Source organism: Pseudomonas sp. MF6767, from assembly GCF_016405475.1.
GTDB classification, from domain to species: domain Bacteria; phylum Pseudomonadota; class Gammaproteobacteria; order Pseudomonadales; family Pseudomonadaceae; genus Aquipseudomonas; species Aquipseudomonas paracarnis.
Genome location: NZ_JAEKCY010000002.1, coordinates 57,672 through 115,033, shown reverse-complemented (window position 1 = coordinate 115,033; position 57,362 = coordinate 57,672). Strand labels below are relative to the sequence as shown.

The following is a 57,362-nucleotide window of genomic DNA, read 5'->3' as shown; positions in this document are numbered from 1 at the left end:
TGATCCTGGCGGCGGTGGTCACCATGTACATCGTGCTCGGTGTGCTCTATGAGAGCTACATCCACCCGATCACTATCCTATCGACCTTGCCGTCGGCGGCGGTGGGGGCCTTGCTGGCGTTGCTGCTCAGTGGCAATGACCTGGGCATGATCGCGATCATCGGCATCATCCTGCTGATCGGTATCGTGAAAAAGAACGCGATCATGATGATCGACTTCGCCCTCGACGCCGAACGCAACCAGGGCCTGGACCCGCAGACCGCGATCTACCAGGCCGCGCTGTTGCGCTTCCGGCCCATCCTGATGACCACCCTGGCTGCCTTGTTCGGCGCGGTGCCTTTGATGCTAGCGAGCGGCTCCGGCGCCGAACTGCGCCAGCCCCTGGGCCTGGTGATGGTCGGCGGGTTGCTGGTGAGCCAGGTGTTGACGCTGTTCACCACGCCGGTGATCTACCTGTACTTCGATCGTCTTGGCCGGCGCTGGCGCAAAGAGCCACAACGCCTGGAGCCGGTTGAGCCATGAACCTGTCCGGACCTTTCATCCGCCGGCCGGTCGCGACCATGCTGCTGAGCCTGGCGATCATGTTGCTCGGTGGCGTCAGCTTCAATTTGTTGCCGGTGTCGCCATTGCCGCAGATCGACTTTCCGGTGATCGTGGTGTCGGCCAGCTTGCCCGGCGCCAGCCCCGAGGTGATGGCGTCTACGGTGGCCACGCCGCTGGAGCGCTCATTCGGCGCGATTGCCGGTATCACCACCATGAGCAGCTCGTCGAGCCAGGGCTCTACCCGGGTGATTCTGGCGTTCGATTCCGACCGCGACATCAACGGGGCGGCGCGGGAAGTGCAGGCGGCCATCAACGCGTCGCGCAACCTGCTGCCCAGTGGCATGCGCAGCATGCCCACCTACAAGAAGATCAACCCGTCCCAGGCGCCGATCATGGTGCTGTCGCTGACCTCCGACGTGTTGCAGAAAGGCCAGTTGTACGACCTGGCCTCGACCATTCTGTCCCAGAGCCTGTCCCAGGTGCCGGGTGTGGGCGAAGTGCAGATCGGCGGCAGTTCGCTGCCGGCGGTGCGCATCGAACTGGAACCCAAGGCCCTCGATCAGTACGGCGTCGCCCTGGACGATGTGCGCAACACCATCGCCAATGCCAACCAGCGCCGGCCCAAAGGCTCGCTGGAAGACAGCGAGCGCAACTGGCAGATCCAGGCCAACGACCAGTTGGAGAAAGCCAAGGACTATGAGCCCCTGCTGATTCGCTATCAGGATGGCGCAGCCCTGCGTCTCAAGGACGTGGCGAAGATCACCGATGGGGTGGAAGACCGCTACAACAGCGGTTTCTTCAACAATGATTCGGCGGTGTTGCTGGTGATCAACCGCCAGTCCGGCGCCAACATCATCGAAACCGTGCGGCAGATCAAGGCGCAGTTGCCGGCGTTGCAGGCGGTGTTGCCGTCCAGCGTCAAGCTCAGCCTGGCCATGGACCGCTCGCCAGTGATCACTGCCACCCTGCATGAGGCGGAAATGACCCTGCTGATTGCCGTGGGGCTGGTGATCCTGGTGGTGTACCTGTTCTTGGGTAACTTCCGTGCTTCGCTGATCCCGACCCTGGCGGTGCCGGTGTCGCTGGTGGGCACCTTTGCGGTGATGTACCTGTATGGCTTTTCGCTGAATAACTTTTCGCTGATGGCGCTGATCCTCGCCACCGGTTTGGTCGTGGACGATGCCATCGTGGTGCTGGAGAACATTTCCCGGCACATCGACGAGGGCGTGCCACCGATGAAAGCCGCCTACCTGGGCGCCCAGGAAGTGGGCTTTACCTTGCTGTCGATGAACGTGTCGCTGGTGGCGGTGTTCCTGTCGATCCTGTTCATGGGCGGCATTGTTACCAACCTGTTCCGCGAGTTTTCCATCACCTTGTCGGCGGCGATCATCGTCTCGCTGATTGTCTCGCTGACCTTGACACCCATGCTGTGTGCTCGCTGGTTGAAGCCGCATGTGAAGGACCGGCAGACCGGTTTGCAGCGCTGGAGCCAGAAGATCAACGAGCGCATGGTCGCCGGCTACGCCACCAGCCTGGATTGGGTGCTGCGCCATCGGCGCCTGACCTTGCTCAGCCTGTTCGTCACCGTGGGCGTGAATATCGCGCTGTACGTGGTGGTGCCCAAAACCTTCATGCCCCAGCAGGACACCGGCCAGTTGATCGGCTTTGTGCGCGGTGACGATGGCCTGTCGTTCAGCGTCATGCAGCCGAAGATGGAGATCTTTCGCCAGGCGGTGCTCAAGGACCCGGCGGTGCTCAGTGTGGCCGGCTTTATCGGTGGCAACCAAGGCACTAACAACGCAGTGATGCTGGTGCGCCTCAAGCCGCTTGGCGAACGCAAGATCTCCGCCCAGGCGGTGATCGAGCGCCTGCGCAAGGAGGTGCCGCTGGTGCCGGGCGGGCGCTTGTTCCTCATGGCCGACCAGGACCTGCAGTTCGGGGGCGGCCGCGACCAGACCAGCGCGCAATATTCCTACATCCTGCAAAGCGGCGACCTGGCCGCGTTGCGCCTGTGGTACCCGAAAGTGGTGGCGGCGATGCGTGAGTTGCCGGAGCTGACCGCCATCGACGCCCGCGAAGGCCGCGGTGCGGCCCAAGTGACGTTGATTGTCGACCGCGACCAGGCCAAGCGCCTGGGCATCGACATGGACATGGTCACGGCGGTGCTCAACAACGCCTACAGCCAACGGCAGATTTCCACCATTTACGACAGCCTCAACCAGTACCAGGTGGTGATGGAGGTCAACCCAAAATACGCCCAAGACCCGATCACCCTCAACCAGGTGCAGGTGATCACGGCCGACGGCGCACGGGTGCCGTTGTCGACCATTGCCCACTATGAGAACAGCCTGGCCGACGACCGCGTCAGCCATGAAGGCCAGTTCGCTTCGGAGAATATCGCCTTCGACATGGCGCCCGGGGTCACGGTGGAGCAGGGCACGGCGGCTATCGAGCGTGCGATTGCCAAAGTCGGGTTGCCCGAGGATGTGATCGCCAAGATGGCCGGCACTGCCGATGCGTTCGCCGCGACCCAGAAAGGCCAGCCGTTCATGATTCTCGGCGCGCTGGTGGCGGTGTACCTGGTGCTGGGTATCTTGTATGAAAGCTACATCCACCCGCTGACCATCCTGTCTACGCTGCCGTCGGCCGGTGTCGGTGCGTTGTTGGCGATCTACCTGCTCGGGGGCGAGTTCAGCCTGATCTCGCTGCTGGGTTTGTTCCTGTTGATCGGCGTGGTGAAGAAGAACGCGATCCTGATGATCGACCTGGCGCTGCAATTGGAGCGCAACGATGGCATGAGCCCGCTGGAGTCGATCCGCAGCGCCTGTCTGTTGCGCCTGCGGCCGATCCTGATGACCACCCTGGCCGCGATCCTCGGTGCCTTGCCGTTGCTGCTCGGCAGTGGTGATGGTGCGGAGATGCGCCACCCGTTGGGCCTGACCATTATTGGCGGCCTGGTGTTCAGCCAGGTTCTGACCCTTTACACCACCCCGGTGGTTTACCTTTACCTGGACCGCGCGCGCCATCGCTTCAACGCCTGGCGCGGCGTGCGTACCGATGCTGCCCTGGACACTGCGCTATGACCGACTCAACCCAATCCCTCGTAGCTGCGGGCCTGCTGTGGCGAGGGAGCTTGCTCCCGCTGGGCTGCGAAGCGGCCCCCAAAAAGCCTGGGAGTGCTTCGCCCTCCAGCGGGAGCAAGCTCCCTCGCCACAATAAAGCTGTCGGCAATGGCATGAAGTTATTGGCCGTGATGATATGTGGTGTGTTGCTCAGCGCCTGTGCCATCGGCCCTGACTACAAACGCCCGGACGTCATCGAGCCGGTGCAGTTCAAGGAGGCCCAGGGCTGGCGCCAGGCTAACCCGAGCGACTCCCTAGCGCGTGGCGCCTGGTGGGAGCTGTACGGTGACCGACAACTCAATGACCTGGTGGTGCGCCTTAACACGTCCAACCAGACCGTCGCCCAGGCCGAGGCGCGTTTTCGCCAGGCACAGGCGCTGGTACGCAGCTCACGGGGGGCCTTTTACCCCAGCGTTGACCTGAGCGTCGGCAAGACCCGCGCCAGCCAGGGCACCGGCAGCAGCAGCGCCAGCCTCAGCAGTTCCAGCAGCGGTATCCGAGACACCCTCAACGCCCAGTTGGGCGTGAGTTGGGAAGCCGATATCTGGGGCAAGTTGCGCCGAGGCCTGGAGGCCAACGAAGCCAGCGCCGAGGCGAGCTCGGCCGACCTGGCCGCGATGCGCCTGAGCCAACAGTCCGAACTGGTGCAAAGCTACCTGCAACTGCGGGTCATGGACGAGCAGACGCGTTTGCTGCAAGCCACGCTGGACACCTACCAGCGCTCATTGAAAATGACCGAAAACCAATACCGTGCCGGTGTGGCTGGCAAGGATGCCATCGCCCAGGCGCAAACCCAGCTCAAGACCACTCAGGCCAGCCTGATCGATCTGATCTGGCAGCGTGCCCAATTGGAAAACGCCATCGCCGTACTGATCGGTGAGGCGCCAGCCAACTTCAACTTGGCGGTGAGTAAAGACATCCCGGCCCTGCCGCAGATACCGGTGAGCCTGCCGTCCCAGTTGCTGGAGCGTCGCCCCGATATCGCCTCGGCCGAGCGCTCGGTCATCGCCGCCAACGCCAATATTGGCGTGGCCAAGGCTGCCTATTACCCCGACCTGACCTTGAGCTTGGCGGGGGGCTACTCCAGCAGCACCTATGAAGATTGGATCAGCCTGCCAAACCGCTTCTGGTCGGTAGGGCCGAAACTGGCGATGACCCTGTTCGATGGCGGCCAGCGCTCGGCGGAAGTCGACCGCACCGTGGCCAGCTATGACGAGACCGTGGCCAAATACCGCCAGACCGTACTGGACGGTTTCCGTGAGGTGGAAAACTACATGGTCCAGCTCAAGGTGCTCGCCGATGAGGCGGTGGTTAGCAATGAAGCACTGGAAGCCGCGCGTGAATCCTTGCGCTTGACCGAAAACCAGTACAAGGCCGGGTTGATTGCCTATCTGGATGTGGTCACGGTGCAGGCGACGGCATTGAGCAACGAGCGCACGGTATTGACCTTGCTGCAGTCGCGGCTGGTGGCCAGTGTGCAGTTGATCGCAGCATTGGGCGGAGGCTGGGATGGCCAGACCTCCCTGGCCGAAAAGGAGTAACCGGATACGCCGCGCATCCTGTGGGTGCAAGATCAAATGTGTGGGCTTGCCCCAATGCCAGTCAGTCAAGCACAGCACCCTGGGGGGAGCTGGCTTGCCTGCGAAAGCGTTAGTGCAGTAGCAGATGCGGTGACTGACACACCGCCTTCGCGGGCAAGCCCGCTCCCACAGGAAATCTGCGCAAGCCCCGCACATTTTGATGTCCATGATGTGGTTGAAAACAGCCAGATAAAGCCAGCCGATTGACGCCAGAAATTGCGTGATGGCCAATGGATTAATTAATCACCTGTCCTGTATTCATACTCGCTACAATCGCCCGATTTGCCACCCGGCACGGGCTTTTGCGCCGGTCGCCTGCGAGACGTCCCATGCTGATCGGTAGCTATTCAACCTCCCTTGTCGTGATTTCCCTGTGCGTGGCCATCCTGGCGTCCTACACCGCCTTGGACCTGGCCGGGCGTATCGCGACCGCCAAGGGGCGTGCCGTTTACCTGTGGATCACGGGTGGCGCAGTGGCGATGGGCGTCGGCATCTGGTCCATGCACTTTATCGGGATGTTGGCCCTGCGCCTGCCGTTTGCCCTTGGGTTTGAGGTAGGCATTACCCTGTTGTCGCTGTTGATCGCCGTGCTATCCAGTGGCTTCGCGTTATGGCTGGTCAGCCAGCCACGCTTGCCGGCCTGGCAACTGGCGTTTGGCGCACTGGTGATGGGGGCCGGTATCGCCAGCATGCATTACACCGGCATGGCCGCGATGCGCATGACGCCGGGCATCGACTACGACCCGGCCTTGTTCGGCGCTTCGTTGTTGATCGCGGTGGTGGCTTCCGGCGCCGCGCTGTGGATCGCCTTCAACCTGCGGCGCAACACACCTTATGTGCGTCTGGCTCGGGGCGGCGCAGCCGTGGTGATGGGCGTGGCCATCGTTGGGATGCACTACACCGGGATGGCTGCGGCGCGCTTTGCCGATGACAGCTTCTGCGGTGCCGCACTGACGGGCCTGAGCGGCAAGGGCCTGGATAACCTGGTCTTGGTCACTTCGCTGGCGGTATTGGTCATTGCGCTGTTGACGTCGGTGCTGGATGCGCGCCTGGAAGCGCGCACCGCCGTACTCGCCGATTCCCTGACCCTGGCCAACCAGGAACTCACCCACCTGGCCCTGCATGACATGCTCACCGGCCTGCCCAATCGCACCTTGCTGGCAGATCGCATACAACAAGGCATCCAGGCGGTGCACGAGCGGGGCGGTTGCTTTGCCTTGATGTTTATCGACCTGGATGGTTTCAAACCGGTCAACGATGCCTTTGGTCATCACCTGGGCGACCAGTTGCTGCGCGAAGTTGGCTTGCGCCTGCGCGAGGACTTGCGCAGCCAGGATACCTTGGCCCGCATCGGCGGCGATGAGTTCGTGTTGCTGGTGCAACTCACCCAGCCCGATGATGCGATGGGCTTGGCCGAGCGCCAGGTGGGCCTGATCAACCGCACGTTCACGGTGGCCGAGCATGAGTTGCAGATCTCGGCCAGCATCGGCATCGCCATGTTCCCGGGCAACGGTAGCAACCCCCAGGAACTGCTGATGAACGCCGACGCGGCGATGTATCACGCCAAGGGCATGGGCAAGAATGGCTACAGCTTCTTCGATGTGTCGATGAACACCAATGCGCGCAAACAACTGCAATTGCTGCAGGACCTGCGCATTGCCCTTGAGCAGGGGCAATTTCGTTTGCATTACCAACCCAAGTTCGACGCCGTCAGTGGTCTTGCCGTGGGGGCCGAGGCGCTGTTGCGCTGGGAGCATCCGCATCAGGGCTTGCTGATGCCCGCTACGTTTATTGCACTGGCGGAGAAAACCGGGCTGATCATTCCCATCGGCGAATGGGTGCTCGATGAAGCTTGTCGCCAGATGAGTCAGTGGTACGCACAGGGTTATGAGCACTGGCGCATTGCCGTGAACCTCTCGGCGTTGCAGTTCTGCCACGCCGGGTTGGTCAACAGCGTAGCGGCTGCACTGGAACGGTACCAATTGCCGGCCAACAGCCTCACGCTGGAAATCACCGAGACCACCGCCATGAGCGATGCCGATGCGAGCATGACGGTATTGCAGCAACTGTCGGACATGGGGGTTGACCTGTCCATCGATGACTTTGGCACCGGTTACTCCAGCCTGATGTACCTCAAGCGCCTGCCGGCCAACGAGCTGAAGATCGATCGCGGTTTTGTGCGTGACCTGGAACACGACAGCGATGACGCGGCCATCGTCTCGGCCATCGTGGCCCTCGGCCAGGCCCTGGGCCTGCGGATCGTCGCCGAGGGGGTGGAAACCGATGTGCAGCAGCACTTCCTCACCCGCCTGGGGTGTGACTCCTTGCAAGGCTACTTATTGGGGCATCCATTGCCGGCCGATAGCTTCATGGCGAATATCCGGGGCGCCGAACAGCCGGCGCCTGACAAAAGCAGTCAGTGACGGGTATTCTTGGATCCAACCCTGAACATCCGGTTGAATCGGGAGGCCGCAGCCATGGACAAAGTCGTCATCATCACGGGGGGCAGTCGTGGCATTGGCGCCCAAACGGCATTGCTCGCCGCTCGCCAAGGCTATCGCATCTGCATCAACTACCAGTCTGATGAAGACGCTGCCCTGCGTGTACTGGATCAGGTTCGCGCGCTGGGTGCCCAGGCGATTGCCGTGCGGGCCGATGTCAGCAGCGAGGATGAAGTGATCGCTCTGTTCAATCGCGTTGATACGGAACTGGGCCGGGTCACCGCGCTGGTGAATAACGCCGGCACCGTGGGGCATAAGTCGCGGGTCGATGAGATGTCCGAGTTTCGTATCCTCAAAATCCTCAAGACCAATGTGCTGGGCCCGATCCTGTGTGCCAAACACGCGGTATTGCGCATGTCGCCCCGGCATGGAGGGCAGGGAGGCAGTATCGTCAACGTGTCGTCGGTGGCGGCGCGGCTGGGCTCGCCGGGAGAGTATGTCGACTACGCGGCCTCCAAGGGGGCGCTGGACACCTTTACCCTGGGGCTGTCCAAGGAGGTGGCGGGCGAGGGCATTCGCGTCAACGCCGTGCGCCCTGGCTATATCTTTACCGATTTCCATGCCCTGAGCGGCGACCCGGACCGGGTCAGCAAGCTGGAATCCGGTATCCCGATGGCGCGTGGCGGGCGCCCGGATGAAGTGGCAGAGGCGATTATCTGGTTACTGTCGGACAAGGCATCGTATTCCACCGGAACGTTTATCGACTTGGGCGGCGGCCGTTAAAACGAGCGCACGATCCGCCCTAGTGTCTCCATGGCCTTTTCCGACGCCTCGTTCCAAGGGCTTCCGTAATTCAGGCGAATGCAGTTTCTGAAGCGCTGAGTGGCGGAAAAGATCGGCCCCGGCGCAATGCTGATGCCCTGGGCCAGAGCCATCTGGAACAATTTCAGCGAGTCGGTCTGCTCCGGCAGTTCCAACCACAGAAAATAGCCTCCCGCCGGCTGGCTGACCCGTGTTTGCGCCGGAAAATAACGAGCGATGGCCGCCAGCATGGCGCTTTGCTGTTCTTCCAGGGCGTAGCGCAGTTTGCGCAGGTGCCGGTCATAGCCGCCGTGTTGCAGGTAGTCGGCAATCGCCGCCTGGGCCGGCATTGACGGGCACAGTGAGGTCATCAGTTTCAGCCGCTCGACCTTCTGTGCGAAGCGCCCGGCGGCGACCCAGCCCACGCGGTAACCCGGTGCCAGGCTCTTGGCAAAGGAGCCACAGTGCATCACCAGCCCTTCGGTGTCGAAGGCCTTGGCCGGTTTCGGGGCCTGTTGCCCGTAATACAATTCGGCGTAGACGTCATCTTCGATCAGAGGCACTTGATGGCTGCGCAGCAGTTCCACCAGTGCCTGTTTTTTCTCTTCAGGCAACGTGGCGCCCATGGGGTTCTGGAAGCTGGTCATCGTCCAGCAGGCCTTGATCGGATAGCGCTCAAGGCTTTGGGCCAGGGCGTTCAGGTCAATACCGTCGCGCGGGTGCACCGGGATCTCCACAGCCTTGAGCTTCAGGCGTTCAAGCACTTGCAAACAGGCGTAGAACGCCGGCGCTTCGATGGCGACCAGGTCGCCCGGTTCGGTCACGGCCTGCAGGCACAGGTTGAGTGCTTCCAGGGCGCCGTTGGTGATCAGCAACTCCTCCATCGGCAGCATCAGGCCGCCGACCATATAGCGCAGGGCAATCTGGCGGCGCAGTTGTGGGTTGCCTGGCGACATGTCGGTGACCACCAGGCGGGGGTCCATGTCGCGGCTGGCACTGGCCAGGGAGCGGGCCAGGCGCGGCAGCGGGAACAGCATGGGGCTGGGGAAGGCCGAGCCGAAGGGCACGGTGTTGGGGTCTTTGATCGAGTCCAGTACCGAGAACACCAGCTCACTGACACCCACATCGGTGGACTCATGTACCTGCTCACTCACCACCGGCTCGGAAAACGGGCTCGGCGCGTGGGTGTTGACGAAGTAGCCAGAACGCGGGCGCGCCCTGATCAGGCCACGACGCTCCAGCAAGTAATAGGCCTGGAATACCGTGGACGGGCTGACGCCGTAGGCCTGGCTGGCATAGCGTACCGATGGTACGCGCTGGCCGGGGCCGAGGACGCCGGAGCGGATCAGTTCTGCGATGTCGTCGGCAAATTTTTCGTAGCGTTTCATGGCGGCCTGATTAGCTTTTTGAATGTGTATGCAGGGCGAACTGTAGGAGCGAGCTTGCTCGCGAAAAACGTCAACGATAACGTGTGTTTCCTGAATGAACGCGGCGACGGTGAGTTTTTCGCGAGCAAGCTCGCTCCTACAGTTGATCTCTATCGTTGTTCAGCGATTCAAGGGCGCAACGAAGCGGCTGTCAGCAGCGGTATAAATCCAAGGCTCATCCACATCAGTGACTTTAAAACGCAGGGTTTGAGAGCTGCTGGCCGGTGTGTCCGCCAGCAACGCTACCGACACCGGTATATCGACAATTTCCCCGGCAGCCAGACTGACCTGGGTCTTGCCTTGCAGCTGGAACCCCTCGGCATCCACCAGTTCCAGGCGGTAGTCCTGGCGCTGCTGGGTCTTGTTGATCACCTTGAGGCTGTAGATGTTTTCGATCAACCCCTGGCTGTTTTCACGGAACATACCTCGGTCTTTGGTCACATCCAGCGACACCATCGGCCGTTCAATCAGCGCCACCACCAACGCCGCGATCATCACCAGCAGCACGGCACTGTAGCCGATCAGGCGCGGCCTGAGCAGGTGGGTCTTGCCACCTTGCAATTGATGCTCACTGGTGTAACTGACCAAGCCACGGGCATAGCCCATTTTGTCCATGATCGAATCACAGGCGTCGATGCAGGCCGCACAACCAATGCATTCCATTTGCAGGCCGTCGCGGATGTCGATGCCCGTGGGGCAAACCTGAACGCACAGCTGGCAATCGATGCAATCGCCAAGGCCAACCTCGGCTGGCTGCACGTCACGTTTACGCGGGCCCCGATGCTCGCCGCGGGTGGTGTCGTAGGAAATGGTCAGGGTGTCCTTATCAAACATTACGCTCTGGAAGCGTGCATAGGGGCACATGTGCATGCACACCGCTTCGCGTAGCCAGCCGGCATTGATGTAGGTAGCGCCCGTGAAAAACAGCACCCAGAACAGGCTCACCCCACCGATCTGCCACGTTAACAGTTCGGCGGCCAAGGGGCGGATCGGGGTGAAGTAGCCCACAAACGTCAGCCCGGTCAACACACTGATACCCAGCCACAATGTGTGCTTGGCCGAGCGCCTCGCCAGCTTATTCAGGCTCCAGGGGGCGGCCTGAAGTTTGATGCGCTGGTTGCGCTCACCTTCGGTCACCTTCTCGCACCACATGAACAGCCAGGTGAACGAGCTTTGCGGGCAGGTGTAGCCGCACCATACGCGGCCGGCAAACACCGTGATCGCGAAGAGGCCGAAGGCGCAGATGATCAACAGCGCCGAGAGCAGGATGAAGTCCTGGGGCCAGAACGTCGCACCAAAAATGTGGAACTTGCTCTCGGCCAGGTCCCACAGTACGGCTTGGCGCCCACCCCAGTTCAGCCACACGGTGCCGAAAAAAGCCAGGAACAGCAGGCCGGCACCGCCCACTCGCAGGGTGCGAAACAAGCCGGTAAAGCTGCGGGTATGGATCAGGTTGTCGCTGGATTTGGCCTTCACTTTCTTGGGGTGAATGGGCTCAAAGGTTTCCACGGTTGGGATTCGTTCGCTCATGGTCATTCGCTCATCAGCCTCCATCAGGCCGACGAACTATGGGCGACAGACTGTTTGCATAACAGACTCAGGTGGCGTGATAAAAAGCGGATCAGATCAGCTTGAAGCGTTCTTGTGCGTCAATCTGCTGCACCCCATGGGCATAGGGGTGCAGGGGTTGAGCGGGTCTGATGATGCAGATCAATCAAATCACCGAACCAGGTTGGTCCGCCTTTACATGCTCACGGCCATCGGTTGCGCCTTCAACCGTCAGCGCGTCCGCCTCGGCTTCGGTGATGTAGATGCGCGAACCTGCCAGTTCCAGATAAGACATGGCTTTGGCGTGATCGGTCAGGATGGTCACCCGGGTGGCTGGCAGGCTTTGTTCCTGGCCATTGTCGTCGAGCGTGAAGTAGCACAGATGATTTTCGATGCGTACGGTCATGACAATCTCCGTTTTGTGGGCTATGCAGCGTTAGGCGGCCGCCATGCGCACGGGTTCCAGGCAACTGACTGGCGGTCTGCGCTGTCCATCCTTTATCTATCCATAATGAAAAGGAGCGCATCCATGGAGGCCTGGTGGCATCTGGCGTGGCAAACCCTGCAAGCCGAATTCGCAGACATTGGCGATGCCCGGCAACTCACCCAAGTGACCGTGCGCCTGCTGATCGCGGCGATCCTCGGCGGCATCCTGGGGTTTGAGCGTGAACACAAGGGCAAGGCGGCCGGAGTGCGCACCCATATGCTGGTGGCGCTTGGCGCCGCGCTATTTGTGCTGGTGCCGCAGATGTCCGGCAGCCAGGCGGATGCCATGAGCCGTGTGGTTCAAGGGGTCATCGCGGGCATTGGCTTCCTCGGCGCTGGCACCATCCTCAAGGGCAAGGAAGACGAAGAGGGCCAGCATGTAAAGGGCCTGACCACCGCGGCCGGGTTGTGGATGACCGCCGCCATTGGGGTTGCGGCGGGAATGGGGCGTGAATCGACGGCGGTGCTCAGTACGCTGCTGGCCCTGGCGGTATTCAGCGTGATGCCACGGATCGTCAAGCTGCTGGAGAAGGATGAGTGAAGGAGGTCAAGTGATGAGGTTGCCGTATCTCACCTCACCTAAGGCTTTCACCACAAAGGGCGACTCTCCCGGGTTGCCGGAGATCATCACCACGCTCGTATTGTGAGCCGGGCTATAGTGAATCTGTACCTCGCTACTGGCTCCCGAGAAGTTTCCTACCAATTTCAATGGCGTGTTGCCGAGTTGATTTCTAATTGCCGATACATCGAGTTTGTCTCTGTGGTGGTCAAAATCCATCACTTGCTCAGGTGCGTCGAAACTTGATTCACGGCTATTACGGAAGGTGAAGGTCTGACCATTGTCATTCCTGACATTGTTGTTGTGTGTGAGGCTTTCTGCCGGGGGCGGTGGATTATCCGGTTGAGGGGGCGGGTTGCCGAGGTCCGCCTCTTTGCCGATATCGAAGAGGGCTGAAGCCAGAGGCGTACTTTGCCGCATTCGCTGTATGGCAGAAAGCTTCTCAATGCGTAGATCACGCTCGATTTGCATAGCGCAGTTGAAACCTGCCTCGGGATCAAGAGTGGAGGTGCGCTCGCGAATTTCTTCAAGGCTCAAGCCCGGGTCCTCGATATGTGAGGATCGGTCATGAATCATCTGCAGGCTTGATTGACCTAAACGCTCCTTCACATCGGTAATCAGTTTGCGCGCTTCGTCTGCATCCGGGCCGTGCAGCAAGGATTTGACGTTTTCCCTGCTTAACAGGCTTCGAATCGTGGTCACCTGCCCGGAGGTCTCGTGTGAGTTGGGCGCGCGCAGCATATTGGTAATGTTCTGCTGGCTGGTCAGCGCACGAAGTTGGGCAAGCTGGGTGGCGTCGGCACCGGCCGTCTTCGGCTCTACGTTCGCAGAGGGGGCAGGGTTGGGCAAGGTAAAGGTTTGCGGCGCCCTGGAAGGGGCGGAGGCGGGCGTGTCAGGCTCTTTCCTGCGCATGATTGCGCTTGGGCCGGCCCTGAACAGATCGTTCAGTTTTTCCCGATGATCGTTGACTGGCGGTTGTTGGATGCCGTGAACAGCCGAGAACGGGGGCAGTAGTGAGGTGCGCATAGAAGGTACTCGCTTAACGGACAAGATAGTCTGCGGCCGGCAAGGGGGCGAGGCAGCGTACGGGTGACTGAATCTATCTTGTTCATCAAGAGCGGGATCTCGGTATTGTCGGTGATTGAAGTAGGAAAGCTCAGTAGCGCTTGCCCGCGATATTTTTTCACGGGCAAGTGCTTGGGTGTCTGTGAGTCAGGCAATAACCGGCGGCATCGTCGTGGGCGGTTCCTGCACCGGTGGCGGCTGGTTTTCAGGCGGCTCCTGTTCAGGGTCGCGTTCCGGTTCGGGCGGGGGCAATGGGGGGGCGTCGATATTCGGATCTTCGGGTTCAGGAGGTGTCGGGATGCTCATGGGTATGGCCTCGTTTGTGCTTTGCTCTGTTGGTGGACCATTGCCTGCTGGAAATGATTCCCGCCCAGGGGCGGTATATCCACCTGAACTTTTGGGCAGCGCCCAGGCTCGGACTTTAAACGGCCCAGCTCAAGGATAGCGTCGCCGTACCTGAATTCGTATCAAGCAAAGAGCGTCCAAAGGGCGTAAGGGGAAGCTGCTCGATGACTGCCGAAACACTGGTTCCAGAAGACTCCGTGCTGCCGTTGTCGCAGGCGCTGCTGCTACCCAGGATCGCGATCGAAAGCACCATGCCGGTCATCGACAACGGGGAGTTTGCCGTCAAGGCGGTGGTGGGCCAGCGGGTTCATGTCACCAGCAAAGTGTTCGCCGATGGCCACGATAAACTGGCGGTGTTGATCCGCTGGCGCGCCCTGGGAGACGAAAGCTGGCACAGCGTAGTCATGCTTGATATCGGCAACAACGGTTGGGAGGGCGCGTTTACCGTGGCCCACCAAGGCCGTCATGAGTACTGCATCGAAGCCTGGATCGATACCTTTGCCAGCTTCTGTTACGAACTGCGCAAGAAGCATGAAGCTGGCGTGCCCGTCAGCCTGGAGTTGCAGGAGGGCCGTAGCCTGGTGCTGCAGGCCGCCGAACGCAGTGACAACGAACTGCGTGACCGCTTGATGCTGTTGCACCATGAGCTTTCCGGCCTGTTGGAAACTGAGCAGGTGGCGTTGTTCCTGCACGAAGACAGTGCACACCTGATGACCCAGGCCGACCATCGCGCCTATTTGAGCGTCAGCCCCGCGTACCCGATTGACGTGGAACGTGAAGCCGCACAATTTGCCAGCTGGTACGAGCTGTTTCCCCGCTCGATCACCGACGATCCGGCGCGGCACGGCACCTTTAACGACGTGCACGCACGCTTGCCGATGATTCACGACATGGGCTTCGACGTGCTGTATTTCCCGCCGATCCACCCCATCGGCCGTAGCCACCGCAAGGGCAAGAACAACTCACTCACCGCCGGCCCTGATGATCCTGGCAGCCCCTACGCCATTGGCAGTGAGGAGGGCGGTCACGAGGCTATTCACCCTCAGTTGGGCACTCGCGATGATTTCCGCCGGTTGGTCAAGGCTGCTGCCGACCACGGCCTGGAAATCGCCCTGGATTTCGCCATCCAGTGCTCCCAGGACCACCCGTGGCTCAAACAGCATCCGGGTTGGTTCAACTGGCGCCCGGACGGCACGATCAAATACGCGGAAAATCCGCCGAAAAAGTACCAGGACATCGTCAACGTCGATTTCTATGCGGCCGATGCCATCCCCAGCCTGTGGACCGAGCTGCGTGACATCGTGGTGGGCTGGGTGGAAGAGGGCGTGAAGACCTTTCGCGTCGACAACCCGCACACCAAGCCGCTGCCGTTCTGGCAATGGCTGATCAGCGACGTGCGTGCCAAGTACCCGGAGGTGATCTTCCTCGCCGAAGCTTTCACCACACCGGCGATGATGGCGCGCCTGGGCAAGGTCGGCTATTCCCAGAGCTATACCTACTTCACCTGGCGCAACACCAAGGCTGAGCTGAGCGAGTACCTTGCCCAACTGAACCAGTCGCCCTGGCGTGAGTGCTACCGCCCGAACTTTTTCGTCAATACGCCGGACATCAATCCGGGTTTCCTGCATGAGTCCGGTCGCGCAGGCTTCCTGATCCGCGCTGCGCTGGCCACGATGGGCTCGGGCCTGTGGGGAATGTATTCGGGTTTTGAGTTATGCGAAGCCGCGCCGGTGCCGGGCAAAGAGGAATACCTGGACTCGGAGAAGTACGAAATCCGACCTCGGGACTTCACCGCGCCGGGCAACATCATCGCCGAGATCGCCCAGCTCAACCGCATCCGCCGCCAGAACCCGGCGTTGCACACGCACCTGGGGCTCAAGCTCTACAACGCCTGGAACGACAACATTCTGTATTTCGGCAAGCGCAGCGAAGACGGCAGCAATTTCATTCTGGTCGCCGTCAACCTCGACCCGCACAACGCCCAGGAAGCCCACTTTGAATTGCCGCTGTGGGAGATGGGCTTGCCCGACGATGCCCAGACCCAGGGCGAAGACTTGATGAACGGCCACCGCTGGACCTGGTACGGCAAGACCCAATGGACCCGGCTGGAGCCGCAGATGCCGTTCGGGATCTGGCGCATCAGCACATCCTGAGTGCTCGTTCCCACGCTCTGCGTGGGAACGCCTCACTTGACGCTCTGCGTGGGAACGTCTCACTTGACGCTCTGCGTGGGAACGTCTCACTTGACGCTCTGCGTGGGAACGCCTCGCTTGACGCTATGCGTCGCGCTTGGGACGCGGAGCGTCCGGGGCTGCGTTCCTACGCGGAGCGTGGGAACGATCCTCGAGAACTTTGTATTTTCAGGAGTTTGCAATGGCCAAGAAACCCAAGGCAGCCACCTTTATCAAAGACCCGCTCTGGTACAAAGACGCGGTAATCTACCAGGTTCACGTCAAATCCTATTTCGACTCCAACAACGACGGCATTGGTGACTTTGCCGGGCTGATCGCCAAGCTCGACTACATTGCCGACCTCGGCGTGAACACCATCTGGCTGCTGCCGTTCTACCCATCTCCCCGGCGTGATGACGGCTACGACATTGCCGAATACCGCGGCGTGCACAGCGACTACGGGACGATGGCCGACGCCAAGCGCTTTATTGCCCAAGCCCACCAACGCGGGCTGCGCGTGATCACTGAACTGGTGATCAACCACACCTCCGACCAGCACCCCTGGTTCCAGCGCGCGCGCAAGGCCAAGCCAGGCTCGGCCGCACGGGACTTCTACGTGTGGTCGGATGATGACCAGAAATACGACGGCACACGCATTATTTTCCTCGACACCGAAAAGTCCAACTGGACCTGGGACCCGGTGGCCGGCCAGTACTTCTGGCACCGCTTTTACTCGCACCAACCCGACCTCAACTTTGATAACCCGCAGGTCATGAAAGCGGTGCTGTCGGTGATGCGCTATTGGCTCGACCTGGGCATCGACGGCCTGCGCCTGGACGCCATTCCCTACCTGATCGAACGGGACGGCACCAACAACGAAAACCTGGCGGAAACTCACGACGTCCTCAAGCAAATCCGCGCCGAGATCGACGCCCATTACCCCGACCGCATGCTGCTGGCCGAAGCCAACCAGTGGCCCGAAGACACGCAGCTGTACTTTGGTGACAGAAAGGGTGATGACGGCGATGAATGCCACATGGCGTTCCACTTCCCGCTGATGCCGCGCATGTACATGGCGTTGGCCCAGGAAGATCGCTTCCCCATTACCGACATTCTGCGCCAGACCCCGGAGATTCCCGCCAATTGCCAGTGGGCAATTTTCCTGCGCAATCATGATGAGCTGACCCTGGAAATGGTCACCGACAAAGAGCGCGACTACCTGTGGAACTACTACGCCGCAGACCGCCGCGCCCGTATCAACCTGGGTATTCGGCGACGCCTGGCGCCGCTGGTGGAGCGGGATCGTCGGCGGGTGGAATTGCTCAACAGCCTGTTGCTGTCGATGCCGGGCACGCCGACCCTGTACTACGGCGATGAAATCGGCATGGGCGACAACATCTACCTGGGCGACCGTGACGGCGTGCGCACGCCCATGCAATGGTCCATCGACCGCAATGGCGGGTTTTCCCGTGCCGACCCGGCCAGCCTGGTGTTGCCGCCGATCATGGACCCGCAATACGGCTACCAGTCGGTCAACGTTGAGACCCAGGCCCAGGACCCGCATTCATTGCTCAACTGGACCCGGCGCATGCTCGCAGTGCGCAAGCAGTCCAAGGCGTTTGGCCGTGGCAGCCTGAAGATGCTCTCGCCGACTAACCGGCGCATCCTGGCTTACACCCGTGAATACACCGGCGAAGACGGCCACACCGAGATCATCCTGTGCGTAGCCAATGTGTCGCGCAGCGCCCAGGCGGCGGAGCTGGACCTGTCGGCCTTTGCCGGCATGGTGCCGGTGGAGATGCTCGGCGGTAATGCCTTCCCGCCGATCGGTCAGCTGAATTTCCTGCTGACCCTGGCGCCCTATGGTTTCTATTGGTTCGTGCTGGCAGCGGAAAACCAGATGCCCAGCTGGCATGTGGAACCGGCGCAAAGCATGCCCGACTTCACCACTTTGGTACTGAAAAAACGCATGGAAGAGTTACTGGAAGAACCTTGCCGCACCAGCCTGGAACAGACTTCACTGCCCGCCTGGCTGCCCAAGCGTCGCTGGTTTGCCGGCAAAGATACGGCAATCGACACGGTGCACATCGCTTATGGCGTGCGTTTTGGCGACCCGCAGCATCCGGTGTTGCTCAGCGAGATCGAAGTGACCAGTGCTGGCCAGGTCAGCCGCTACCAACTGCCCTTTGGCTTTCTTGGCGAAGACCAGTTCACCAGCGCCTTGCCCCAGCAATTGGCGTTGGCCCGAGTACGACGCACCCGCCAGGTAGGTTTGGTGACCGATGCCTTCAGCCTTGAGCATTTTATCCTTGAGGTGATCCAGGCCATGCAGGCCGGCACCGTGCTCAATACCCCTGACGGCGATCTGCGGTTCGAGGCGACTGAGCACTTGGCCGCACTGCAACTGACCCGTGAATCGCCGGTGCGTTATTTGTCTGCCGAGCAGTCCAACAGCTCGGTGGTGGTCGGTGACAGCCTGGTGCTCAAGCTGATTCGTAGAGTCAGCGCCGGTGTGCACCCGGAGCTGGAAATGAGTGCCTACCTGACCGCCGCCGGCTACCCGAATATCTCGCCGCTGTTGGGCTTTATGAGCCGCCGCGACGGGCAGGGGCAGGACAACCTGCTGATGATTGCCCAGGGTTACCTGAGCAATCAGGGCGATGCCTGGAGCTGGGCCCAGAACAACCTGGAGCGCGCGATCCGCGATGAGCTGGCCGACGCGATCTCTGAACAGGAACAGCACTACAACGCCCTCGGCGAACTGGCGGATTTTGCCGGTTTGCTCGGTCAGCGCCTGGGTGAAATGCACCTGGTGTTGGGTGCGCCAACCGCCGACAAGGCTTTCAAACCCGAACCCACCACAGCCAAAGACACCCAAGCCTGGGCCCAGGATGTCGGCGCCCAGATCGACCGCGCCTTGCAGTTGCTCAAGCTTAATCAAAGCCAGTTGAACCCCGCCGACCAGGCGTTGGTCAGTGAATTACTGGCGCAGAAAAAAGCCATCGCGGCGCATGTTCAGGCGTTGGCCAAAGCCACGGTGGGCGGGTTGCGCATTCGCGTCCACGGTGACTTGCACCTGGGCCAGGTATTGGTGGTCAAGGGCGATGCCTACTTGATCGACTTCGAGGGCGAACCGGCGCGACCGCTGCATGAGCGGCGCGGCAAACACAGCCCTTATAAAGATGTGAGCGGTGTGCTGCGTTCCTTCGATTATGCCGCGGCCATGGCGCTGAATGTGCAGGGGGTGGATCACACGCCAGAAGCGAACGCTGCGCGTAAACGTGTGACCGACCGCTACCTGAATGAAGCCCGCGTAGCATTTACCCAGGCTTACCAGGCCGCTGCGTCTACACTGGCGCATGACTGGCAGGATGCCAACGGCCAAGACGCAGCGCTGACCTTGTTCAGCCTGGAAAAGGCCGCGTACGAAGTGGCCTACGAAGCAGAAAACCGCCCGAGCTGGCTGCCGGTGCCCCTGCAAGGGCTGCACGGCTTGCTGAGCGGGCTGACACCTATATCTAAACCTGTACGCGGTGGGGAGACGTCATGAGTTTTACACAGAGAGAACCGCTGCAGCCCAAGTTGACTGCATTGCCGGCGTCCAAGGACGTCGATGCGCTGGTGCGCGCCGAGCACCCCGATCCTTTTTCGATCCTGGGGCCCCATGATGACGAGCAGGGCGGCCAGTTTATCCGTGCGTTCCTGCCCGAGGCCCTGAGTGTCCAGGTACTGGCGCGTGACACAGGTGAGCCGTTTGGCAGCCTCGATGCCACCCAGGTGCCAGGCCTGTTTATTGGGCACTTCAGCACTCGCCAGCCCTACCTGCTGAAAATCCAGTGGGCCGGCGGTGAGCAGATCACCGAAGATCCCTACAGCTTCAGCCAATTGCTGCTGGGGGAAATGGACCTGTACCTGTTTGCCGAAGGCAATCACCGTGACCTGGGCAACTGCCTGGGGGCTCAGGTGGTCAGCGTCGACGGCGTGCAAGGCGTGCGCTTTGCCGTCTGGGCGCCGAACGCACGGCGGGTTTCGGTGGTGGGCGACTTCAATATCTGGGACGGGCGCCGCCACCCGATGCGCCTGCGCCATCCATCGGGCGTGTGGGAAATCTTCATCCCACGCTTGCAGCCGGGCGCGGCCTACAAGTATGAAATTCTCGGTGCCCACGGCATTTTGCCGCTCAAGGCCGACCCTGTGGCGTTGGCCACCCAACTGCCGCCGGACACCGCCTCGAAGGTCGCCGCACCTTTGCAAGTGGATTGGCAGGACCATGAGTGGATGCAATCGCGGGGAGACAAGCAGAAAACCACTGCGCCGTTGTCGATCTACGAGCTGCATGTGGGGTCCTGGCAGTGCGAGCTGGACGAGGCCGGTGAAGTTGCCCGTCAATATGGCTGGCGCGAACTGGCTGAGCGGCTGATTCCTTACGTTCAACAATTGGGCTTCACCCATATCGAGCTGATGCCGATCATGGAACACCCCTTTGGTGGCTCCTGGGGCTATCAGGCGTTATCCCAGTTTGCCCCCAGTGCTCGCTTTGGCTCGCCGGAAGACTTTGCCTGGTTCGTCAATGCCTGCCATCAGGCCGATATCGGCGTGATCCTTGATTGGGTACCCGCGCATTTCCCCACCGATACCCACGGCCTGGCGCAATTTGACGGTACCGCGCTGTACGAATACGCCAACCCCCTGGAAGGCTTTCACCAGGACTGGGACACGCTGATCTACAACCTGGGCCGCACCGAGGTCCACGGTTTCATGCTCGCGTCGGCCTTGCACTGGCTCAAGCATTTCCACGTCGATGGCCTGCGCGTGGACGCAGTGGCCTCCATGCTGTATCGCGATTATTCGCGCAAGGCCGGTGAATGGGTGCCCAACCGCCATGGCGGTCGCGAGAACCTGGAAGCCATCGACTTCTTGCGGCACCTGAACGACGTGGTTGCCCTTGAAGCCCCGGGCGCCTTGGTGATTGCCGAAGAGTCCACGGCCTGGCCCGGCGTCAGCCAGCCTACCCAACAGGGTGGCCTGGGGTTCAATTACAAATGGAACATGGGCTGGATGCACGACTCCCTGCATTACATCCAGCAAGACCCGGTGTACCGCGCCCATCATCACAACGAGCTGAGTTTCGGGCTGGTGTACGCCTGGTCGGAGCGCTTTATCCTGCCGATTTCCCATGATGAGGTGGTGCACGGCAAGCACTCGCTGATCGACAAGATGCCCGGCGACCGCTGGCAGAAATTTGCCAACCTGCGCGCCTACCTCAGTTTCATGTGGATGCACCCCGGCAAGAAGTTGCTGTTCATGGGCTGCGAATTTGGCCAATGGCGCGAGTGGAACCACGATCAGCAACTGGATTGGTATTTGCTGCAGTACCCCGAGCACCGTGGGGTGCAGAAGCTGGTAGGCGATTTGAACCGCCTGTACCGCGAAGAGCCGGCGCTGCACGAACAGGACGATGCGCCCCAGGGCTTCCAATGGCTGATCGGTGATGACGCGATCAATAGCGTCTACGCCTGGCTGCGCTGGAGCAAGGATGGCAAGCCGGTGTTGGTGGTTGCCAACTTCACCCCGGTGCCCCGTGAAGGCTACGCAGTCGGTGTGCCGTTTGGCGGGCGGTGGAGTGAGGTGATCAACAGTGATGCCGATACCTACGCGGGCTCCAATTACGGGAATGGCGGGGCTGTGTTTACCCAGGATGAGCCGCGCCATGGGCAACCGGTGTCGCTGTCGTTGAACCTGCCGCCCCTGGGCGTGCTCATTTTGCGACCTCAAGAGCCTGAAACGCTCTAGCGCGGCGTATGCCGCTGTTCGGCTTGCTGGCAAGGTGCCACAATGGCGCCTTTGCCGTCGCCGGTCAAACAGGCCAACCCCATGAATAACCTTGGGCAAGATCAGGGTCACTCCATCGAAGAGCAGGTGCGAACCGACCGTTTGCACCAGCTCTTTCGTCAATCATTCTCGGCGATCTTCGGCAGCTACCTGGGCGCCGTCATGCTCTGCTGGCTGTGCTGGGATCGATTCGATCAGCAGGTCATCCTGGTGTGGTTGGTACTGCTGGCGGGCTCGTCATTGGTGCGCCTGCATCTGTTTGTGCAATGGTTTCGCTGCCCTGACGCGGGGCGCACACCCGCACGTTGGGAGCGCCACTACTGGGTCACGCTGATGCTGTCGGCGGGTATCTGGGGCGGCGGGGCGCTGGCGGTGATGCCGGTCGATGACCGCTTGTCCCAGGTGCTGGTGATGCTGTTTACCGTGGGCATGTCGGTCAGCGCGGTGTCCTGTTATTCAGCCTATCGCTACATGACGCTGGGCTCGATGGCGCTGGTGTTGCTTCCCTGTACGGTATGGATGCTGTTTCAGCCTTCGCCGATGCAGGTTGGCGTGGCGCTGGCGGTGCTGGTGTTTGCTTCGTTTGTGGTCGGTGCGACGCGCAAGCTGTCCGATGCCCTGGAAAAAGCCTTCCGTCTGACGAGGCAAATGGAGCGCGCTCATCATATTTCCACCCGTGCCGCCCAGACCGATGAGTTAACCGGGCTGATGAACCGTCGGGCGTTCTACGAACAGGCCCAATTGCTGTATGCCCAGTGCCTTCGCGAGCAGCAGCCGCTGTGTGCATTGATGATGGACATGGACCACTTCAAAGCCATCAATGACACCTACGGCCACCAGGCCGGCGACCAGGTGTTGCGCCAGATTGGCGCGGTGATCAGTGCGTCCTTTCGCCAGACCGATATCTACGGTCGCCTGGGGGGCGAAGAGTTTGCGGTATTGCTGCCCAATACCTCGTTGGAGACCGCACGCAGCATCGCCGAGGAGTTGATCCAGACGATTCATGATTTGCCCGCCGACCCGGTACAAGGGGTGAGCGCAAGCCTGGGCGTAGCATCGACCTGCACTCAGCCTCTGGATTTGAACGCCTTGATGAACAGCGCCGACAAGGCCCTGTACCAGGCCAAGGCATCGGGTCGCAATCAGGTAGCGGTCGTCGACTGATCCTTGCACATCGCCTTTGCCAGCACCCGCGCAACCTGGTCGGCGGAGTAGGGCTTGGCGAGGAACTCAAAGCCTTCGTAGCCGCTGTCTGCCAGTTCCTCACTGTAGCCAGAGACGAGTACCACGGGCAGGTCGGGGCGGCGCTGGCGCAGCAACCTGGCCATGGCCACGCCGGTCATGCCGGGCATCACCACGTCGGAGAAAATCGCGTCGAACCCCTGGACGTCATTGCCAGCGAGGTTCAGCGCCTGTTCGGCATTGGTCGCCCAGGTGGTCTGGTAACCCAGGTCCTTGAGGATCTGGCTGGCGAAGCGTCCCACCTCTAAGTTGTCCTCAACGATCAACACATGTTGATGAGCCGCCTCCTGCGGCGCTGGCAGATCTGCAGGGGTGTGTTGATCCGGCGCCGCTTCGCCTTCGACTTGCGGCAGATACAAGGTAAACACCGTGCCTTGGCCGAGGGTGCTGGCCACATCGATATTGCCGCCTGACTGCTTGGCAAAGCCGAATACCTGCGACAGGCCCAGGCCGGTGCCTTTGCCCACGGCCTTGGTGGTGAAGAACGGCTCGAAGATGCGCTCGAAGGTGTCGCTGGGAATCCCGCTGCCGGTGTCGGCCAGGGAAATGGTGATGTAGGGCATGCACGACTCGGCATCCCCACGAATACGTGGCAGCGTTTGCTCGCTGGCGACTTTGAGGATCAGGGTACCCTGGCCGTCCATCGCATCGCGGGCGTTGAGGGCGATGTTGATCAGTGCGGTTTCGAACTGGCTGGGGTCGATGCGCGCATAGCAGGGCTGATCGGGCAATTTAACCTGCACATGAATGCGTGCACCGGTAACGCTCTCGAGCATCTCGCCGATATTTTGCACGCGCTGGCCGACATCGAACACCTGCGGGTTCAGTGGTTGGCGCCGGGCAAAGGCGAGCAGTTGGCTGGTGAGCTTGCTGGCCCGCTCGACGGTGTCGGACACCGCGCACATGTAGCGTTGCCGACGCTCCTCGGACAGGCCCGGCTGGCGCAGAAAGTCCACCGACGAGCGAATAATGGTCAGCAGGTTGTTGAAGTCATGGGCGACGCCGCCGGTCAGTTGGCCGATGGCCTCCAGCTTCTGTGACTGGCGCAGTGCGGCTTCGGCCTCGGCCAGCGCATGGGTACGCTCATTCACGCGCTGTTCCAGGCTGGCATTGAGCTCTGTATAGGCGGCCAGGCCCTCGCGCACGGCGGCATCGGCGCGTACGCGCTCGATATGCGCCCAGGAACGCTCGGTGACTTCGCCCACCAGCGCCATGTCATAGGATGACCAAAAGCGCGGCAGTTTGTCGTGCACGGCCATCAGCGCGGTGAGCCGCCCGTCTTTGATCAACGGCATGCAAATAGTGGCTGTCACCCCCAGTGCCTGGAAGCTGGCGGCGTCATGGGGCGGCAACTCGATCAGATTATTGCGTATCACCAGTGGCTCGCCGGCACGCAGGCAGTTGACCGCGCATTCCCCGAACGCCGCGAGGCTGTAATGCCCGATGATGCTCGGCGAGCCATGCGCCGACCAGTCGCCGCGAATGGTAAAGCCATCTTCATCCTCGTCCATGTCGGCGTAGGCACAGATGGATACCTGCAGATGTTCGGCCAGCAGGCGGGTCGTAGACGTCAGGATGGTTTCGGCGTCGGTGGCATTGACCACGCTGTTGCCGATGGCGTCCAGCACTGCCAGGCGACGGGCCAGGAATACCGTGGCGGTTGTTTCGGTCACCGTGTCGAGCAAACCGACCACCACGCCTTGGGCATTGCGAATCGGGCTGTAGCAAAAGGTGAAATAGGCTTGTTCCGGCGCTTCGTTGCGTTGGATCAACAGCGGGAAGTTTTCGATATAGGTGGCGTGCCCATCGAACGCGGCGTCGGCGATAGGGCTGATATCGTCCCACACCTCGTGCCAGATCTCGTTGAACGGGCGGCCCAAGGCGTCGGGTTTGCTACCCAGGATCGGCGTGAACGCGTCGTTGTAGAGGGTAATCAACTGAGGCCCCCAGACGATGGCCTGGGGGAAACTCGACGCGAAGCACAGCGCAACGGTTGTCTTCAACACATCGGGCCAGTGTTCAAGTGGCCCCAGGGGCGTATTGGCCCAATCGTGCTGACGAACCCGCTCTGCCATTTCGCTGCTGCCTTGCAGCCAATTCATCATGGGGTTCACACCTTGCTTGCTACGTATTGTTTAGCTTTGAAGAGTCAGGCCGACTAGCAACAGACCGGAATGACCGCATTCAGTTCAGCGCAATTATCTCCCTGATAGCACTTTGATTTCATTGTCTATTTGCACGCCGTCATTATTGGCCGGGTTGGGCCGGCGCTCAACCTTATTGCGTGCCGAATAAGCCCGTCCAATAGATGCCCGCGTCACTCTTGGGGTCCATGGCGTAGGCGGCACCCAATTCGCGAAATTGCGGGTTCATCAGGTTGGCGCAGTGGCCGGGGCTGGCGAGCCAACCGTCGACGACCTTGCGCGGCGTGTCGAGGCCGGCGGCGATGTTTTCACCAATATTCTTCGCGATATACCCCGCCAACTCGGCGCGGTCGCCGGGCGTACGGCCGTCGGGGTCCAGGTGGTCGAAGAAATTGCCGTTGGCCATGTTGCGGGTATGGCTGTTGGCTGCGCCGGCCAGGGTGTCGTTCCACGACAGGGGCGCCGTGGCGGTGAACGCCTGGGTGCCACACTGGCGCGGCTCGGCACGGGCGGTGTTGATCAGGTCGAGCAGTTTTCTGCCTTCGGTCTGCCAATCGCCCAGGCCGCTGGTCACCAACGGGCGAGCCAGCACGATGCGCCAGTCCTGGCCGCTGTTGCTGACCCCGATGTCGACAAATTGCGGATCGAGCACTACGCGGCAGAAGCTCTCGCGCACCGCTTTCATCGCGGCCTCGGCATCCTTGGGCCCGGACAGGCTGATGGCCTGCACATTCACCATGGGGTAGGCAGCGCGCGCCAGCGACTGCTGCAAATCGCCGACATTGGAGGCCGGCAACACCAGCCGTGTGTCGCTGGTCAGCGGCGGCAGCTCCTGGGAACCCTGGTCACCGCAGCGTTGCACCTGGCTGCGGTATTGGTTGATCTGTTGGACTAACTGACTTTCTTCATTCGCCATCGCGCTGGCGCAGAACACCGTAGTGGCGGCCAGCGTCGTAAGACCCATCATCAATGACAGAACGCGCATGGACGTTACCCTTGAGCTTGAAAGTGCCCATGATGCGCGATCCAGGTGCATCCATGCACCCGTTGGTCCGAACTTTTTTGCTCAGTTCTTGAATGCCGAGTGTTTCGCGCCCTGATCGCAAAGGGCAAACACCACCACCAACAAGGCAGAAATCGCAAGGATCACCACCACGCCATCGGTGGAGTGGGTGGCCGAGGCCGCTACCATAGATAGCGCGCCCAGCGGTGCCAGGCCACCGGCAATGGCGGTGCCGATTTCCCGCCCGGTGCCAAAACCCGAAGAGCGCGTTTGCGTCGGGAACTGCCGGCTCAGGAACGAGCCCTGGGGCGCAAACATCATCGGCGCGAGGATACCGGTGCCCACACCGATTGCGAGGTAAATCATCAGGCTTTCACCACTGTTGAGCAGGGCCAGGAACGGGTAGGCGAACAACAGCGAGCACAGCCCGCCGAGCATCAACACGGCCTTGCTGCTCCACTTGTCACACAGCCAGCCGAAGCAGGGCACGGCGACGATGGCTACCAGGCTGGCGATGGTCACCGACAGCGAGGTGACATGCACGTCCACGCCTTTGAATTGGGTCAGGTACGCCAGGGAGAAGGTCTTGAAGATGTAGCTCAGGGCGTTGTAGCCAATCGCGACAAAAAACACCACGGCGAGGCCCTTGAGGTCGTTCTTGAACAAGGCCTTGAGGGGCGATGGCTTGGCTCTGGCTTTTTCCTTGCTCAGCGCTTCGAACTGTGGGGTTTCCGGAATGCTGTTGCGCACCCACAGGCCGACGCCCACCAGCACGATGCTGCAGATAAACGGAATGCGCCAGCCGCCGGCCAACAGGAACTCGTTGCCGTTGATGGTCAGCAGGTAAATGGTCAGCGAGGACAGCAACAGGCCCAGGTTCAGGCCCAGTGCCGGCCAGGCGCCCTGGCTGCCACGCTTGCCTTGGGAGGCATGCTCGTAGGACGTGACCGCCGCCCCCGACAACTCGGCACCCGCGCCCAGGCCCTGGATGATGCGGATAAACACCAGCAGGATCGGGGCCCAGATGCCGATGGAGGCGTAGCTGGGGATCAAGCCGATCAAGGTGGTGCACACGCCCATCAGGCAGAAGGTCAGCACCAGCACTTGCTTGCGCCCGAACTTGTCGCCCAGGTAGCCAAACAGGATGCCGCCGAAAGGGCGGGCGATAAAGCCGATGGCAAAGGTCGAAAAGGCCATCAGCGTGGCAGTCTTCGGGTCGCTGTTATCGAAGAAGATCTTCGAAAACACAATCGCCGCCATGGTGGCGTACAGGTAAAAGTCGTACCACTCCAGCATCGAGCCGAAGATGGTGGCCGCGGCGACTTTGCGCAGGCGCTTGCGGGTTTGTTCGGGCGTTTCGGTACCGGGGATGGAGGCGGATGCCGACATGCTGGACTTCCTTCTGGGTCTTTGTAGTTATTGTTGGGTGAGCGGGCGGTGCGGTGTTACTGGGGGTGGAACAGGCGGTCGGCGATCATCGCGCCGATGGGCATGGCCGAGGTGGCGGCCGGCGAGGGCGCATTGCACACATGCAGCATTCGTGAGGTTTGGGCGAACAGAAAGTCGTGCACCAGGCTGCCGTCGCGCATCACTGCCTGGGCACGGATACCGGCCTCGTAGGGCAGCAGGTCATCGAGGGTCAGGGACGGACAGTACTTGCGGCACTGCTCCAGGTAGCCGGACTTGAACAAGGAGTTCTTCATCTCGGTGGTGCCCGAACCGAGGTTTTGCCAGAGGGTTTTCCAGAAACCCGGGAAGCTGGCGTACTGCGCCACGTCGCGCCAGTTCACCGAAAACTTGCGGTAGTTCTCGCGGCCCAGGCCCAGCACGGCATTCGGGCCGACGGTGACGCTGCCGTCGATCATGCGGGTCAGGTGCACGCCGAGGAAGGGCAGCTCCGGGTCAGGGATCGGGTAGATCAGATGGTTGACGATGTTGTTCTTGGCGGCGGGCAGGCGGAAGTACTCGCCCCGAAACGGGATGATCTGATGGTCGATGCGGATGCCGGCCAGCCGGGCCAGGCGGTCCGACTGCAAGCCGGCGCACACCACCAGGTGGCGGGCCTGCCAGGTCTCGCCCTCGGTGTTGACGGTGACCGTATCGGTGTTTTCGTGGATGGCAGTGACGGTGCGTTCCAGGCAGATCTGCCCACCGTTGCGACGAATCACCTGGGCCATGGTCTCGCACACCTGGCGGTAATCCACAATCCCGGTGGCATCGAGAAACAAGCCGCCGAGGCCGACGATGTTCGGTTCACGCTGGCGCAGTTGTTCGGCATTCAGGCGCTCGACCTGCATGCCATTGAGCTGGGCACGGGCGTACAGCGCTTCCATGCGTTGCATTTCCAGCGGGCTTGAGGCCACCAGCAGCTTGCCGCACACCTCGAATTTGATCCCGTGTTCGCGGCAGAACTGCTTGGTGGCTTCGGCGCCGCGCTTGCACAAATCGGCCTTGAGGCTGCCGGGTGCGTAGTAGATGCCGGCATGGATCACGCCGCTGTTGTGGCCGGTCTGGTGCCTGGCCAGTACCGACTCTTTTTCCAGGATCACCAGCGACGCGCCGGGTTGGCGCTTGAGCAGCTCCATGGCGGTGGCCAGGCCGACAATGCCGCCGCCGATAATGCAAAAGTCATGAATCATTGCTGGGTACCTAGGCTGTACATTTCAGTCTGCTTATCAGGTTGTCAGACTAATGTTTTTGTTAAAAAAATGGCGTGTCCACGGACACGCTGCAAACAAGGTGGATCAATTCGTGGTGGGTAATTCCAGTTGCAGGCGTCGCGCCGCGGCACGCAGGTGCGCCTCGGCACTGGCAGCGGCGCGCTGGGCGTCGCCGTCGGCAATGGCCTGGTAGAGCTGTTGATGTTCCAGGGTCGCGTCGGCCGAACCGGTGGCAAAGCGCGAGGCCGAGTTTTCCCACGCGGTTTTACGCGCACTGGCCAACTGGCTCCTGAGGAAGTCATGGAAGGCCACGAAGTAGTCATTCTTGCTGGCGTCGGCAATGGCACGGTGGAATTCCACATCGGCCAGGGCTGCGGCTTCAAAGTCGTCGCGGTTGTCCTGCATGGCCTGCAACGCGCTTTTCATGCGCTGCAGGTCGGCGGTGTCGCGGCGCTGGGCGGCAATCGAAGCGGCCTGGGTTTCGATCCACAAGCGCACTTCGAACATTTGCGCCAGGTCAGGTCGCCGACCATTGGGCTGTGGAAACCGAAACACCGTGCCTGCAGGGGTCTGCGAAATAAACGAGCCCAGGCCACGGCGGGCGGTGAGCACACCGTCGGCCTTGAGCTGGGCAATGGCTTCACGCACCACGGAGCGGCTGACGTTGAGTTGTTCGGCCAGTTGCTGTTCGGTCGGCAGGCGCGACTCCGGGGCCAGTTGGCCGGATTCGATTTCTGCGCGAATGGCGCTGACAACCCGTACGACAAGCGAATCGGGGCGCTGGAGCTCAAGCATGGGAGAACCTTGGTGATCAGGTTGTCAGACAATAGTCGTTACGATTTTAGCTTGTCAACGTTTGTCTGCTTCGCGCTGGCCAGGGAATGTGCGCGTCTCCAGGCGATCAGCACAGCCAGTAACAGCAAACCTACCGCCATGGCGAAGGTGGCGTGCAGGCCGGCTGCCACCGCCTGGGGCGCGGCATGGCTGACATCCGGGGTGGCGCGGGCGAACACCGCGCCGAGGGCTGAGGCGCCGAAAATCAGGCCCAGGTTGCGCGACAGATTCAGCAGGCCGGACACTGTGCCTCGGCGTGTCGCCTGTATATCGCTCATTACCGCCGTGTTGTTGGCCGCCTGGAACAGGCTGTAGCCGGCTGTCAACACGATCAGCGCCGCGAGATAAACACCAAGCCCGGACGCCTGCGACAGCAACAGGGCCCCGCACAGCATCACGCTCAATCCCACGAAGGTCAGGCGTTGGCTGCCGAGGCGATCGGTCAGGTAACCCGCCGGTACACCGGTAACCGCCGCGACCGTTGGCCCGACGGCCATGGCCAAGCCCATCCAGGCGGGATCGAGGCCCAGGCCACGGGACAGGTAGAACGGGCCCACCACAAACGTGGCCATGATCACCGCCGACACCAGAACACTCATGACCAGGCCGGCGCGCAACGGCGCATCGCGCAGGGGCGCCCAGAGTGTATCGCCTGGCGAAGCTTCGCGGGCGTTAGCATCCGCCGGCAAATAACGGTAGGCGAGGGCGGCAGCCACACCCGCCAAGGGCAGGCCGATCAGAAACAGCGCGCGCCAGCTCCACAGGCTGAGCAATACTCCGCCGACACTCGGCCCCATGGCCGTGCCGAGTGCCGACATAGTGCCGAGCAGGCCCATGACTCGGCCCGTATTCGCTTTCGTGACCGTGTCACCGACCATGCCCAGGGTCATCGCCATCATGATCGCCGCGCCCAGGCCCTGGAATGCCCGTGCGCCGATCAGCCAGGACAGGGTTGGCGCGGCGGCACAACCGGCGCAGGCCAGGGCAAACACCAGCAACCCGGCCAGCAGCAAGCGCCGGCGCCCCAGACGGTCGCCCAGGCGCCCGGCGCTGACAATCACGGCGGTGATGGCCAGCAGGTAGGCGAGCACCACCCACTGCACGGCCTGAAACGAGGCACCGAAGGCGTGCGCCAGGCTGGGCAGGCCGACATTCGCGATGCTGGTGCCCAGGGCGGCCAGCAACATGGACAGCGACAAGGCCACCAGGCCGCCGCGTGTGGAGGTTTGCATGCGCGTTTCCTTGAGTGAATGCACCTGTCGCAAATCTACGGCGTCGCCTAAGATGGCGGAAGACGCAGGGGTTGCAGGTTATAGCTGCATCCAACGCCTGATAAGGAGACCCCATGCCCGACCTCAATTTACTCATCACCCTGGACGTGTTGCTTGCCGAAGGCAGCGTCGCTCGCGCCGCCCAGCGCCTGCGCCTGAGCCCTTCGGCCATGAGCCGGGCCCTGGCGCGTTTGCGTGCAGCCACTGGCGATCCGCTGCTGGTACGTGCCGGGCGCGGCCTGGTACCGACGCCCCGGGCGTTGCAATTGCGTGAACAGGTCAGCCAATTGGTGCAGGACGCCCATGCGGTATTGCGCCCGGCAAACACCCTGGACTTGGGTGAGGTGGTGCGCACCTTCACCCTGCGCACTAGCGAGGAGTTCGTCGAACGCTTCGGCCCCGCCTTGCTGGCGCGTATCGCCCAGGACGCCCCAGGGGTGCGATTGCGTTTCGTGCACAAGAGCGACAAGCACAGTACGTTGCTGCGCGACGGTGTCGTCGACCTGGAAACCGGTGTGGTCGATGCCGGCGCCAGCCCGGAGGTGCTGACCCAGGCGCTGTTCCGTGACCGCCTGGTGGGCGTGGTGCGCGAGGGCCATGCTCTGAGCCGCGGCCCTCTTAGCGCAGCGCGTTTCGCCCAGGGACAACATGTCTACGTGTCGCGGCGTGGGCAGGACCGTGGCCAGATCGACGAGGCCCTTGAGGCGCAAGGTCTGGTTCGGCAGGTCGGCATCGTGGTCGCCGGTTTCAACACGGCCATCGCCCTGGCGCGTGATACCGACCTGATCGCCAGCGTGCCTGAGCGCTATATCACAGTGCCGCCTCGAGGCTTGTACTGCTTTGAGCTGCCGGTGACATTGCCGCCATTTACCGTGGCGATGCTGTGGCACCCGCGGCAGGACGCCGACCTGGCCCATCGCTGGCTGCGCGCATGTTTGCGCGAGGTGTGCGGGCCATGATCGGCGCGCAACAGGTACAATCGCCGCTGCCTTGACGCGAAACCCCAGGAATTTGCATGTTCAGTCTTACCCGCTACACCACGCCGTGCCCCGAACCGGTCAACAGCCAGATCCTGCAGATGGTGGTGGACAACCTCACCGATATCAGCAGCGTAGCGCTGGCACCGAGCAATCTGCTCTACAACATCTACCAGTACGCCATCGGGTTTGAGGTGCACCTGTACCTTGAGGCGTTGAATGGCGAAAAGGGCATCGCCGTCGAGTTGGTCGTGGCGATGGAAGACGAGACGGTGGTGGGTTTTTGCCTGTATCTGCCGGTGAAGGATGATCCGCACGCGTGTGGCATCGCGTTTATGGCGGTGCAGGCGGGCTTTCGTCGCCAGGGTGTGGCACGCAGCATGATGGACGAAGTGTTGGCGCGTTATCCCCACGCCGAACTGGCCTGTGCGGTAGAGAAGGTTGCGGTGTTCGAAGCCATGGGTTTCCAGGTACGCGGTGCGCGTGGCCCCCAGGTCGTGATGAACACCCGCAACTACGGCACCGATGGGTTGATGGGCGTGTTGGATGTGGCCTCAATCTACAGCTCGCTGGAAGTGCGGCAGATCCACACCTACCTGCTGCAAAAACACGGCAAGCGCGCCATGGTCGACGCAGAGAAACAGCGTGATCGGCACCTGGACCAGTTGACGCGCAAGGCGCAACTGTTCGTCCAGGGCCGTCTGCCTACGGCCTGACGCGCATGACCATCGCGAGGATAGTCTCCAGCAGCTCCTGCTGAGCTTCCTCGCGGCTGATCTCGCCATTGGCCGCCGCATGGGACAGGGCTTCCGCCGCGCCGAGCATGGCGCGCAACCCGGCCTGAGAGATGCTGCCGCCGTGGGTGAAGGGCGACAGCGCGTCTCGGCATTTATCGAGAAAGATCGCCTCGTATTCGCGCTTGGATGCTTCCAACTCCGGCGAACCGCTCAAGGCGGCAATCACCCCGGGTATTTCCCGACCTTGCAACAACACACAATCGACATACGACGACGCGATAACCCACGCGCGGTCCTCAAGGGTCGCCTTGCTGGTGGCGATGGCATCGGCAAATACCTGGTCCTGGCGCGCGTCGAAGTCTGCATACAGCGCGGCCAGCAACCCTGCGCGTGTAGCGAAGTGGTCGTAAACCACTGGTTTGGTGACGCCCGCCAGCTCGGCCAGGCGGCCCAGAGTCAGGGCGTCGGTGCCTTCGTCACGCACTAATTGCCAGGCCACGTCGAGTAACTGGCGCAGGCGATCTTCACGGGACAAACGACGACGTGGGGCAGGGGATTCACTGCTTGACATGCTTATATACCAAAAGTAACTTATTCGACGTAACTTACTAAAAGTAGATTAAGCTCAAATGGAGTCAAAGTCATGCACGCACTGATCGTAGTTGCTCATCACGACCCGCAATCTCTCACCCACAGTGTGGCCGCCGAGGTGGGCGCGGGCTTGACCGCCTCTGGCCACACCTTTGAAATAGCCGACCTTGCCGCTGAAGGGTTCGATCCACGCTACACCATCGCCGACCATCGGGTGCACCGTACTCGGGCGACGCCGCCAGCCGACGTGCAGGCCGAACAGGCCCGCATAGACCGCGCCGACGCGCTGGTGCTGGCGTTCCCCATCTACTGGTGGTCAATGCCAGCGTTGCTCAAGGGTTGGGTCGACCGCGTATTCGTCAATGGCTGGGCGATTGATTACGGCCCCGATACACCGGTGCAGAAGAAACTCAGGCATTTGCACGTACATGTGCTGGCCCTGGGGGCGGCTGACGAAAGCGCCTTCGATCGACACGGTTATGCCAAGGCCATGAATACCCAGATCGACTACGGCATCTTTGATTATTGCGGGGCGCGGGTACTCACTTCCGAGTTGTTGTTGGACTCGGAAAGTGGCACGGCCCAGGCGCATTTGCACAAGGCCCGGACCGTGGGGCAGGGGTTGTTTGAGCGTGAGGCCATCGCGGGATAATTCAAGCGTCGCGAAACAGGTCGTGGGCGTCGAGCAAGCGGTAGGCAATCTCTGGGTTTTTCTCCAGGCCACGGCGAATGGAGGCGGGGATCGACTGGCGGGTCTTGCGGCACATGCCCGGCAGTTCGTCGATGACGATCTGGATCCCGCGCATGCTTTTGACCTCGGTATGCCCGGGCGCGATGTGGACGCGGATGCCGAGTTGGTCGTACATCCGCTGTTGCAAGTGTTCGAGGTCTTGCAGGCTCTTGAGGTTTTCCAGGCGCTCCAGCAGGATTTTTTCCTGCTGTCGCGTCAGTTGCAGAATGCGCAGATCAGCGCCGGGAGCTTCCAGCAGTTGTTCACGGTTGCAGACACAGGCGCCGGGTGGGCAGGGTTGGCGAAGGGTCATTGACGCTCCCGGCAAGGTTCAGTTGTAGGAGCGAGCTTGCTCGCGAAAAACTCACAGGCGCCGCATTCATTCAGCAAACACGCGTTTTGGTTAACGTTTTTCGCGAGCAAGCTCGCTCCCACAGGTTTGTGTGTCAGTAGCTCAAGTGAACGCCCAGGCTGGCCAGCGCTTTCCAGTAGTCAGGGTAGGTCTTGGCTACGCAATCAGGGTCTTGGATGCGAATGCCCGAGACTTTCAGCCCGGCCAGGGCAAAGCACATGGCGATGCGATGGTCGGCGTGGGTATCGATCAGTGCGGTGCAGGCGGTGCCAGCCAAAGCGGGGTCGCTGGCAACCAGCAGGTCATCACCTTCGATGGTCGCCAGGCCCGGGCGAATTTCGTTGAGGCCATCGTGCAGCGCCTGCACGCGGTCACATTCCTTGACGCGCAGGTTCGCCAGTTCAGTGAAGCGCACCGGGGTATTGTTGAATGCGGCGAGCACCGCCAGGGTCGGGATCGCATCCTGCATTTGTGAACCCACCACCGTGGCCTGCATGTTCGGGAATTGCGCGATCACGGCCTGTGCCTTGGCGTCGGGCTGGGTGAAATCCTGCGCGGCTACACCAATATCGATACGGCCACCGGTCAGTACTTCTGCGGCCCACAGGTAAGTGGCGGCGGAAGCGTCGGGTTCGATCAGGTAATCATGGGCGGTATAGCCCGTGGGGGCCACGCGCCAGGTGGTGTCGTCCACGATGTCTACCTGGGCCCCGAACGCACGCATGCAATCGAGGGTCAGGTCCACATAGCCACGGGCGCCGATGTCCTTGCCGGTCAGCGCCACTTCAATCGGTGCTTCGCCGCACGCCGCCAGCATCAGCAGGGCCGATACGTACTGGCTGGACAAGCCTCCGTCAATCTCAAAACGCCTGGCCTGGACCTTGCCCGCGCCATGCACCGTTACCGGTGGGCAACCGGTGGGGCTGTCGACCTGGATGCCGTTCTGGCCCAGGGTGGCCAGCAGCGGGCCGATCGGGCGTTTTTGCATGTACTCGTCACCGTCCAGTACCACGGTGCCTTGCACGGTGGCGACGGCAGCCGTGAGAAAGCGCATGGCGGTGCCGGCGTTGCCGAGGAACAACGGCTGGGCCGGCAATTGCAGCGAGCCTTGGCTGGTGACGACAAAGGTGGTGTCGTCCGGCTCGTCGATGGTGACGCCCATCTGCCGCAGGGCGACCGACATATGGCGTGTGTCATCGCTTTTGAGCGCGCCGCTCAAACGGCTGGTGCCCTTGGCCAGTGCCGCGAGCAACAGAGCACGGTTGGTAATGGATTTGGAGCCGGGGGGCGCGACCTTGCCAGTGAGGGGGAAGTTGGGCGGTGTAACGGTCACGGTTTTCTGCGAACTCAAGGTACAAGGCTCCTGGTCAAGGCGAGGTGGCGTGGAGTGGCCGACGTGCGGACCCGAATCATCAGGCAAACACGCCATGCTTGTCGAGTGAGTGGGTGATCTGCGTATTTTATTGGCATGCGCTGCGGCCCGAATGTAGGAGCGAGCTTGCTCGCGAAAAACGTCAACGATAAGCGTGCTTCCTGAATGAACGCGGCGCCTGTAAGTTTTTCGCGAGCTAGCTCGCTCCTACTGCCTTAGCGCTGGCTCAACCAGTAGTCATGCAGCGCCCGTGCAGCCGGTTCGATTTCGCTGATCTGCAGTTGATGGGCGTTTACATCCAGGTCTGCCGGCAGTTCGAAATTGTCCTGTTCGGCGCAGCAGGAAATCCGCTCCAGTTGCCCGGCTTGTACAGCGGGCAATGGCGGCCAGTTGGCGATTGTCACGCCGCGCACATAACCAAAGCACCATTCCTCGGCAAGGGTCACCGCCTGGTCTTGATGTTCGGTTTCATCGAAACGGGCTTTGAATGCCTGGGAGTCAGTGGCCAATTGTGCGGCCAGGGTATTCATATGGCGTACACACAGCTCAAGAAAAGCCTGGGCCTCGTCCATGTTGTCCCATTCAGGGTTTTGCCCACCCCAGATTGCCGGGAACCACTCGGCCACATCCACCTTGGCCGGGCTGGAAACCAGGGCGGTGAAATAACCGTCGAGTTCGGCCATGTTCAGCACCGAGTGGTCTTCGCCGTATTTGAGCAAGGTGGCGTCAATGAATTCGAAATCGGCGGGAGCGGGGGGTTGGGCGTGCATGGCATTTCCTTAAAACGTCGAGCGCCGCGCACAGCGCGGCTTAAAGCGCAAAGGATGGCCTGTGCATCGGGTTTTATCCAGCGTCTTTTCCCTCACCGTGGTCAGTCCCGTTTTTGGCCGATGCGCCGTGGCGCACCCTTGATATAGTCTGGCCTTTCTCAATCGCCAGTCAGGGATCACTGCCATGTCCGAATACCAAGCCTTCGTTGTCGAACTCAGCGGCAACGTTGCCCATGTGCAGATCAATCGCCCGGAAAAGATCAACGCCATGAACGCGGCGTTCTGGACCGAAATCATCGACATCTTCCAATGGGTCGACGAGACCGACGCCGTGCGTGCCGTGGTGCTCAGCGGCGCGGGCAAGCATTTTTCCTCGGGCATCGACCTGATGATGCTGGCCTCGATCGCCAATGACTTTGGCAAGGACGTGGGGCGCAATGCACGCCTGCTGCGCCGCAAGATTCTTGAGCTGCAAGCCTCGTTCAACGCCGTGGACACTTGCCGCAAGCCCGTGCTGGCGGCGATCCAGGGCTACTGCATTGGCGGCGCCATCGACCTGATCAGCGCGTGCGACATGCGCTATGCAGCCGAGGACGCGCAATTCTCGATCAAGGAAATCGACATCGGCATGGCCGCCGATGTCGGCACCTTGCAACGCCTGCCGCGCATTATTGGCGACGGGATGCTGCGTGAACTGGCCTACACCGGTCGTCAGTTCGGCGCTGAAGAAGCGCGCAGCATCGGCCTGGTCAATCGCGTGTTTGCCGATCATGAAAGCCTGCTGGCGGGTGTCATGGACCTGGCCCATCAAATCGCCGCCAAGTCGCCGATTGCCGTGACCGGCACCAAGGCCATGATCAGCTACATGCGTGACCACACAGTCAATGACGGCCTGGAATACGTTGCCACCTGGAACTCGGCTATGTTGCAATCCAGCGACCTGCGCGTGGCCATTGCGGCCCATATGAGTAAGCAGAAACCCGAATTCGTGGATTGACTGACATGACCCCAGGCTGGATTACCACAACGCTGCTGGACAACGACGCCCCCGGCGGCTGGGCCGTCGCCCGCAGCCGCGAAGGCTTCTTACACGACACCAACGGCCCGCTGTTCCCGCGCGAATGGCTCAAGCGCCAGGACCTGCCGGTGTTTGCCGAACACGGCATCGGCCACCTCGACGGCGAGCCGGTGTACCTGTTGGAACTCGACTCGCCGGCTGATGTGCCAGGGTGCAGTTGGCAGGGCTTGCGCGGCTTTATGCTGCAAGGTGATCACACCCTGTACAAGGTGCTGGGCTACGCCGCGCAGATCGGTACCTGGGCGCGGGAACACCGTTTTTGTGGCAGTTGTGGCCAGGCGATGGTGCAGGTGCCGAGGGAGCGAGCGATGTATTGCCAGGCCTGCGACCTGCGCAGCTACCCACGGATCTCACCGAGCATGATCGTGCTGGTGACCCGTGGCGATGACATCCTGCTGGCGCGTTCGCCGCGTTTCGTCACCGGGGTCTACAGCACCCTGGCCGGTTTTGCCGAGCCGGGTGAGTCCGCCGAAGACTGCCTGATCCGTGAAGTGCGTGAAGAGGTGCAGTTGGAGGTCAAGAACATCCAGTACATGGGCAGCCAATGCTGGCCGTTCCCTCAATCGATGATGCTGGGCTTTCACGCCGAATACGCCGGTGGCGATATCGTGCCCCAGGCCGACGAGATCGAGGACGCGCAGTGGTTCAATATCCACGAGCTGCCGCCGTTGCCGGCGTCACGCTCGATTGCGCGTTACCTCATCGACCTCTACGTGGCCCGCCGTTTAGGCCACGCTGAACCAGTGCTGCCAGGCTAGGCGCACGGTCAGGCCCAGGACCACGGTGATAAACACCGGGCGAATGAATTTGGCGCCGCCGCTGATCGCGCTGCGTGCGCCAAAGAACGCGCCACACATCACCGATACCCCCATCGCCAGGCCGACAATCCAGTCCACCGAACCATTGATGATAAACACCGTCAGCGCCGCCGCGTTGCTGACGAAGTTCATGCTGCGCGCTACGCCGCTGGCCTTCACCAGGTCGATGGGGTGCAGCAGCATCGTGCTGACCGTCCAGAACGCCCCCGTGCCGGGCCCGGCCACGCCGTCGTAGAAACCCAGGCCAAAGCCCTGGGTGGCTTGCCATTTCTTTTTGATCGGTGCCTCGGCGTCCAGTGGCGCCTTGGGCGTGCCACCGAATAGCAGGTACACACCGCAGGCGAAGACGATCACCGGGAGCATCTTGTTCAAGGTTTCGGCGGGCAAGTAATGGGCGACGACTGCGCCGGTCAGCGCACCGATCAAGGTACCGACGATGGCGTGCACCCATTGGCGTGGGTGGAACAGCTTGCGCCGGTAGAAGGTAAAACTGGCGGTGGCCGAGCCGAAGGTGGAGCTGAGCTTGTTGGTGCCCAGCACCAGGTGCGGCGGCATACCAGCGGTGAGCAGGGCGGGCGTGGTCAACAAACCGCCACCGCCGGCGATGGCGTCGATAAAACCGGCGATAAAAGCGACAACGGCCAGGATGGCCAGGGTGGTGAGGTCAACGCTGAGTTCGAAGGGCATGGGCAGGGCTTATTGTTGGAGGGCCGCAGAAAGGCTGCATCTTACTGCGATGTGGCGGGTCTATGCGATGCAAATGTGGGAGCGGGCTTGCCCGCGATAGCGGAGTGTCAGTCACTGAGTCCGTAACAGAACCACCGCTATCGCAGGCAAGCCAGCTCCCACATTGGCCATGTATGGCCCACAAAAATCAGCGCCTGGCCCAGTCCCCCTGTGGGAGCGGGCTTGCCCGCGATAGCGGAGTGTCAGTCACTGAGTCCGTAACAGAACCACCGCTATCGCAGGCAAGCCAGCTCCCACATTGGCCATGTATGGCCCACAAAAATCAGCGCCTGGACCAGTCCCCCTGTGGGAGCGGGCTTGCTCGCGATAGCGGAGTGTCAGTCACTGAATCCGTAACAGAACCACCGCTATCGCAGGCAAGCCAGCTCCCACATTGGCCATGTATGGCCCACAAAAATCAGCGCCTGGCCCAGTCCCCCTGTGGGAGCGGGCTTGCTCGCGACAGCGGAGTGTCAGTCACTGAGTCCGTAACAGAACCACCGCTATCGCAGGCAAGCCCCACAAGGTATTTGGTACTTAACAAGTATTGTGTAGGCACCAGCCTCACCGAACCGAGTTCTGCATCACAATCTGTGGCAGATGCTCGGACAGAAAGTCAATCAGCGCCCTGACCGAAGGCAGCATGCCGCGCCGCGCCGAATACGCGAGGTGCAGTGTCAGCTCGGGGGCACTCCATTCTGGCAGCACCACCACCAGTTGCTGTCGAGCCAGGGCGGGCAGGCACGCAACATCCGGCATCATCGCGATGCCCAACCCCTGGATGGCCGCATTCAGGATCGTTTCATGCTCCCTGCACATCAAGGTCGGCCGCAGCTTGGCGGTGGTGCGCGCACCATCAGGGCCAACCAGTAGCCATTGCGGCTGTGGCTCATCTGCCGCTTCGTAGTAGAGCGTTGGCCGTTGTGCCAGCTCGTCCGGATGAGACAGCGGCCCTGTGCGCTTGAGGTAGTCCGCGCTGGCAACCAGGATGCGCCGGCTGATCCCCAGCGGTTTGGCCACCAGGTCGGGGTCCATATCCTCCGGCTGACGCAGCCGCACGGCAATGTCCACCGATTCCGCCTGCAGGTCCACCGTGCGATCAGTGGCAAGCACCTGCACGCGCACCTGGGGGTAACGGGCCATGAACGGCGGCAGGTAAGGGGCCAGGAATACCTGGGTCGCCAGCACCGGGCAACTGATGCGCACCAGCCCGCGCGGCGCGGCGCTGGCCATGTCGATGACTTCCTGAGCCGCCAGCGCTTCAGTGATCGAGGCGCGGCAATGGATGAAAAATCGCTCACCGAGGTCAGTCAGAGACACATGGCGTGTGGTTCGATGAAACAGGCGGGCGCCCAGGCGTTGTTCGAGCGCCGCAACGCGTGCGCTGAGCCGCGACTTGGGGATGCCTAGCACTCGGCCCGCCGCCGAGAACCCGCCGTGCTCGGCGACCATGGAGAAATAGTAGAGATCGTTGAGGTCCTCCAGCACAGCCTGGGTGGTCATTCTATTGTCCGATTTCAGGTAACAGATGGTTCAAAAATAGCATCTATTGGGATGATTGTCGTTTGGTTAGGCTGATGACTCACCGAATCAACTGGCACTCAAGGAGCCGCCGACATGCCTCTGCTTACCGCCGACAATCTTGCGCAATATGGCGACCCGCATCCACGCCAGCGAGTTGCCGTCCTCGACACCGACATGAGCTACGTGGACGTCGGCGCAGGCGAGCCCATCGTCTTCCTGCACGGCAACCCCACGTGGTCCTATCTGTGGCGCAATATCATTCCTCACGCGCTGCCGCACGGCAGATGCCTGGCGCCGGACCTAGTGGGTATGGGGCTCTCGGGCAAGTCGCCGACTCGCGCCTATCGCTTCGAGGATCATGCCCGCTATCTCGAGGCCTGGTTCGAGGCCATGGGGTTGACCAACGTTGTGTTGGTTACCGATGACTGGGGCACTGCGCTGGGGGCGCATTGGGCCAACCGCAACCGGGATCGTGTACAGGCGCTGGTGTATATGGAAGGTGTGGTGTTTCCGGGAAGCTGGGACGATTACGCTGGCGCAGGCAAGGACCTCTTCAAAGCCCTGCGCTCGGAACCAGGCGAGCAGATGATCCTTGAGGAGAACCTCTTCATCGAGGGGATTCTGCCTCGCACCACGTTGCGCACTCTGGGCGTCGAGGAAATGGACGCCTACCGCGCACCCTTCGCCACCCGGGAAAACCGCTGGCCGACCCTCGCCTGGCCCCGCGAACTGCCTATCGAGGGTGAACCGGCCAATGTCGTCAAGATCATCGAGGCGTCTGGCGCATGGTTGGCGACCGAGGCACTGCCCAAGCTGCTGATCGTCGGGGAGCCAGGCGCGGTGCTCACCGGGCGTGCGCTGGCCTATGCCCGCACCTGGGCCAATCAACGCGAGGTCAGCGTGCCGGGCATTCATAGCCTGCAGGAAGACTCTCCGGCCGAGATCGGCCTGGCGCTGTCGCTGTTCCTGCGAGAACTGCGCCCCATTACCTGAAGCCATCCCATTCACACCCGTGCATGACCTGACCCCCTGGAGGTAGACCATGAAACACACCTACAAAGGCCCCGACGATGCCTTGGAAGTGGCGCGCTTTGTCTGCAATGCAGTCAACGGCTGGACCGAAAACCCGACACGGATGATTCCCTATTTCACCCCGGACGGCGGTTGGGAATTTCCGTTCGCGCCCACCGAGTTTGGCCTGTTCTTCAAAGAGGTCCGTGGAAGTGAAGCCATGAAACGCTACTTCAGCTCACTCGTGCCTTATATGGAAAACCTCGATATCGGACCGGTAGAGAATTGGGCCATTCATACGCTGAAGACCCCGCATACCTACGTGTATGAATACACCGGCACAGCCACCATCAAGGGCTCGGGCAAGCTCTACGAGCAGAACTACATTTCGATCGTGACGCTGGAAGGCGGCAAGATCAAAACCTATCGCGAGCATTGGAACCCGTACGTTGCGCTGCTCGATTTTGGCCTGGCGCGTCCCGTTGACGGTGACGCGAGGTAGCGACAGCGGCAATTGCTGATTGCAAAGACGAGGTGGTACATGAACGCAAAAGATGTGGTAACCACGATGTGGACCGAACTGATGACCGCCAAGGACCCGGCCGTGATCCAGAAGTGGGTAGCCCCCACCTACAAACAGCACAGCCCCTATGTGCAAACCGGCCGAGAAGGTCTTGAGCAGTTAGTGGCAAGCCTGCGAGACGACTACAGCTACGAGCTGGTGCGGATCTTCAGCGACGGCGATCTGGTGGTGTTGCACGGCATTCATCGCAACTGGCTCAACGGCGTATTCACCGGCGGCGAAGTCGTTGTCGGCATCGACATGTTCCGCGTTGCGGATGATCAGATCCAAGAGCATTGGGATGCGTCGGTGCCCGTCATGCGCATTTCGGCATCGGGCCGCACCCAGTTCGACGGGCCGGCGACAGTCGAACATGCGGACAGGACCGCGCACAGCAAAAACACTGCAACCGCCTTCATCCAGACGGTGCTGGTCGACAGGCAGCATCGGCGCCTGCCTGAGTTCCTCAGCAAGCATGGATTGGCGCAGCACATTACGGAGATTGCCGATGGCGCCGCTTGCCTGGCGCAAGCGCTGGCGGTGAGCGACAAGGAGTATGTCGCGATCAGGAAAGTGGTGGCTGAAGGTGAGTTTGCGGCGGTCCAGTCAGAGGGACGGATCAATGGTCAAACCCATACCTTCTGGGACCTGTTCAGGATCGATGCGCATGCAAAGATCGCTGAACAGTGGCAGGTAGCCGCGGTGTTCCCCGATGTCGTACCCCACGACAACGGCCCATTCTAGAGCGTTATTTGTGCGCGCCCAGCCATTCCACGGCCGTGCGCCAGATGCAGATACCCAGGAAGTACGCCGACATCAGCGACCATAAGCCAAATGTCCAAGGGTTGGTGTTCGGGTAATCCACCACCATCAGGAAGCTGCACAGCAGCCAGATGGTGGTCACCGCGATGTTGATCGGCATGAAGCGCTTGACCCGGAACGGGTGCAGGAACTTCATCGGCGTGACGGTCAACAGCGCCAGGCCGATCACGGTCAGCAAGGTGACCCAGGCATCCGGCTGGATGATATAGACGCACAGGGCAACGACGTTCCAGGCGGCAGGGAAGCCGACGAAGTAGTTGTCCTTGCTCTTCATGTTCACGTTGCAAAAGCAGAACAGCGACGACACCAGGATCACCGACACCGCAAACAGGTGGGTGAAATCAGGCAGGTCGATGTAGCGGTAGATAAACAGGGCAGGAATGAACACGTAGGTGAGGTAGTCGATCACCAGGTCCAGCACCGAGCCGTCAAAGCTGGGCAGCACCGTGCTGACATTCACCCGTCGCGCCAGCGAGCCGTCGACGCCATCCACCACCAGTGCCAGGCCCAGCCACAGCAGGCACGCCTTGGGGGAGTTTTCCAGCAGCGCCAGGGTGGCCAAAAAGGCCAGTACCACACCGGTGGCGGTAAAGCCGTGGGCGCCCCAGGCTTTGAGTCTGGCTACATGCAGGGTCGATATCACGGGCGGTTCTCCAAAAGGTCAAACGGGGCAGCCGACAACGTAGCGCCGTCGAGTCTGGCCAGGGAATGCAGGTATCGACCGGGAAGGGGAGGATAAGGTTCACCGCCCGGCGTATCCGTTAGCGTAGCAAGCGTAGGATGTTTCGGCATCAACCCTGACGGAACACCAGGGCCTTCAGCCCACTCTGGGGGTCAATGTCAGGAAATTCCGGTGGGTTTTCCAGCCGCTGTACAAACCGCAGGCCCGGTGCTTCGCGGGTCACGCCGTCGATCAGGAAGTCCTCGCCGAAGGCCGGATCGTTCATGCATGCCAGCACGGTGCCGTGGGCACTGAGCAAGTCCGGCAGGCGGCGCAGCACGCGCTGGTAATCCTTGGTCAGCAGGAAACTGCCTTTCTGGAAGGAGGGCGGGTCGATGATCACCAGGTCGTAAGGGCCGTTGTTCGTCACCTTGGCCCAGGACTTGAACAGGTCGTGGCCCAGGAAACTCACCCGGCTCAGGTCGTGCCCATTCAGGCGATGGTTGTCGCGGCCACGGCTCAGGGCCCCACGGGCCATGTCCAGGTTCACCACATGGTCGGCGCCGCCTTCGATGGCGGCCACGGAAAAACCGCAGGTATAGGCAAACAAATTCAGCACACGCTGGCCGTGGGCTTGTTCGCGCACCCAGTTGCGCCCGTAACGCATGTCGAGGAACAGCCCGCTGTTCTGTTTTTTACCCAGGTCGATCAGGTAGCGCAGGCCGCCCTCGGTGATGGTCAGTTCGTCGATGGCGTCGCCCACCAGCCATTCGGTGGTGCTTTGCGGCAGGTAGCGGTGTTGCAGGGCCACGGTGTGCACGCCGAAACGGCTCCACTCGATCTGCAACAGCGTGTGCTTCAGGGCATCCAGGTGCTCGGTTTCTTTGAACAAAGCAACCAGCACCACCCCTTGCAGCCAGTCCACCGTCAGTTGTTCCAAGCCCGGCCAGCAACGGCCACGGCCATGGAACAGGCGCCGGGTTTCCGCAGGCGGGTCAGCCAGGGCAGTGAGCAAGTGGGCGTGCAGGGTAGCGAGTGCGTCTGGGTTCATCGTTAAGCGTCAGTCATCGGGCGGGCGGCATTTTAAACACAATTGGGAAGGAACGGGCTTGCCTGTGATGGCGGCCTGACAGCCGACCCATATATACCTGAAGCCCCGGCATCCAACTGTGGGAGCTGGCTTGCCTGCGATGACGGGCTGATAGTCGACGCTTATCTACTTTGGATCGCGGAGCGTGAGTTGGATCATCGTCGGCTGTCAGGGCCGTCACGGGAGCAAGCTCCCTCGCCACAGGTCCAGCGTTGTACCGCGTTCCCGCAGTGTTTGCGATTTGGGTCAGCGCGTGGCAATCAGCGCCGGCCCGAATGACTCTTTCAAGAAAACCGGGGCGATATAGCGTTCGTAATGTGCCTCGGACAGCAAAAAGAACTCTCGATCTATCGCATCGCGCAAATCCGCCAGGTGGCGTTCACGAAACTCCGGTAACAGCGTCAAACCATAGGCATCCAGCCTGGAAATCACCCGCGCACCCCGCGCAATCAACTGGTATGCCCAGCAATACGGAGACTGGTGCGGCATAAAACGAATCTTGCGCGCTTCCAACTGCTGTCGCAGGCAATGCGGGTCGAACACTTCCAGCTTGCTGGCCATTACCTGTACCAGCAGTTGTTCCAGACGCAGCCACACCGCCTGTTTTTCCTCGGCGTTATAGCCATTCCACTGGATCACCTCGTGGTGATAGCGCTTGCAGCCCCGACAGACCAGGTCACCGTAGACGGTGGAGCACAGGCCGACGCAAGGGGTTTTGATGGTTTGGTTGGGCATAAAGGCTTGCTTGCAAAGTCTATGGATCATCAATAGCCAATGTGGGAGCGGGCTTGCCCGCGATAGCTGTGTGTCAGTGGGTACATCCGTGACTGATACAGCGCTATCGCGGGCAAGCCCGCTCCCACATTTATTGGTTCGTGTTGATTCAGTCCCAGCTCAACGCGCCGCCGGTCTGATACTCGATCACACGGGTCTCGAAGAAGTTCTTCTCTTTCTTCAAGTCCATGATCTCGCTCATCCACGGGAACGGGTTAGTCGTGCCTGGGTACTCTTCCTTCAAGCCGATCTGCGACAGGCGACGGTTAGCGATGAACTTGAGGTAATCTTCCATCATCGCCGCATTCATGCCCAGCACCCCACGAGGCATGGTATCCCGCGCATATTCGATCTCCAGCTGCGTCCCTTGCAGGATCATCTGGGTCGCTTCTTCTTTCATCTCGGCATCCCACAAGTGTGGGTTTTCGATTTTGATCTGGTTGATCACGTCGATACCGAAGTTCAGGTGCATCGACTCATCGCGCAGGATGTACTGGAACTGCTCGGCCACGCCGGTCATTTTGTTGCGGCGGCCCATGGACAGGATCTGGGTGAAGCCGCAGTAGAAGAAGATGCCTTCCAGCACGCAGTAGTAGGCGACCAGGTTGCGCAGCAGCTCTTTGTCGGTGTCGACGGTGCCGGTTTCGAACTTCGGATCGGAGATCGAGCGGGTGTACTTCAGGCCCCAGGCGGCCTTTTTGGCCACCGATGGAATCTCGTGGTACATGTTGAAGATCTCGCCTTCATCCATGGCCAGCGATTCGATGCAGTACTGGTAGGCGTGGGTGTGGATCGCTTCTTCGAAGGCCTGGCGCAGGATGTACTGGCGGCACTCCGGGTTGGTGATCAGGCGGTACACGGCCAGCACCAGGTTGTTGGCCACCAGGGAGTCGGCGGTGGAGAAGAAGCCCAGGTTGCGCATGACGATACGGCGTTCGTCGTCGGTCAGGCCTTCGGGGTTTTTCCACAGGGCGATGTCGGCGGTCATGTTGACCTCTTGCGGCATCCAGTGGTTGGCGCAGCCGTCGAGGTACTTCTGCCAGGCCCAGTCGTACTTGAATGGCACGAGTTGGTTGAGGTCGGCGCGGCAGTTGATCATGCGCTTTTCGTCAACGGCGACGCGGGCGGAGGCGCCTTCGAGTTCGGCGAGGCCTTCGGCGACGTCGAGTTTGTCCAGGGCGGCCTTGGCGCGCACGATGGCGGCGGAGTCGTTGGCGGTGACGGCGCGGGCTTCCACGGCGGCAGCGGCGCCGGCACCGTCGAGGCGGTCCATGTTGGCTTCGGTGGCGTGGCCGGCGTTGGCGCCTTTGATCACCGCTGCACCGGTGTCTTCGTTGTCGACTTCATCCCAACTCAGCATTGAAATACTCCCTTCTGATCCGTTCTGACGGTGTTCAACCCGTCCAAAAAATGTGCGATTTGCAGGCTACCAGGCATTGAAATACTGCGCTGAGTGTGGTCGGCAAATACCGATTCTGCACACTATGTAGTGGTCTGTTTTGTTTGTGGGCACACTATATGGTGTGTAACAAGGTTGGTCAACGCACAAGATGTGCGGTTATAAGTCGCTGCCGAACGTTGGGCGCCGGGCAGATGGGAGGCGAAGAATATTTACTTCATATATCTTTATAGAATAGATAAATAGATATTTATTCCTTTTAATCTTTTCTATCGAGGCGCAATTTGAGGGCCTGCGCATTCGTGCGGATTGACCCAACAGCCAAAAGGAAAGCCGACATGACCATCAAAGCGATCAACGTGCGCAACCAGTTCAAAGGCGTGATCAAGGAGATTCTACTGGGGGAAGTGGTGTCGGAAATCGATGTGCAAACCGCGTCTGGCATTGTGACGTCGGTGATTACCACACGTTCGGTGCGTGATCTGGAATTGAAGGTGGGCAGTGAAGTGATTGCCTTCGTGAAATCGACTGAAGTGTCCATCGCCAAGTTGTGAATGAATAATGTGGGAGGGGATTGCCTGCCCCTCCCACGAATGCCTCGTCGGGCAGGTTAGCGCTGGCGCAAGGCACGTTCCATGCGCTGTATACCTTCCTCCAGCATCGCCCGTGGGCAACCGAAGTTCAGGCGCACGAACTGCTGGCTGTCATCGCCAAATTCGATCCCTGAACTCAGGCCGACCTTGGCCTGCTCCAGGAAAAACTGCTGCGGGGCATCCAGGCCAAGAGCGCTGCAATCGAGCCACGCCAGGAAGGTGCCCTGTGGTGCATGCATCACCACACCAGGCAAGCGAGTCTTTACTGCATCGAGCAGGTAGTCACGGTTGGCCTGCAGGTACTGCAACAGCGCAGCGAGCCAGTCGCCGCATTGGCTGTAGGCGGCTCGGGTGGCTTCCAGGCCCAGGGGGCTGACGCTGTCGACCATGCCGCAGCGCGCGTTATTGAAACGCTCGCGCACTTCGGCGTTCTGGACCACCGCAAAGCAGGTCTTCAAGCCGGCCACGTTATAAGCCTTGCTCGCCGACATCAGGGTGATGGTGCGCTGGGCAATCTCGGGGCTGAGGCTGGCGGTGGGGATGTGGCGACGGCCGTCGAAGCACAGCTCGGCGTGGATCTCGTCGCTGATGATCAGCGCGCCAGCTTCCAGGCAGGCATTGGCTACCGCCGTCAGTTCCTCCCGGGGAAATACCTTGCCGATGGGGTTGTGCGGATTACTCAGCAGCAACGCACCGGCACCGCTCAATGCCTGGCGCATCGCAGGCATAGGCGTGACGTATTCGCCGTTGATCAACTCGAACGGCATTTCGATACGTGGCAGATTCCAGTTGCCCGGCGCCAGGCGAATCGGCCGATAGTTGGGGGTTTGCAGCACCACCGCCTGGCCAGGCTGGACGAAGGCGTGCAGGGCCATATTGAAGCCAGGCTCGACGCCAGGCAGGAACAGCAGTTCTTCGGGCTGCACGCGCCAGGCGTACTTGGCCCACAGGTCAGCGACGATGGCATCGCGCACGTCCGGGCCGGCCACGCTGTAGCCGAGAATCTGCTGGTCGAGCCGCGCGTGCAGGGCTTGCAAGATGGCGGGCGGCGCGGCGATGTCCATATCGGCGATCCACATCGGCAGAACGTCTTGCGGGTAACGGCTCCACTTGGTACTGCCGGTATCGAAGCGTGGGTGGATCGTGTCGAAATCAAAGCTCATGGACAGGCTCGTATCAGGGCGGCTGCGAAAGAATGGCGCCGATTCTAGCGCCATTAATTTTATAGGCCAGAGCTGATTGCCGCCTTGCACAGCGGTGTGCGTTCCATGACCGACAAGTTCTGTAATAAAAACGCCATTGCGCTGGGGATTGAATCAGCGAGGGGCTATTTTGGTGCATCTCAATAATCAGAGTAGCCATGGATGAAATACCAACCCTTGAGTCACACCTTGATTGCTACCGCGCTGGTATTAACGGTCAACGGGGTGCACGCAGCTTCCCAAGCCCCGGTTGCGGGTGAAAATGGCATGGTGGTCACGGCCCAGCACCTGGCAACCCATGTGGGTGTCGATGTGCTCAAGGCCGGCGGCAACGCCGTCGATGCGGCGGTGGCGGTAGGTTACGCACTGGCGGTGGTGTACCCGGCGGCGGGCAACCTCGGCGGTGGCGGTTTCATGACGGTGCAACTGGCGGACGGGCGCAAGACCTTCCTCGACTTCCGCGAAAAAGCCCCGCTGGCGGCGACGGCCGATATGTACCTCGACAAGGCCGGCAATGTGGTCGAAGGCCTCAGCGCCAAAGGCCATTTGGCGGTCGGCGTACCGGGTACGGTGTCCGGCATGGAGCTGGCCCTGAGCAAATACGGCACCCTCAAGCGCGCCCAAGTGATTGCCCCGGCGATCAAGCTGGCGGAAAACGGCTTTGAGCTGGAGCAGGGCGATATCGACCTGTTGCACACCGCCACCGGTGAGTTCGAAAAAGACCAGGATATGCGTGGCATCTTCCTGCATAACGGCGAGCCGATGCAGGTAGGCCAGAAGCTGGTGCAGAAGGACCTGGCCAAGACCCTCAAGGAAATCTCGGCCAAGGGCACCGACGGTTTCTATAAAGGCTGGGTCGCCAAGGCTGTAGTGGATTCCAGCCAGGCCGGCAAAGGCATCATCACCCAGGCCGACCTCGACGCCTACAAAACCCGCGAACTGGCCCCCATCGAGTGCGACTACCGTGGCTACCATGTGGTCTCGGCGCCGCCACCCAGCTCCGGCGGTGTGGTGATCTGCCAGATCATGAATATCCTCGAAGGCTACCCAATGGCCGACCTGGGCTATCACTCGGCCCAGGGCCTGCACTACCAGATCGAAGCGATGCGCCACGCCTACGTGGACCGCAACAGCTATCTCGGTGACCCGGACTTCGTGAAGAACCCCATCGAGCATCTGCTGGACAAGAACTACGCGGCCAAGCTACGTGCGGCGATCGAACCGCAAAAGGCCGGTGATTCCCAGGCAATCAAACCGGGTGTATCGCCCCATGAAGGCAATAACACCACCCACTATTCCATCGTCGACAAATGGGGCAACGCGGTCTCGGTGACCTATACCCTCAACGACTGGTTTGGTGCCGGGGTGATGGCGAGCAAGACCGGGGTGATTCTCAACGATGAAATGGACGACTTCACCGTCAAGGTCGGCGTGCCGAACATGTACGGGCTGGTACAAGGCGAAGCCAACGCCATCGCACCGGGCAAGGCGCCGCTGTCGTCGATGAGCCCGACCATCGTCACCAAGGACGGCAAGGCGGTGATGGTGGTCGGTACACCGGGGGGCAGCCGCATCATCACTGCCACCTTGCTGACCATCCTGAATGTCATCGACTACAAGATGAATATCCAGGAAGCCGTGGACGCGCCGCGCTTCCACCAGCAGTGGATGCCTGAGACCACCAACCTTGAGACGTTTGCCGTGAGCCCGGATACCCAGAAGATTCTCGAGAGCTGGGGCCATAAGTTTGCAGGTCCGCAAGATGCCAACCATTTGGCGGCGATCCTGGTCGGTGCGCCTGCTCTGGATGGCAAGCCGGTGGGTAACAACCGCTTCTATGGGGCCAATGACCCGCGACGCAATACGGGGTTGTCGTTGGGCTACTAAAGCCTGGTACGGTAAGAAATGTGGGAGCGGGCTTGCCCGCGAAAGCGGTGGGTCAGTCTATGCCTGTGCTAGCTGATACAGAGCATTCGCGAGCAAGCCCGCTCCCACAGGGAAGAGTGTCAGGGCTTGAGCAGCTGGGTTACTGCGGCAAATGCCGCCTGGCGCCTTTGTTCCCAACCCCCGCCAATTACCACCAGCGGCTGTCGATGCTCCTGCATCCACTCCAGGCTGGCCTGAAAAAACGCCCGGCGATCCGCCAGTTCCGGCTGGCAGCGCTGGCCGTCGGCACTCCATTCCACATCCTCGGGTGAGAGCAGCAGGTGCAGGTCGTAATGCCGCGCCAGAAGTTCGTCATCAAGCCAGCCGGGATAGTCGCCGAACAGGGTCTGGCTCCAGAGCTTGTTGGTCAGCAGGTGGGTGTCGAGGATCAGCAAGGCGGGGCGTTTGGCGCGGGCGGCATCCTCCCAGGCCAACTGGCCCTGGGCAATGGCCGGGATATCCGCCAGGGTGGTGTCGCGCTGATGCTGATCGATGAAGTACCGCACATATTCCCCCACCATCAACCCGCCGAAGCGCGCGTGCAACTGCGCCGCCAGCCAGCTCTTGCCGCTGGATTCGGGGCCCGCCAATACCACCACTTTCATGTGCGCAACGCCGGGTCGGCGCGCCACTCGCGCCAGCCTTGCACGGCAATCACGGTAAACAATGCATAGAGTGCAGCCGTGAGATAGAGGCCTTTGTAGAGGAACAGACCGACGAAGATCACATCCACCACAATCCACAACGGCCAGCACTGCACGCGTTTTTGCGCCATCCACATCTGCGCGACCAGGCTGAAGCCGGTGAGGGCGGCGTCGAGCCAGGGCTGGGCGGCGTCAGTCCAGTGGGCCATGGCGGCGCCCAGCAGCAGACTGCCGACGGCGCCCACAGCCAGGCTGGCCATGATTGCCGGCGCTTTCAGGCTGGTGACCTGGCGGCCTTGCTTGACCTCGCCAGCGCGGGTCCACTGCCACCAACCGTAAACTTGCAGCGCCGCGTAGACCACTTGCAGCAGCATGTCCGAGTAGAGCTTGACCTCGAAAAACACCCAGGTGTAGAGCAACACCATCACCAGGCCGATGGGCCAGCACCAGGGGTTTTGTTTGACCGTCAGCCAGACAGCGATCACCCCCAGGGCGGCGGCGAACAGTTCAAGCCCGGACATGGCGGATCCTTGGGAGAGTGGGAGAGGGCGGTGATTGTACCCAGAGCTAACCGATCATCAAACATAGCAATGCGTCATTGCCCTCTGCAGGAGCGAGCTTGCTCGCGAAGATCGTCAAGGTTACCGCGTATTGTCTGAATAACCGCGGTGCCTATGGGTTTTTCGCGAGCAAGCTCGCTCCTACAAAAGGCTAATCAGCGCTAGATTCGGAATTGGCGCAGCAACCCATCAAGCTGCTCACTCAAGCCACGCAACTGCGCACTCGCCACGCTCGATTGCTCCGCCGCCAGCGCCGTGCTGTGGGACAGCCCGGCCGCTTGGGTGACGTTCTGGTTGATGTCTTCCACCACATGGGCCTGCTGCAGGGTGGCGCTGGCAATCGAGGCGTTCAGGCCGTTGAGGTTGTGCAGTGCCTGGCCGATGGCGGTGAGGCTTGCACCGGCCTGGCCGGCTTGCTCGATGGTCAGTTGCGAGGCGCTGTGGCTGTCGCTGATGACCTTGACCGCCGCTTCCGAGTGGCCTTGCAGGCGCTCGATCATTACCTGGATCTCGGCGGTGGATTTCTGCGTGCGCTGGGCCAGCAGTCGCACCTCATCGGCGACCACCGCAAACCCACGGCCTTGCTCCCCGGCGCGGGCGGCTTCGATGGCGGCGTTGAGGGCGAGCAGGTTGGTCTGGTCGGCGATGGAGCGGATCACCTCCAGTACCCCGCCGATCTGCGTGCTTTCGCTGGAGAGTGTGCGGATCACCTCCACAGCCTGGCTGATGGTGGTGGAGAGCTGGTCGATCTGCTGCAAGCTGCCGTCGATGTTGACCTGGCCCTGTTGTGCCTGGGCCTGGGCATCGCGCATTTCGCTGGCGGCGTGTTCGGCATTCTTCGCTACGTCCTGCACGCCGTAGGTGACTTCATTGATGGCGGTGGCCACCAGTTCCATCTGCTGCGATTGCTGCTGGCTGCGGTCATGGGCCTGGCTGGCGTTGTGGCCCAGCTCGGTGGACGACTGGCCCAGGGCGCTCGCGCACACCTGCAACTGGCCGACAACCTGGCGCAGCTTGGCGGTGAAGCTATTGAAGTGCTGGGCCAGTGCGGTCAGTTCGTCACGACCGTGGGTGTCGAGGCTGTGGGTCAGGTCGCTTTCGCCGCTGGCGATATTACCCATGGCATTCACCGCCGCCTGCAACGGCTGCACGATGCTGCGAGCGATCAACACCACCAGCACGGCCATCATCAACGCAATGCCCAGGCCAATGGCCGAGGCTTTCCACACCTGGCCCCTGAATTCAGCCTGCACATCGTCCACGTAGACCCCGGAGCCGATAATCCAGCCCCAGGGCTCGAACAGTTGGATGTACGAGGTTTTCTCTACCGGCGCTTCGGCGCCGGGCTTCGGCCAGCGGTAGTTGACGATGCCGGCTCCCTTGGCCTTGGCCAGGCTCACGAATTCGTTGAACACGGCGAAACCGTCCGGGTCGCGAATCGCCGAGAGGTTCTGGCCGTCGAGCTTGGGGTTGGCCGCGTGCATGATCATCACGGGGGTGAGGTCGTTGATCCAGAAGTAATCATCGTGGTCATAACGCAGGCCGCGCACCGCGCTCAGGGCCTGTTGTTGCGCGGCGTCACGGGTCAGTACGCCGGTTTTCTCCAGGTTCTGGTAATAGCTGAGTACGCCACTGGCGGTCTGTACCACGTGCTGGGTCTGCTGGCGCTTGGCCTGGTAGAGGTCGCCGTGGATCTGGTTGAGCATCAACAGCCCCAAGGCCAGCAGCATCAACACGGCGACTATCAGGATCAGCCAAAGGCGGCGGCTGATCGACATGCTGCGCAAACTGTTCATCGTCCTGTCACTCCCTGCTCTTTATAATTGTGGTGCTGCTTCGAGATTTCCGGCGTGTCTGATAGGCTTTCGGCCCGGAATCGAAAAACCTGAGTACTGCCTGATTTTTCACGGAATTTTTGCAGACCGGCGTTGAGAATCAACCGCGGGCGCTTGTGTGCGCTCGTCGTCAGTGAACTTAAAAAAGACTATGAGGCATGCCACGCGCATGACCTTTGGAGACAGCATGGATTTTTGGACCGCCATACAGGCATTGATTCTCGGCATCGTCGAGGGGCTTACGGAGTTCTTGCCGATCTCCAGCACTGGCCACCAGATCATCGTCGCCGACCTGATCAATTTTGGCGGCGAGCGTTTCGAAGCCTTCAATATCATCATCCAGCTGGGCGCGATCCTGGCGGTAGTCTGGGAGTTTCGACGCAAGATCTTTGACGTGGTCATTGGCCTGCCGACCCAGCCCAAGGCCCGGCGCTTTACCGTCAACCTGATCATCGCCGTGTTGCCGGCGGTGGTATTGGGGGTGATTTTTGCCGACCTGATCAAGCACTACCTGTTTAACCCGATCACTGTAGCGACTGCCCTGGTAGTGGGTGGCGTGATCATGTTGTGGGCCGAGCGCCGCCAACATGCAGTGCGGGCTGAAACCGTCGACGACATCACCTGGAAAGACGCCCTCAAGGTCGGCCTGGCCCAGTGTCTGGCGATGATCCCGGGCACTTCGCGCTCCGGTGCAACGATCATCGGCGGCCTGTTGTTCGGCCTGTCGCGCAAGACAGCTACCGAGTTCTCGTTCTTCCTGGCGATGCCGACCATGGTCGGTGCGGCGGTGTACTCGGGCTATAAATACCGTGACCTGTTCCAGCCCGCGGACCTGCCGGTGTTCGCCATTGGCTTTGTCACCTCGTTCATCTTCGCCATGATTGCGGTCAAGGCCCTGCTCAAGTTCATCGCCAGCCACAGCTACGCGGCGTTTGCCTGGTACCGCATTGCGTTCGGCCTGGTGATCCTGGCGACCTGGCAGTTCGGCTGGATCGACTGGACTGCGGTCAAGCCATGACTATCCAGCACCCACGCCTGAAGGCGCTGATCTTTGGACTGCTGTGTGCCGCGCCGCTGCTGGGCTCTGCGTTGCTGTGGTACCGCGGCGAAACGGTAATTCCGTTGATGGCCTATGGCGTGGTCAGCGTGGTGGCGTTCTTCTTGTACTGGAGCGATAAGCGCAAGGCGCAGACCGAAGGCTGGCGCACCCCGGAAAACATCCTGCATGCGGTGGAGTTGGCGGGCGGTTGGCCGGGGGCGTTGATCGCCCAACAGGTGTTCCGGCACAAGACGCGCAAGGTGTCTTACCAGGTGTTGTTCTGGGTGATTGTGCTGTTGCACCAGGTGTTCTGGCTGGACCAGCTGTTCCTCGACGGCACCTTGCTGTCAATCCTCTAGCCGCAAGCCAATCTGTGTGCGCTTGGGCAGCTTGCTCACCACCAACTGGTGGGAGCGCTGCAACAGGCCACGCAGTTCCTCTGCGCCCAAAGGGTAGGGCGTGTTCATGATGACCCACTGCGCCCTCGCCAGGTAAGGCGCCGGGTGAATGCCCGGGCGGTCGACGTGACCCAGGAACAGTTCTTTGTCGACCTTGAAGGCCAGCGACTCACCGCGCAGGTTCTGCAAGGCGAACATCTTGTTGCCAGCAACCGAGAACACCCGCACGCCACCCCATTTATAGTCTTCCCGTGCGCCTGGCAGGCTCAGGCAGAAACGTGCGACTTGTTCTTCCGTCATGCTCATAACAGCCGATCTCCACAGCCTTTGAAGCCTTCTTCCAGATAGTCGATCCAGGCCCGGATGGCCGGCAGCACGCCGCGCCGGTGCGGGTAGACCGCCTGCAGCCAGCCGCCTGGCAATGACCATTGCGGCAGCAGTTGCACCAGCCGGCCGCTGGCCAGTTCTTCTTCGCAGTACATCATTGGCAGCACCGTAAAGCCCACACCCATCATTGCGCTGGCCTTGCGCACGATAAAGTCTTCGATGCCCAGGCGCGCCTCCATCACTAGCTCGTGCATATTGCCCTGGGGGTCGATGATGCGTTGGTGCACCATTCGGTCCGCCTCGAGTGCGCCAAGGATTGGCAACTGCTTGAGGTCTTCCAGGGTTTCGACCCGCCGCTCACGCATGAAAACGGGGCTGGCCACCAGCACGGTATGCGCCTGGCGCAGGCGTTTGGTGACCAGCAACGGGTCTTCGTCGCCCAGTTCGCGTACGCGCAGCGCTACATCAATGCCTTCGGCCACCAGGTCGACGCGGCGATTCACCAGGGTCATGTCCAACTGCACCAACGGGTGCGCGGCCAAAAAACCGGCTACCAGCTCCGGCAGGATCTGCTGGGCCAGGCCCACCGGGCAACTGACCCGCAAGCGCCCCCGTGGTTCGCTGGACATACTGGCCACGGCCTCGTCGGCCATTTCCGCTTCAAGCAGCATGGCCTGGCAGTGGCGCAGGTAGCGTTCGCCGACGGCGGTGAGCGTCAGTTGCCGGGTGGTGCGTTGCAGCAAGCGTGCACCCAGGCGGTCTTCCAGTTCGGCAATGCGCCGTGAAAGCCTGGATTTGGGAATGCCGAGCAGCCGGCCAGCCGCAGCAAAACCGCCGGCTTCGACGACTTTGGCGAAATAGTAGAGGTCGTTGAGGTCTTGCATGGTGGGCCTATTGTCCTGTCAGTGGGACAAACTATCGCATTTCAGCTGGCTTATCGACCATTGGTTTCATGCGTAGCATCACCACCATCTGATCGCCACTGTCGATCCCACCTCGGAGATCCATCATGAAACTGTTGCACATCGATTCCAGCATCCTCGGCGACAACTCGGCCTCCCGTCAGCTCAGCGCCGGTGTGGTCAAGGCATGGCAAGCCGCGCAGCCGGGTGTGGAAGTGACCTACCGCGACCTCGCCAGCGAAGGCATCAACCATTTCTCCGGCGCTACCTTGGGCGCATTGGGCACTGCTGCGGAACTGCGCGATGCGGCGCAAAAGCACGAGGCTGAACTGAGTGCATCGTCGCTGGCTGAATTCCTCGCCGCCGATGCTGTGGTAGTCGGTGCGCCGATGTACAACTTCACCATCCCAACCCAATTGAAAGCCTGGATCGACCGCATCGCAGTGGCCGGCCAGACCTTCCGTTACTCCGAAGCCGGCCCTGAAGGCCTGTGCGGCAACAAGAAAGTCATTATTGTCTCCACCGCCGGCGGCCTGCATGCCGACCAAGCCTCGGGCGCTGCCCACGAAGGCTACTTGAAACTGCTGTTCGGCTTCCTGGGCATCACCGACATTGAGATCGTGCGCGCTGAAGGCCTGGCCTACGGTGATGAAGTGCGCAGCAAAGCCATGAGCGACGCCAACGTGCGCATCAACGAGCAACTGTTCGCCGCTGCGTAAGGCTTATGTAAATTTGCCCTGTCCTCGGTTTCATTCTGAAACCGAGCGCCTAAACTCTGTACTCTGATCGCCTGAACGCGAGCGGGGTACGGAGTTTTTTCGTTGTGGCCCAGGTTATGCACACATCCCTGCGATACCCTGGACTTTTTA

Annotated in this window: 49 protein-coding genes (1 of these 49 only partly in view); 23 read left to right on the top strand and 26 right to left on the bottom strand. The window is 61.2% G+C overall.

Translation table 11 applies throughout. The features are described from left to right. The 5 genes from JFT58_RS03900 to JFT58_RS03880 all read left to right on the top strand — a co-directional run. Positions 1-521 carry the final stretch of an MdtB/MuxB family multidrug efflux RND transporter permease subunit gene (locus tag JFT58_RS03900; protein WP_014718694.1) on the top strand. 2,581 nt of this gene lie to the left of the window's left edge, so only the last 521 of its 3,102 coding nucleotides appear in the window; its start codon lies off the left edge, out of view; its stop codon occupies positions 519-521. Then, entirely contained in the window at positions 518-3,625 is a 3,108-nt protein-coding gene (locus JFT58_RS03895; RefSeq protein WP_054897446.1) for an efflux RND transporter permease subunit, read from the top strand. The genes JFT58_RS03900 and JFT58_RS03895 overlap by 4 nt, the downstream gene beginning before the upstream one ends. A 152-nt stretch (positions 3,626-3,777) precedes the next feature. Then, complete coding sequence (locus tag JFT58_RS03890; protein WP_054898712.1) at positions 3,778-5,205, top strand: efflux transporter outer membrane subunit; 1,428 nt, start codon at positions 3,778-3,780, stop codon at positions 5,203-5,205. A 368-nt stretch (positions 5,206-5,573) separates the two neighbouring features. After that, positions 5,574-7,667, top strand: coding sequence for a putative bifunctional diguanylate cyclase/phosphodiesterase (locus JFT58_RS03885; RefSeq protein ID WP_054898711.1), 2,094 nt, complete (start codon positions 5,574-5,576; stop codon positions 7,665-7,667). Between the two features lie 54 nt (positions 7,668-7,721). After that, positions 7,722-8,468, top strand: a complete 747-nt coding sequence (locus JFT58_RS03880) for an SDR family oxidoreductase (protein WP_034127640.1) — start codon at positions 7,722-7,724, stop codon at positions 8,466-8,468. On the opposite strand, the gene mapR is transcribed toward JFT58_RS03880, so the two are convergent. The 3 genes from mapR to JFT58_RS03865 all read right to left on the bottom strand — a co-directional run bounded on the left by mapR (position 8,465) and on the right by JFT58_RS03865 (position 11,867). Next, positions 8,465-9,874: a GntR family transcriptional regulator MpaR gene (gene mapR, locus JFT58_RS03875; RefSeq protein ID WP_054898710.1), complete on the bottom strand. Its 1,410-nt coding sequence runs from the start codon at positions 9,872-9,874 to the stop codon at positions 8,465-8,467. The genes JFT58_RS03880 and mapR overlap by 4 nt on opposite strands. Before the next feature lie 159 nt (positions 9,875-10,033). After that, positions 10,034-11,443, bottom strand: a complete 1,410-nt coding sequence (gene ccoG / locus JFT58_RS03870) for a cytochrome c oxidase accessory protein CcoG (RefSeq protein WP_034127668.1) — start codon at positions 11,441-11,443, stop codon at positions 10,034-10,036. Positions 11,444-11,627: 184 nt separating this feature from the next. After that, positions 11,628-11,867, bottom strand: coding sequence for a DUF3203 family protein (locus tag JFT58_RS03865; protein ID WP_054898709.1), 240 nt, complete (start codon positions 11,865-11,867; stop codon positions 11,628-11,630). Positions 11,868-11,990: 123 nt separating this feature from the next. On the opposite strand from JFT58_RS03865, the gene JFT58_RS03860 reads away from it, so the two are divergent. Then, positions 11,991-12,488 (top strand): MgtC/SapB family protein, encoded by a 498-nt coding sequence (locus tag JFT58_RS03860; protein WP_034127637.1) that lies wholly within the window; start codon positions 11,991-11,993, stop codon positions 12,486-12,488. A 6-nt stretch (positions 12,489-12,494) separates the two neighbouring features. On the opposite strand, the gene JFT58_RS03855 is transcribed toward JFT58_RS03860, so the two are convergent. Then, a complete protein-coding gene (locus JFT58_RS03855; RefSeq protein ID WP_054898708.1) occupies positions 12,495-13,532 on the bottom strand; it encodes a M10 family metallopeptidase C-terminal domain-containing protein in 1,038 nt (345 codons plus the stop codon). A gap of 548 nt (positions 13,533-14,080) precedes the next feature. Here JFT58_RS03855 and JFT58_RS03850 point away from each other — a divergent pair. From JFT58_RS03850 to JFT58_RS03835, 4 genes are all read left to right on the top strand, one after another. Further along, a complete protein-coding gene (locus JFT58_RS03850) occupies positions 14,081-16,069 on the top strand; it encodes an alpha-1,4-glucan--maltose-1-phosphate maltosyltransferase (RefSeq protein ID WP_054898707.1) in 1,989 nt (662 codons plus the stop codon). A 220-nt stretch (positions 16,070-16,289) separates the two neighbouring features. Next, complete coding sequence (treS, locus tag JFT58_RS03845) at positions 16,290-19,637, top strand: maltose alpha-D-glucosyltransferase (protein ID WP_054898706.1); 3,348 nt, start codon at positions 16,290-16,292, stop codon at positions 19,635-19,637. After that, on the top strand, positions 19,634-21,880 hold the full coding sequence (gene glgB, locus JFT58_RS03840) for a 1,4-alpha-glucan branching protein GlgB (RefSeq protein ID WP_034127633.1): 2,247 nt from the start codon (positions 19,634-19,636) through the stop codon (positions 21,878-21,880). Before treS ends, glgB begins: the two co-directional genes overlap by 4 nt. A 42-nt stretch (positions 21,881-21,922) precedes the next feature. Continuing rightward, on the top strand, positions 21,923-23,083 hold the full coding sequence (locus tag JFT58_RS03835; RefSeq protein WP_054898705.1) for a GGDEF domain-containing protein: 1,161 nt from the start codon (positions 21,923-21,925) through the stop codon (positions 23,081-23,083). Here the strand turns inward: JFT58_RS03835 and JFT58_RS03830 are convergent. The 6 genes from JFT58_RS03830 to JFT58_RS03805 form a co-directional block, all read right to left on the bottom strand. Further along, positions 23,062-25,266, bottom strand: coding sequence for a GAF domain-containing protein (locus tag JFT58_RS03830; protein WP_054898704.1), 2,205 nt, complete (start codon positions 25,264-25,266; stop codon positions 23,062-23,064). The genes JFT58_RS03835 and JFT58_RS03830 overlap by 22 nt on opposite strands. A 172-nt stretch (positions 25,267-25,438) precedes the next feature. Further along, the gene (locus JFT58_RS03825) at positions 25,439-26,290 is read right to left on the bottom strand and encodes a CAP domain-containing protein (protein WP_014718680.1); all 852 of its coding nucleotides are present in this window, start codon (positions 26,288-26,290) and stop codon (positions 25,439-25,441) included. 81 nt (positions 26,291-26,371) lie between these two features. After that, the gene (locus JFT58_RS03820; RefSeq protein ID WP_054898703.1) at positions 26,372-27,697 is read right to left on the bottom strand and encodes an MFS transporter; all 1,326 of its coding nucleotides are present in this window, start codon (positions 27,695-27,697) and stop codon (positions 26,372-26,374) included. A gap of 56 nt (positions 27,698-27,753) precedes the next feature. Continuing rightward, on the bottom strand, positions 27,754-28,947 hold the full coding sequence (gene lhgO, locus JFT58_RS03815) for an L-2-hydroxyglutarate oxidase (protein ID WP_054898702.1): 1,194 nt from the start codon (positions 28,945-28,947) through the stop codon (positions 27,754-27,756). A 105-nt stretch (positions 28,948-29,052) separates the two neighbouring features. After that, positions 29,053-29,763: a FadR/GntR family transcriptional regulator gene (locus JFT58_RS03810; RefSeq protein WP_054898701.1), complete on the bottom strand. Its 711-nt coding sequence runs from the start codon at positions 29,761-29,763 to the stop codon at positions 29,053-29,055. Positions 29,764-29,801: 38 nt separating this feature from the next. After that, entirely contained in the window at positions 29,802-31,034 is a 1,233-nt protein-coding gene (locus tag JFT58_RS03805) for an MFS transporter (RefSeq protein ID WP_054898700.1), read from the bottom strand. Between the two features lie 113 nt (positions 31,035-31,147). Here JFT58_RS03805 and JFT58_RS03800 point away from each other — a divergent pair, with 113 nt between their 5' ends. After that, positions 31,148-32,032 (top strand): LysR family transcriptional regulator, encoded by an 885-nt coding sequence (locus JFT58_RS03800; RefSeq protein WP_054898699.1) that lies wholly within the window; start codon positions 31,148-31,150, stop codon positions 32,030-32,032. 56 nt (positions 32,033-32,088) lie between these two features. Next, complete coding sequence (locus tag JFT58_RS03795) at positions 32,089-32,766, top strand: GNAT family N-acetyltransferase (RefSeq protein ID WP_054898698.1); 678 nt, start codon at positions 32,089-32,091, stop codon at positions 32,764-32,766. Here JFT58_RS03795 and JFT58_RS03790 read toward each other — a convergent pair. Then, positions 32,756-33,358: a TetR/AcrR family transcriptional regulator gene (locus JFT58_RS03790; protein ID WP_054898697.1), complete on the bottom strand. Its 603-nt coding sequence runs from the start codon at positions 33,356-33,358 to the stop codon at positions 32,756-32,758. The two genes, JFT58_RS03795 and JFT58_RS03790, sit on opposite strands and share 11 nt — an antisense overlap. A gap of 72 nt (positions 33,359-33,430) precedes the next feature. Here JFT58_RS03790 and JFT58_RS03785 point away from each other — a divergent pair, with 72 nt between their 5' ends. Beyond that, on the top strand, positions 33,431-34,030 hold the full coding sequence (locus JFT58_RS03785) for an NAD(P)H-dependent oxidoreductase (protein ID WP_054898696.1): 600 nt from the start codon (positions 33,431-33,433) through the stop codon (positions 34,028-34,030). 1 nt (position 34,031) lies between these two features. Here the strand turns inward: JFT58_RS03785 and JFT58_RS03780 are convergent, their stop codons facing one another. From JFT58_RS03780 to JFT58_RS03770, 3 genes are all read right to left on the bottom strand, one after another. Beyond that, positions 34,032-34,421 (bottom strand): hypothetical protein, encoded by a 390-nt coding sequence (locus JFT58_RS03780; RefSeq protein ID WP_034127625.1) that lies wholly within the window; start codon positions 34,419-34,421, stop codon positions 34,032-34,034. 133 nt (positions 34,422-34,554) lie between these two features. Next, entirely contained in the window at positions 34,555-35,811 is a 1,257-nt protein-coding gene (locus JFT58_RS03775; RefSeq protein ID WP_034127624.1) for a 3-phosphoshikimate 1-carboxyvinyltransferase, read from the bottom strand. 236 nt (positions 35,812-36,047) lie between these two features. Beyond that, positions 36,048-36,602, bottom strand: a complete 555-nt coding sequence (locus JFT58_RS03770) for a UPF0149 family protein (protein WP_054898695.1) — start codon at positions 36,600-36,602, stop codon at positions 36,048-36,050. A 184-nt stretch (positions 36,603-36,786) separates the two neighbouring features. Here JFT58_RS03770 and JFT58_RS03765 point away from each other — a divergent pair, with 184 nt between their 5' ends. Both JFT58_RS03765 and nudC read left to right on the top strand, forming a co-directional pair. Further along, on the top strand, positions 36,787-37,599 hold the full coding sequence (locus JFT58_RS03765; RefSeq protein ID WP_054898694.1) for a crotonase/enoyl-CoA hydratase family protein: 813 nt from the start codon (positions 36,787-36,789) through the stop codon (positions 37,597-37,599). 5 nt (positions 37,600-37,604) lie between these two features. Continuing rightward, the gene (gene nudC, locus JFT58_RS03760; RefSeq protein ID WP_198834298.1) at positions 37,605-38,438 is read left to right on the top strand and encodes an NAD(+) diphosphatase; all 834 of its coding nucleotides are present in this window, start codon (positions 37,605-37,607) and stop codon (positions 38,436-38,438) included. Here nudC and JFT58_RS03755 read toward each other — a convergent pair. Continuing rightward, positions 38,406-39,185, bottom strand: a complete 780-nt coding sequence (locus tag JFT58_RS03755) for a TSUP family transporter (protein ID WP_003191011.1) — start codon at positions 39,183-39,185, stop codon at positions 38,406-38,408. The two genes, nudC and JFT58_RS03755, sit on opposite strands and share 33 nt — an antisense overlap. 603 nt (positions 39,186-39,788) lie before the next feature. Further along, complete coding sequence (locus JFT58_RS03750; RefSeq protein ID WP_054895949.1) at positions 39,789-40,727, bottom strand: LysR substrate-binding domain-containing protein; 939 nt, start codon at positions 40,725-40,727, stop codon at positions 39,789-39,791. Positions 40,728-40,841: 114 nt separating this feature from the next. Between JFT58_RS03750 and JFT58_RS03745 the strand changes: the two genes are divergently transcribed. From JFT58_RS03745 to JFT58_RS03735, 3 genes are read left to right on the top strand one after another with little or no spacing between them, the layout of a single operon-like run. After that, on the top strand, positions 40,842-41,741 hold the full coding sequence (locus JFT58_RS03745; RefSeq protein ID WP_054895948.1) for a haloalkane dehalogenase: 900 nt from the start codon (positions 40,842-40,844) through the stop codon (positions 41,739-41,741). A 49-nt stretch (positions 41,742-41,790) separates the two neighbouring features. Further along, complete coding sequence (locus tag JFT58_RS03740) at positions 41,791-42,261, top strand: nuclear transport factor 2 family protein (protein WP_054895947.1); 471 nt, start codon at positions 41,791-41,793, stop codon at positions 42,259-42,261. Positions 42,262-42,300: 39 nt separating this feature from the next. Then, on the top strand, positions 42,301-43,065 hold the full coding sequence (locus JFT58_RS03735) for a nuclear transport factor 2 family protein (protein WP_054895946.1): 765 nt from the start codon (positions 42,301-42,303) through the stop codon (positions 43,063-43,065). A 4-nt stretch (positions 43,066-43,069) separates the two neighbouring features. On the opposite strand, the gene pcsA is transcribed toward JFT58_RS03735, so the two are convergent. The 4 genes from pcsA to JFT58_RS03715 form a co-directional block, all read right to left on the bottom strand. Next, positions 43,070-43,786, bottom strand: a complete 717-nt coding sequence (gene pcsA, locus JFT58_RS03730) for a phosphatidylcholine synthase (RefSeq protein ID WP_003191017.1) — start codon at positions 43,784-43,786, stop codon at positions 43,070-43,072. A gap of 148 nt (positions 43,787-43,934) precedes the next feature. Beyond that, positions 43,935-44,855, bottom strand: a complete 921-nt coding sequence (locus tag JFT58_RS03725; RefSeq protein WP_054895945.1) for a class I SAM-dependent methyltransferase — start codon at positions 44,853-44,855, stop codon at positions 43,935-43,937. A 285-nt stretch (positions 44,856-45,140) separates the two neighbouring features. Continuing rightward, a complete protein-coding gene (locus JFT58_RS03720; RefSeq protein ID WP_054895944.1) occupies positions 45,141-45,629 on the bottom strand; it encodes a DUF1289 domain-containing protein in 489 nt (162 codons plus the stop codon). Positions 45,630-45,777: 148 nt separating this feature from the next. Then, positions 45,778-47,028: a ribonucleotide-diphosphate reductase subunit beta gene (locus JFT58_RS03715; RefSeq protein WP_032892020.1), complete on the bottom strand. Its 1,251-nt coding sequence runs from the start codon at positions 47,026-47,028 to the stop codon at positions 45,778-45,780. 377 nt (positions 47,029-47,405) lie between these two features. Between JFT58_RS03715 and JFT58_RS03710 the strand changes: the two genes are divergently transcribed. Then, a complete protein-coding gene (locus tag JFT58_RS03710) occupies positions 47,406-47,621 on the top strand; it encodes a TOBE domain-containing protein (RefSeq protein WP_003173733.1) in 216 nt (71 codons plus the stop codon). Between the two features lie 56 nt (positions 47,622-47,677). Here the strand turns inward: JFT58_RS03710 and JFT58_RS03705 are convergent, their stop codons facing one another. After that, positions 47,678-48,823 carry a MalY/PatB family protein gene (locus JFT58_RS03705; RefSeq protein WP_054895943.1) on the bottom strand — a complete coding sequence of 382 codons (1,146 nt, stop codon included), beginning with the start codon at positions 48,821-48,823 and terminating at the stop codon, positions 47,678-47,680. 201 nt (positions 48,824-49,024) lie between these two features. Between JFT58_RS03705 and ggt the strand changes: the two genes are divergently transcribed. Next, entirely contained in the window at positions 49,025-50,749 is a 1,725-nt protein-coding gene (ggt, locus tag JFT58_RS03700; protein ID WP_054895942.1) for a gamma-glutamyltransferase, read from the top strand. 119 nt (positions 50,750-50,868) lie between these two features. Here the strand turns inward: ggt and JFT58_RS03695 are convergent, their stop codons facing one another. From JFT58_RS03695 to JFT58_RS03685, 3 genes are all read right to left on the bottom strand, one after another. Further along, the gene (locus tag JFT58_RS03695; protein ID WP_054895941.1) at positions 50,869-51,393 is read right to left on the bottom strand and encodes an AAA family ATPase; all 525 of its coding nucleotides are present in this window, start codon (positions 51,391-51,393) and stop codon (positions 50,869-50,871) included. After that, positions 51,390-51,953, bottom strand: a complete 564-nt coding sequence (gene pnuC, locus JFT58_RS03690; protein ID WP_054895940.1) for a nicotinamide riboside transporter PnuC — start codon at positions 51,951-51,953, stop codon at positions 51,390-51,392. Before pnuC ends, JFT58_RS03695 begins: the two co-directional genes overlap by 4 nt. A 200-nt stretch (positions 51,954-52,153) precedes the next feature. After that, entirely contained in the window at positions 52,154-53,788 is a 1,635-nt protein-coding gene (locus JFT58_RS03685) for a methyl-accepting chemotaxis protein (RefSeq protein ID WP_054895939.1), read from the bottom strand. A 226-nt stretch (positions 53,789-54,014) separates the two neighbouring features. Here JFT58_RS03685 and JFT58_RS03680 point away from each other — a divergent pair, with 226 nt between their 5' ends. After that, a complete protein-coding gene (locus tag JFT58_RS03680; protein ID WP_044273643.1) occupies positions 54,015-54,845 on the top strand; it encodes an undecaprenyl-diphosphate phosphatase in 831 nt (276 codons plus the stop codon). Next, entirely contained in the window at positions 54,842-55,225 is a 384-nt protein-coding gene (locus JFT58_RS03675; RefSeq protein WP_054895938.1) for a DUF1294 domain-containing protein, read from the top strand. The genes JFT58_RS03680 and JFT58_RS03675 overlap by 4 nt, the downstream gene beginning before the upstream one ends. Here the strand turns inward: JFT58_RS03675 and JFT58_RS03670 are convergent. Together JFT58_RS03670 and JFT58_RS03665 are read right to left on the bottom strand one after the other, a co-directional pair. Further along, on the bottom strand, positions 55,214-55,570 hold the full coding sequence (locus JFT58_RS03670; protein ID WP_054895937.1) for an MmcQ/YjbR family DNA-binding protein: 357 nt from the start codon (positions 55,568-55,570) through the stop codon (positions 55,214-55,216). The two genes, JFT58_RS03675 and JFT58_RS03670, sit on opposite strands and share 12 nt — an antisense overlap. Continuing rightward, positions 55,567-56,475 carry a LysR substrate-binding domain-containing protein gene (locus JFT58_RS03665; RefSeq protein ID WP_014718355.1) on the bottom strand — a complete coding sequence of 303 codons (909 nt, stop codon included), beginning with the start codon at positions 56,473-56,475 and terminating at the stop codon, positions 55,567-55,569. The genes JFT58_RS03670 and JFT58_RS03665 overlap by 4 nt, the downstream gene beginning before the upstream one ends. 125 nt (positions 56,476-56,600) lie before the next feature. On the opposite strand from JFT58_RS03665, the gene JFT58_RS03660 reads away from it, so the two are divergent. After that, positions 56,601-57,212: an FMN-dependent NADH-azoreductase gene (locus tag JFT58_RS03660; protein WP_034127345.1), complete on the top strand. Its 612-nt coding sequence runs from the start codon at positions 56,601-56,603 to the stop codon at positions 57,210-57,212. Positions 57,213-57,362 lie beyond the last annotated feature (150 nt).

Coding starts and splice junctions, on each gene's coding strand:
- JFT58_RS03895 (WP_054897446.1), top strand. CDS start 518: ATGAACCTGTCCGGACCTTTCATCCGCCGGCCGGTCGCGACCATGCTG.
- JFT58_RS03890 (WP_054898712.1), top strand. CDS start 3,778: ATGAAGTTATTGGCCGTGATGATATGTGGTGTGTTGCTCAGCGCCTGT.
- JFT58_RS03885 (WP_054898711.1), top strand. CDS start 5,574: ATGCTGATCGGTAGCTATTCAACCTCCCTTGTCGTGATTTCCCTGTGC.
- JFT58_RS03880 (WP_034127640.1), top strand. CDS start 7,722: ATGGACAAAGTCGTCATCATCACGGGGGGCAGTCGTGGCATTGGCGCC.
- mapR (WP_054898710.1), bottom strand. CDS start 9,874: ATGAAACGCTACGAAAAATTTGCCGACGACATCGCAGAACTGATCCGC.
- ccoG (WP_034127668.1), bottom strand. CDS start 11,443: ATGAGCGAACGAATCCCAACCGTGGAAACCTTTGAGCCCATTCACCCC.
- JFT58_RS03865 (WP_054898709.1), bottom strand. CDS start 11,867: ATGACCGTACGCATCGAAAATCATCTGTGCTACTTCACGCTCGACGAC.
- JFT58_RS03860 (WP_034127637.1), top strand. CDS start 11,991: ATGGAGGCCTGGTGGCATCTGGCGTGGCAAACCCTGCAAGCCGAATTC.
- JFT58_RS03855 (WP_054898708.1), bottom strand. CDS start 13,532: ATGCGCACCTCACTACTGCCCCCGTTCTCGGCTGTTCACGGCATCCAA.
- JFT58_RS03850 (WP_054898707.1), top strand. CDS start 14,081: ATGACTGCCGAAACACTGGTTCCAGAAGACTCCGTGCTGCCGTTGTCG.
- treS (WP_054898706.1), top strand. CDS start 16,290: ATGGCCAAGAAACCCAAGGCAGCCACCTTTATCAAAGACCCGCTCTGG.
- glgB (WP_034127633.1), top strand. CDS start 19,634: ATGAGTTTTACACAGAGAGAACCGCTGCAGCCCAAGTTGACTGCATTG.
- JFT58_RS03835 (WP_054898705.1), top strand. CDS start 21,923: ATGGCGCCTTTGCCGTCGCCGGTCAAACAGGCCAACCCCATGAATAAC.
- JFT58_RS03830 (WP_054898704.1), bottom strand. CDS start 25,266: ATGATGAATTGGCTGCAAGGCAGCAGCGAAATGGCAGAGCGGGTTCGT.
- JFT58_RS03825 (WP_014718680.1), bottom strand. CDS start 26,290: ATGCGCGTTCTGTCATTGATGATGGGTCTTACGACGCTGGCCGCCACT.
- JFT58_RS03820 (WP_054898703.1), bottom strand. CDS start 27,697: ATGTCGGCATCCGCCTCCATCCCCGGTACCGAAACGCCCGAACAAACC.
- lhgO (WP_054898702.1), bottom strand. CDS start 28,947: ATGATTCATGACTTTTGCATTATCGGCGGCGGCATTGTCGGCCTGGCC.
- JFT58_RS03810 (WP_054898701.1), bottom strand. CDS start 29,763: ATGCTTGAGCTCCAGCGCCCCGATTCGCTTGTCGTACGGGTTGTCAGC.
- JFT58_RS03805 (WP_054898700.1), bottom strand. CDS start 31,034: ATGCAAACCTCCACACGCGGCGGCCTGGTGGCCTTGTCGCTGTCCATG.
- JFT58_RS03800 (WP_054898699.1), top strand. CDS start 31,148: ATGCCCGACCTCAATTTACTCATCACCCTGGACGTGTTGCTTGCCGAA.
- JFT58_RS03795 (WP_054898698.1), top strand. CDS start 32,089: ATGTTCAGTCTTACCCGCTACACCACGCCGTGCCCCGAACCGGTCAAC.
- JFT58_RS03790 (WP_054898697.1), bottom strand. CDS start 33,358: ATGTCAAGCAGTGAATCCCCTGCCCCACGTCGTCGTTTGTCCCGTGAA.
- JFT58_RS03785 (WP_054898696.1), top strand. CDS start 33,431: ATGCACGCACTGATCGTAGTTGCTCATCACGACCCGCAATCTCTCACC.
- JFT58_RS03780 (WP_034127625.1), bottom strand. CDS start 34,421: ATGACCCTTCGCCAACCCTGCCCACCCGGCGCCTGTGTCTGCAACCGT.
- JFT58_RS03770 (WP_054898695.1), bottom strand. CDS start 36,602: ATGCACGCCCAACCCCCCGCTCCCGCCGATTTCGAATTCATTGACGCC.
- JFT58_RS03765 (WP_054898694.1), top strand. CDS start 36,787: ATGTCCGAATACCAAGCCTTCGTTGTCGAACTCAGCGGCAACGTTGCC.
- nudC (WP_198834298.1), top strand. CDS start 37,605: ATGACCCCAGGCTGGATTACCACAACGCTGCTGGACAACGACGCCCCC.
- JFT58_RS03755 (WP_003191011.1), bottom strand. CDS start 39,185: ATGCCCTTCGAACTCAGCGTTGACCTCACCACCCTGGCCATCCTGGCC.
- JFT58_RS03750 (WP_054895949.1), bottom strand. CDS start 40,727: ATGACCACCCAGGCTGTGCTGGAGGACCTCAACGATCTCTACTATTTC.
- JFT58_RS03745 (WP_054895948.1), top strand. CDS start 40,842: ATGCCTCTGCTTACCGCCGACAATCTTGCGCAATATGGCGACCCGCAT.
- JFT58_RS03740 (WP_054895947.1), top strand. CDS start 41,791: ATGAAACACACCTACAAAGGCCCCGACGATGCCTTGGAAGTGGCGCGC.
- JFT58_RS03735 (WP_054895946.1), top strand. CDS start 42,301: ATGAACGCAAAAGATGTGGTAACCACGATGTGGACCGAACTGATGACC.
- JFT58_RS03725 (WP_054895945.1), bottom strand. CDS start 44,855: ATGAACCCAGACGCACTCGCTACCCTGCACGCCCACTTGCTCACTGCC.
- JFT58_RS03720 (WP_054895944.1), bottom strand. CDS start 45,629: ATGCCCAACCAAACCATCAAAACCCCTTGCGTCGGCCTGTGCTCCACC.
- JFT58_RS03715 (WP_032892020.1), bottom strand. CDS start 47,028: ATGCTGAGTTGGGATGAAGTCGACAACGAAGACACCGGTGCAGCGGTG.
- JFT58_RS03710 (WP_003173733.1), top strand. CDS start 47,406: ATGACCATCAAAGCGATCAACGTGCGCAACCAGTTCAAAGGCGTGATC.
- JFT58_RS03705 (WP_054895943.1), bottom strand. CDS start 48,823: ATGAGCTTTGATTTCGACACGATCCACCCACGCTTCGATACCGGCAGT.
- ggt (WP_054895942.1), top strand. CDS start 49,025: ATGAAATACCAACCCTTGAGTCACACCTTGATTGCTACCGCGCTGGTA.
- JFT58_RS03695 (WP_054895941.1), bottom strand. CDS start 51,393: ATGAAAGTGGTGGTATTGGCGGGCCCCGAATCCAGCGGCAAGAGCTGG.
- pnuC (WP_054895940.1), bottom strand. CDS start 51,953: ATGTCCGGGCTTGAACTGTTCGCCGCCGCCCTGGGGGTGATCGCTGTC.
- JFT58_RS03685 (WP_054895939.1), bottom strand. CDS start 53,788: ATGAACAGTTTGCGCAGCATGTCGATCAGCCGCCGCCTTTGGCTGATC.
- JFT58_RS03680 (WP_044273643.1), top strand. CDS start 54,015: ATGGATTTTTGGACCGCCATACAGGCATTGATTCTCGGCATCGTCGAG.
- JFT58_RS03675 (WP_054895938.1), top strand. CDS start 54,842: ATGACTATCCAGCACCCACGCCTGAAGGCGCTGATCTTTGGACTGCTG.
- JFT58_RS03670 (WP_054895937.1), bottom strand. CDS start 55,570: ATGAGCATGACGGAAGAACAAGTCGCACGTTTCTGCCTGAGCCTGCCA.
- JFT58_RS03665 (WP_014718355.1), bottom strand. CDS start 56,475: ATGCAAGACCTCAACGACCTCTACTATTTCGCCAAAGTCGTCGAAGCC.
- JFT58_RS03660 (WP_034127345.1), top strand. CDS start 56,601: ATGAAACTGTTGCACATCGATTCCAGCATCCTCGGCGACAACTCGGCC.